Source organism: Mesonia oceanica, from assembly GCF_902499555.1.
GTDB lineage: Bacteria > Bacteroidota > Bacteroidia > Flavobacteriales > Flavobacteriaceae > Mesonia > Mesonia oceanica.
Window position 1 is genome coordinate 1 of sequence record NZ_CABVMM010000011.1, and the last position, 56259, is coordinate 56259.

Here is a 56259-nt window from a genome sequence, read left to right on the forward strand (position 1 = left end):
CTTTCCATTCCGAACAGGGAAGTTAAGCCCGTTAGCGCAGATGGTACTGCTTTACCGTGGGAGAGTATGTCGCCGCCTTCTTTTACAAGGCCCTTCACTTTATAGTGAAGGGCCTTTTTTTTTGATCTAGTATGATTATTTCAAAGTATTTTCAACGGCATAATATCTTTTTAGGTTTTAGTTTTAAGCTATATTTGAGGCAAATCTAGAAAATTGTACTTCAGACGAGTTAAGCCTATATTCGATTTTTGTTTTTCCTTGGTTGGAATAGTTTTCCTTTTACCCTTTATGGCTTTCACTACTCTATTATTGATATTTCAATATAAAGCCGATACTCCTTTCTTTCTTCAAAAACGTATAGGACAATATGGGCGTGAGTTTACTATTTTTAAGTTTAGAACGATTGATAGTAATGGAAGCATTTCAAAATTTTCGAAATTTTTAAGAAAGTATAAGATTGATGAATTTCCTCAGTTGATTAATATCCTTATAGGAGAAATGTCTTTCGTAGGACCGCGGCCTGATTTACCTGGTTATTATGATCTACTTCAGGGAGAACAAAGGCAAGTATTGAATCTGAAACCGGGACTTACCGGTTATGCTTCTTTAAAATATTTTAAAGAAGAGGAAATTTTATCAAAACAGATGAATCCGGAGTATTTTAATGACTATGTTATTTTTCCAGAAAAAGTGAAATTAAATCTTTGGTATTATCATCATATTTCTCTTTGGTTAGATTTAAAAATTATAATCAAAACCTTAATTTTACCTTTCTCAAATTAATTAGATATGCAAAAATCAAAAATTTGGCTTTCCTCTCCTCATATGGGTGGAGACGAAATCAATTATATAAACTCAGCTTTTAAAGAAAACTGGATTGCTCCGTTAGGACCAAATGTTATTGGATTCGAAAAAGATCTACAAACGTATTTAGATGAAAATAAAAAAATAGCTGTTCTTTCAAGTGGTACTGCAGCCATACATTTGAGTTTGATTATGCTAGGTGTTAAAAGAAATGACTATGTGATATGTCAGAGTATGACTTTTTCTGCATCAGCGAATCCAATTAAATATATGGATGCAAAAGCTATTTTTATAGATAGTGAGCCTGATACTTGGAATATGTGTCCAAAAGCATTAAGAAAAGCCATAGAATATGGAATTCGTGAAAATAAGAAGCCAAAAGCGGTGATCTGTGTTCATTTATATGGAATGCCAGCTCAATTGGATAAAATTAAATCTATTTGTGATGAATATGATATAGCTTTAATTGAAGATGCGGCTGAAGCTTTAGGATCTACTTTTGAAAATCAAAAATGTGGAACTTTCGGTGATTATGGTATATTATCTTTCAATGGGAATAAAATCATCACAACTAGTGGTGGTGGAGCTTTAGTTTGTAATTCTCAAGAAAATCAGAAAAAGGCTGTGTTTTATGCCACACAAGCTCGTGATGATGCACCACATTACCAACATTCAGAAATAGGCTATAATTACAGGCTCAGTAATATTTCTGCAGGAATTGGTCGCGGGCAAATGCAAGTTCTGGATAAGCACATTGCTCTTCGTAGAAAAATGAATCAATTTTATCAGGAGTTGTTTAAAGATACTGAAGGCATTACTGTTTTTAAGGAACCTAATTCCGATTACTTTTCTAATCATTGGTTAAGTGCGATTTTAGTAGATTCTAAGAAGACGAAAAATAATCTCACTAGAGAAGATATTCGATTAGCTTTTGAAGAAGAAAATATAGAATCCCGTCCACTTTGGAAGCCTATGCATTTACAGCCGGTTTTTAAAGATGAATTATATTTTGGTGGTACTGTAGCTGAAGATTTATTTAGGGATGGTCTTTGTTTGCCTTCAGGTTCTAATTTAACCGATGAAGATCGAGATAGGATTACAAGTGTCATCGGTGAATTATTTAAATAAAAACGTATGATTGAAGAAATAATAAGAAATAGAAGGTCTGTTTTCCCTGCTCAATATAATTCAGATGAAATAGCTAAAGAAACCATTATAAAAATTTTGGAAGCAGCTAATTGGGCACCTACGCATAAAAAAACCGAACCTTGGCGTTTTAAAGTTATGCGTGATGAAAAATTAGTTCAGTTAGGACAGTTTTTAGCAGATAAATACAAAGAAACCAATGAAGATTTTTCAGATTTCAAGTATAAAAAACTTCAAAATAACCCTACTAAAGCCAGTTGTATAATAGCCATTTGTATGCAACGAGATCCTAAAGAAAGCCTCCCCGAGTGGGAAGAAGTAGCTGCTGTAGCTATGGCCGTTCAAAATATGTGGTTAACCGCAAGTCAACATGGAATAGGAGCCTATTGGTCTTCTCCCGGATTGATAAAATACATGGATGAATTTTTCAGTTTAAAAAAAGGTGAAAAATGTTTAGGGTTTTTCTATATGGGGAATTACGATGAATCTAATTTAAAAGGTGAACGTACGCCTATCGAAACAAAGGTTGAATGGTTTTAGAATAAAATTGCTTGGTATTTGAAGCATAAGTAAACAAACACACCTAAATAAATCAATGCAACAAAAAACTTCATGAAGGTTGATGCCAAAAAACCCATAAATGAACCAAAAGCAGCTCTTAAAGCAATTTTAGAGCTGCTTTTGTTAAATATGAGCTCTCCTATAAAAGCACCAAAAAAAGGCCCGATTAAAAAGCCTAAGGGAATGGGAATAAAAATTCCTACAATTAGCCCTACAGTTGTTCCTATAGCTCCGGCTTTACTGCCTCCATATTTTTTAGTGCCAGCTGCCGGAATAATATAATCTAAAATAAAAATGAGTATCGCTACAAAGAGTGTCGAGCCAAGTAGCCAATAGTTCATTTCCATTCCATCTACAAAATAAAGTAATAATAAACCTACCCAGCTAATAGGTGGGCCAGGTAAGATGGGTAGTAAACTTCCTATAATTCCTACTATACATAGAACAAAGCCTAAAATAATTAAGATCAAATCCATTTTTAATTTTGGTTCTAAAATACACAAATTTAAATTTTAATAACTAAAACGTTAGTTTAAACTAAAAATTTAGTTATATTTGAATTGTTAGAACTAAATAATTAGTTGGTAAAATGAAAGAACTTACTAAGGCGGAAGAAGAAATTATGCAATTGCTTTGGCAATTAAATGAAGCTAATGTAGCAACTTTAATAGAAGAAATGCCTGAGCCTAAACCAGCTTACAATACGGTTTCTACTATTGTAAGAATTTTGGAGAATAAAAATTTTGTAGGATATAGAAAGCAGGGGAGAGGTCATATTTATTATCCTTTAATTGAAAAAGATAGTTACAGTAAATTTTCGATGACCAAGTTGTTGAATAATTATTTTGATGGTTCCGTAAAAAGTATGCTCTCATTTTTTGTAAAGAAAAATGATTTAAGTGTTCGGGAATTAGAAGAAGTGCTTTCAGAAATTAATAAAAAGGAAAAGTGATGGTCGTCTATATTATTCAGTTGAGTATTTTTTTAGTTATTTTCTGGGGAGTTTATGAGTTGTTTTTAAAAAAGGAAACTTTCTTCAATTACAATCGATTGTACTTATTGCTGACTCCTGTTATTTCTATGTTGTTGCCCTTTTTGAGTTTTAATTTTTTGGCAACTTATGCAGTAGAAGCACAACAATTTGTAGAATTACCTGCCGTATTTATTGGTGATCATGTAGTTAAAAATGCAACAGAGCAAGCAGCAATTCCGGTCAATTCTTCTGTGGGGTTTTTAGAGAAACATGTTTGGTCGTTAGCTTATGCTTTAGGATTACTGATCAGTCTTTCGTTATTTATTAGAAAGATTTTTCAGTTTAAGCAATTACATCAGCAAGGAACTATTTCTTACTATTTTAATTTAAAATTAGTTGAAGTGCCTCACAGTAAAATAGCTTGTACTTTTTTTAAAACTATTTATTTGGGAAACAATTTGACTTCTACAGAAAAAGAGCAAATTTTGAAACACGAGCAAGTTCATGCGCACCAATATCACAGTTTAGATTTACTCTTTTTTGAAGTATTGAAAATCGCTTTATGGTTTCATCCGGTGGTGTATTTCTATCAAAAACAAATTACCAACTTGCATGAATACATTGCCGATGCAGAAGCTACTAAGAATTCAGATAAAAAATCGTATTACGAGAGTTTACTTAATGTAGCTTTTGGGAGCGAACAAATATCATTCATCAATCAATTTTTTAATCATTCATTAATCAAAAAACGAATCGTTATGTTACAAAAATCAAGATCGGCAAAAGCCGCCAAATTCAAATTTTTAATTCTAATCCCATTAATTTTGGCGATGCTTACGTATGTATCGTGTTCAAATACAGCAGATTTAATGGACAGTAAAGATGAAAAAATGGAAGTGCCGGCTCCTCCAGCAGCACCAGCATCACCCACTCCACCAGCATCACCAGAGTTATTATTACCTAACGAAACTGAAAATTATGGGGTGATAGAAGTAGAAGATATTGATAATTTGACAGATGAGGAAACAGATAGATTTATGTCTTTATCAAAAAAAGTAATGGCTGATGATAAAATTCATAAATTAGTTATCGTAGATAAAAACAAAAAACGAATTATTGATTTTGATGAAACCCCAGATCTTAATTTGACCGAAGGAGGTGTTCCATTTGCAGCAGTAGAAACCGTACCTATTTATCCAGGCTGTAATGAAACTACAAATGAAGTTGCTAAAGAGTGTTTAAAAGATAAAATCACTCAGTTTGTAAATACCAATTTCGATACCAATGCGGTAAAGCCTTTTGCTGAAAAAGGTACAAATAGAATTTATGTTCGATTTGCCATTACCAAAGAAGGAAACATTAATAATATTCAAGCGAGAGCTTCGTCTCCAGAACTTGTCAAAGAAGCTAAACGTGTTGTTGCGATGTTACCAAGAATGAAACCTGGAGAAAAAGATGGTGAACCGGTTAATGTATTTTATACGCTACCTATACTTTTTCAAGTAAGTGAATAGAATATTTTTTAGTATAGTATTTTTATATCTATTTAAAGCCGAAGCACAGACTTCGGCCTTTCAGCTTGCCGATAGTTTGTTTGCAATGGGTAATTATCAAAAAGCAATTGAGCTTTATCAAAAAAGCACTCCCAAAATTTCAGCAGCAACTTATCAGAAAATCGCACAAGCTTATCAAGCTACCGGAAATTTGAGTTTAGCGATTAGAAATTATGAAGAGGCCATTCAGCAAAATCAAGAGCTTGTGGTGGCTAAAAGTAGATTAGCAAAACTCTATTATCAAAACAGCAAATACCAACTTTCCGATAGTCTTTTTAGAGAACTCATCCAGCATTATCCAGAAAACCCCGATTTTTATTATCGTTTAGCTTTAGTTAAAGAAAAATTGAAGGATACAACAGCTATCCAAGATTTTAAGAAGGTTTTAGAAATAGATGAGCATCATCAAAAAGCTTTATATGAACTTGCTAAGGTTCACTATGAAAAGAAGAATCATGTGGAAGTTGAAAATTTAGGAGAAAAAGCATTATCATCTTATCCTGAAAATACGGGAATACTAAGTTTGTTAGCTCAAAATGCACTTGCACAAAGAAATTACTATTTAGCTAAAAGTAGGTTTGAACAACTTCTTCAGTTAAATAAAAAATCGGTTTTTATTCATCTAAATTTGGGTTACTGCTATTTTAATTTAAAAGAATATGAAAAAGCTGCACAACAATTTAAGGAAGTAATTCAATTGGAAAACAATCATCAATTGGCAGGTTTATTTGCTGGGAAAAGTTTACTCATGTTAGAACGCTATCAGGAAGCGGAAAGCTTTTTAAGAGTAGCTGTTGTTTTGGCAGATCAACCCTTAGATGATTATTACACAAGTTTCGCATTGAGTTTACAAAAACAAAAAAAGTTTAAACAGGCTATCGATAATTTTAAAATTGCTTTAGAAGAATCTCCTAAAAATTACCGTGCGCAATATGAATTGGCGGTTTGTGTGGATAATTATTATAAAGACGTGCAAGCCAAAATTAATTACTATCAGCTTTTTATCAATAAATTTAAAAAAGAACACAAGGCAAAATATTACCTGTTTTTGGCAAAAGAACGCTTAAGTGATTTAAAAGAACAACAACATTTAGCTAAAAAATAAATGTTTATAAGGTTGTTATTAAAATATAAGTGAAATAAGAAGTATGCTTTCTAAAGAATACTTAATTTTACTTGTATGAAGTATAGTTACCTTTTACTGTTACTTTTATGTTTGGGGTGTCAAAACTTTGAAACCAAAAAAATCTCTTCCGATGAAATTATTCAGGAAGAGCTAAAAGAATTTAATTGGCAAGAGGTAGAGGTTTATCCTTCTTTTAAAGAATGTGAATCTTTTACTGAAACTCAAGAGAAAAAAACGTGTTTTGAAAAGCAGCTCACTTTAAAAATATATCAATCTCTTCAACATAAAAAAGTGGTTTTATCAGATTCTATTCAAGAAAAAATGATGCTTTTTATTTCTATTAATTCTGAAGGAAGGCCTGAGTTAGATTCTTTAGAAACTTCAGCCTTAATTCAAGATAAGCTACCTCAAATGAAAAGCTGGTTAGAAGAGTCTATTCATCAATTGCCAAAAATATACCCAGCTAGAAAGCGAGGTATTCCTGTAAAAGCTTCTTTTAAATTACCCTTGGTAATCGCTTCAGAATAATTTATAAATTAAACTTTAAACCAGCTGTAAAATCGATAGGTGTTTCACCATTATCATCTACTCCTGCTGCGATAAAATCGTTATAGCTTAGCGTTAGAAAAGTACCTTTTCCAATCTTAATTGCCATTCCGGCTCCTAAGCTTAAAGGTAAATCCAATGCAAAATCGCTCTCTGAAACAATTTTTGGAGCTTTAGAAGGACTTTCTCTAACTTCGTAACTCGGATTTTCATAATAATAAATATCTACAAATTCCCCTTCTACATAAAGATGAAACCAATTAGCATTGATTATTTTAAAACGGTAATTAAAACTAAGCGCTGTTTTAGAATATTCAAAATCTTCATTTTTAAAAGTATGACGAAATTGACTGAAAAAGGAGTGTCTTTTAAATTTATTTTTACCATAAATTTCCAGTTCCACTCCTCCAACAATAGATTTTTCATTAGCAGGATTATCGGTATAAACAGAATTGGTAACTCCTCCAAATAAGCCTAGTCTTATTCCTGTCTTTGAGTCTTCGTCTTTATCGTAAGAGCTTCCTGTAATAGTAGCATTATGTTCTTTTACATAATCTTCAAAATCGGTAAGGGTAAACTTTAGTTTATCTGTTGGAATATTAGTTTCAGGTGTTAATTCCTCAAGCGTTTGTTGGTATTCTTTTTTAAATTTTCCATTCTCTTCGGTGTTGGTCAACTCGATTAATTCTCCATCCTTTTCTATAAAATAATGATAATACTTGTTAGATGTATTCCAAAATAGAGTAAGATCTCCCTTTGCAGCGGTGTGAAACTCATAGTTTTTACCATTAAAAGTATAAATTTCCTGAGCTTCTACTATTATAGGAAATAACAAAAAAGGAATAATTAAGGCTAATAATTTATTCATTTTGAAATTTTTTACGATAAAGGTAAAATATTTCAGATAAAATTAATTTTTAAGGAAGTTTTATTTCTTAAAGTTTCTCCCTTTCCATTCATAAGATTTTAAAATAGAGAGAAATGCAGAATTCACTATAAAAAGTGGATGAAGAAAAGCAATAGGTATATAACTTTTCATTAAATGAGGCTGCTCGTAAAATTCTGCTGTTTTATAAAGTATAAAGAAGTCTAAATTCAGTTTTAAAATAAGCAGTAAGATAAAAGCTTGCCAAGCCAGCAGTTGAAAAATAGCTCCGAAAAAGAAAATTAAAAAAAACAGATTCGCTAAAAATACAATCACAGCGGTAAGTAAACTCGTTTTATTTTTATAAGCTGAAGTTTTCGAAGCCCAACGAATACGCTGCTTTAACAGTGCTTTAAAAGTTTGTGGAGGTAGGGTTTTAACACAAGCTTCAACATTGGATAAGTAATTAATTTTTTTCTTGTTCAATTGCATTTTTTCTAAGAGAAAGATATCATCTCCACTAGCAATTTTATCATTATCAAATCCGTTTACTTCTAAAAAACTATCTTTTTTGTAGCAGAGATTAGCACCATTACAGAGAAAAGCTTCCTTGTTTCCAAAGCCCCCTAAAGTTGCCGCTTGTAAACTTAAAAAATCCAAGGTTTGAAATTTATCTAAAAAGCTTCCTGAGGAAATATAACTTACCGGGCCGGCAATAAATTCAGATTTTTGTTGAATGATCATTGCATTAAAATACAATAACCACTTTTTTGGAACTTCACAATCAGCATCGGTAGTCACCAGGTATTCTTTACTGGAATGCTGAATTGCTTTGCTCAAGGCTTCTTTTTTAGGTGAAATCGCTTTTGCAGAATTGTGTAAAAGCAGCATGTAAAGCTGCGGATGTTGCTGAATAAACTCTTCTACAATTTTTACAGAATCATCTCCAGAACCATCGTTAATGAAAATGATTTCAAAAAGTTCTGTTGAATAATCTATCGCTTCTAAACTTATTAAAAGTTGGGGTAAATTTTCGGCTTCATCTCTAAACGGAATACAAATAGAAAAGCTCGCTTTTTGAGTTTCTTCGGTTAAATGAAAAGTCTTCAGTTTAAAAATTCCGTACAACAACCAAAGCATTAACGTTGCATAACTAGCTGAAATAAACATAGAAATGATTATTTCCATAACTTAGCGAAATTCAGTTGAAACCGAGGTTGAAATTTAAAAAGTAATAAACTCCCCATGATTGCCGGAAATGCAAAATTGAAGAGCCACATGAGTGAACTTATCACTAATACCGGTAAAGCATTCACTTGAAAAAAAGAAAATAACCAAACTGCAATTCCTCCTTTTACAATTGCTTCTAAAAAGAAAATACTGGGTAGAACAGAAGCTAAAAAATACATCGAAAAAATACAGCTCATAGCATCGAAGTAAGAAATTTCAACATTCAGCAATAGTAATAAAAAATAAAATTGATGACTGAAAACTAAATATCTCGCTAAGGACAACCCCAAAATTTCAATTCGGTTTTTATTTGAAAATTCACAAAAGGATTTTTGAAGTCTATAAAGTTGCTCTTTGACGTAAGAAGATTTCCAAAGAAAAAATAGGAATGCAATAAGAATAAAATTCGCAATTAAAATATTTTTAAATGAAATAAAGCTCAAACTAAAAGCAGAGTTATTCAATAAAAGAATAATTGCAAGTATCCCGAACAGCACAGTTACTAATAGCTGACTCATATTTCCAAAGAAATTATAAAGTACAATTTTTTTCCAATAGTTCTTGCTGAAAAACATTGGTTTAGCTCCATATTCACCAATCCGGTTAGGAGTGAGAATGGCTATTGCGTGAGAACTTAAAAGTTGAAAAGCACTTTGACGAAAAGTAATGAATTCAATTTTATGCACTAATTTCTTCCATTTAAAAGTCTCTAAACTCCAATTGAAAACACTTAAAACCAATAAGAAAACAAAATCTGAAAATTGAATATGCTGAAGTTGTAAATTGAAGTCTGCCCAACTTAACTCATTATTTTGCGTGAGCTTATGGTAAATAAAAAGACAAATGGTAGAAAGCAAGGCTACTTTTAAAAGTAGTGAAAACAATTGCTTAGATTTGTAGTGAAGCCATCGCATACACAAAGAAACAAATATTTAGTTTGAAAACAGAAAAAATAATTTTAGGCATTGATCCGGGAACAAGTATTATGGGGTTTGGACTCATAAAAGTAATAGGAAAGCAAATGCAGTTTATGCAATTAAATGAGTTGATGCTGAAAAAATACGATGATCATTACGTAAAATTGAAATTGATTTTTGAGCGTACCATTGATTTAATAGACGCATATCATCCCGATGAAATTGCCATTGAAGCTCCTTTCTTTGGAAAAAATGTGCAATCGATGTTGAAATTGGGAAGAGCGCAAGGTGTGGCCATGGCTGCGGGATTAAGCAGGGAAATCCCGATTACAGAATATTCTCCGAAGAAAATAAAAATGGCCATTACCGGTAACGGAAATGCCAGTAAAGAGCAAGTTGCTAGAATGTTGCAAAGTAACTTGAAATTGAAAAGCCTACCCGAAAATTTAGACTCTACCGATGGTCTGGCTGCAGCGGTTTGTCATTTTTATAATGCCGGTCGGGTAGAAAGTGGTAAAAGTTATTCTGGTTGGGCTTCATTTGTAAAAAAGAATCCTAATAAGATAAAATAACTCTGTTAAAAAATTGAAAATGGACTTCCCTATGCCTGTGAGTTTGCCTACCTTCAAACTAAAAATAAACCGATGAATACAAACAGGCTTTCAGAAAAAATTGAAGAGATTTTAAACCGTCAAGTAAGGAAAGAAGCAACGGCTTCTCAAATATACCTTTCTTTAGGTGCTTGGGCAGATAGTGAAGGGTTTGCAGGAGTAGCTAATTTTCTTTTCCGTCATGCACAAGAAGAGCGTAACCATATGATTAAAGTGATGGATTACATTATGGAACGTGGTGGAAGAGTAAGAATTACCGGTATAGACGAACCTGCTAATGACCCTGAAAATTTACAGGAATGCTTAGAAAAAGTGTTTCAACACGAAGTAGATAATACCGAAGCCATTTATGAAATTGTAAATTTAGCCCAAGAAGAAAAAGATTGGGCAACTTGGAATTTTGGTCAGTGGTTTGTAAAAGAACAAATCGAAGAAGAAGCATTGGTATTAGATTTACTCGATAAATTAAAAGTTGCAGGAGGTACTAAAGCTACCGCCGAATCTTTATTATATTTAGATGCTCAATTTGAAAAAAAGGAAGACGAGGCTACGTTGGCCAGAGAAGCTTCCGGTAATCAACCTTTATAAAATGAAGAAAATTATTTTATTGTGTTTACTCATCCCAATAGCGATAACAGCACAAAACAAAAAACATATGGAAAATACCATTTATCAATTTCAAGTAGAAGATATTGAAGGAAATGCTTTCGATTTAAGTTCTTTAAAAGGAAAGAAAGTAATGATTGTAAATACCGCTAGTAAATGTGGATTAACACCTCAATACAAACAATTAGAAGAACTTTACCAAAAGTATAAAGACGATGATTTTGTAATCATAGGATTTCCTGCAAACAATTTTGCTAGTCAAGAACCAGGGACAGATGAAGAAATCGCTCAGTTTTGTGAACGCAACTACGGAGTTACTTTCCCGATGATGAGTAAAATTTCAGTAAAAGGAGATGATATGCATCCGCTTTATCAATTTCTTACTCAAAAATCTAAAAACGGATATGCAGATTCTGATGTTTCTTGGAACTTTCAAAAATACTTAATTAATGAAGAAGGAAAAGTAGTGGAGGTAATCGACCCAAGAACTTTGCCAACGGATGAAAAGGTAATAAGCTGGATTGAAGAGTAAAAATTGTTATCTATGTCAGGCTAAACTTGGTTCAGTATCTTGATTTTATTGAAATTTAATAGGAGGAGACCCTGAAACAAGCTCAGGTTGATTGGAATATTTATAAAAAATCCCGGACATCATAGTCCGGGATTTTTTGTTAGTTTGAGTCTTAAGAGTGCTCTCAAGATAGGATTGTCTAGAACTCTTTTATAATTAAATCAATCCAGCGCGCTTTAATAAAGCTTCCGGATTAGGTTCTTGTCCGCGGAAACGCTTATATAAAACCATAGGATCTTCGGTGCCTCCTTTACTTAAAATATGGTCTTTAAATTTATCGGCAACGGTTTTATTAAAAATCCCTTCTTCTTGAAAATAAGCGAAGGCATCGGCATCTAATACTTCTGCCCATTTATAGGAATAATATCCTGCTGAATAACCGCCTTGGAAAATATGAGAAAAAGAAGTGCTCATACAGTTTTCAGCGACATCAGGATACAGTTTAGTAGCTTCAAAAGCTTTTAATTCATTTGCTTTTACATCATTAATTGTAGAAGGATCTACAGCGTGCCAAGCCATATCTAACATTCCGAAACTCAATTGGCGAACGGTTTGCATCCCTTCATGAAAATTAGCTGATTTTTTGATTTTCTCAATCATTTCCATGGGGATCACTTCGTCTGTTTCATAATGGCGAGCAAACAATTCTAAAGCTTCCGGTTCGTAGCACCAATTTTCTAGCATTTGGCTGGGTAGTTCAACAAAATCCCAATAGACTGAAGCTCCCGATAAACTGGGGTAGATAGAGTTAGCTAACATACCGTGTAAAGCGTGACCAAATTCATGAAATAACGTGGTTACTTCATTAAAAGTTAGTAAGGATGGTTTTTTAGAAGTTGGTCGGGTAAAATTACAAACGTTAGAAACATGCGGACGTTCATTCTTTCCGTCTTTCACTTTTTGGTCTTTGTAGATCGTCATCCAAGCACCATTTCTTTTTCCTTCACGTGGATGAAAATCGGCATAAAAAAGCGCTAGAAAGTTATGGTCACCATCATAAACTTCGTAAGTTTTTACTTCTTCGTGGTATTTATCTACATCAAAAACCTCTTTAAAATGAAGATCATAAAGTTTTTTAGCAACTGTAAAGACTCCATGAATCACATTATCAAGTTTAAAATAAGGTTTCAGTTGTTCATCGTCTAATTGAAAACGCTTTTGCTTTAATTTTTCAGCATAATATGCGCTATCCCATTTTTCTAAATGATCGATACCGTCCAGTTCTTTAGCAAATTGTTCTAATTCATCAAATTCCTTTTGTGCGGCAGGTTTTGCCTTTTCGAGCATTTCATTTAAAAAGTCGTTTACTTTCTCAGGACTTTTGGCCATACGCTCTTCTAAAATAAAATGAGCGTGGGTTTTAAAGCCTAATAAATTGGCGCGCTCGTGGCGAAGTTTGGCAATTTTTAAAACATTCTCTTGGTTATCATATTCATCATTTTGAAAACCTTTGGCGCCAAAAGCAATTGCAAGTTTTTTACGTAATTCTCTATTCTCCGCATATTTCATAAACGGAATGTAACTCGGGTATTGCAGTGTGAAAATATAACCGCTTTTTCCTTTGGCTTTGGCTAATAGGTTGGCATTTTCTAATTCACTTTCCGGTAAACCTTTGAGTTCACTTTCATCTTCAATATGCAATTCGTAGCGATTGGTTTCTGCCAATACATTTTCTCCAAATGAAAGCGAAAGTTTTGAAAGTTCTTTATCAATTTCACGGAGTTTTTGTTTTTTGTCTTCCGGTAGGTTAGCTCCGTTTCGGGTAAAGCTTTTGTAATGTTTATCGAGAAGCGTTTTTTGTTCTACAGTAAGATCTAAGCTTTCTTTTTGCTCGTAAACTGCTTTTACGCGTTTAAATAATTCTTCATTTAGCGTCAAGTCATTACTAAATTCACTTAACCAAGGGGAAACTTCTTGTGCGATTTGTTGAATCTCTTCATTGGTTTCTGCCGAATTTAAATTGAAAAATATACTGGAAACCCTACTTAGCGTTTCTCCAGCAAATTCTAAAGCTTCTAGGGTATTTTCAAAAGTTGGAGCTTCTTCGTTAGCCGTGATGGCATCAATTTCTGCTTTGGCTTTTGTAATGGCTTCTTGAAAAGCCGGTTTAAAATGTTCGTTTTCTATTTTAGAAAATGGAGCAGCGTTAAATGGCTCCAATAAAGGATTTTCTTGACTCATAGTTTGTTTTTCTGGAAAACGTAAAGATACGAAGAGTAAGGGGATTTCAGTTAGATTAAACTGATTGTAAATTTAGATTTTAAGTGAAATTACTTAGTTTATTCTTTAACTTTTATATTTGGATTAATACTTAATAACTTCTTAAGTATTTCAGCTTTTTTAATAGGTGCTATATAAATTTCTTCAAAATTATATTTTATAATTAAACCATTAGTAGCAAGAGCTGGCTTTAAACCGGACCATTTTGTTTTACCTATAGTAATTTCTTTTATTTCATTAATATTAATTTTACCTTTTATAAACCCAGAACGATAATGCAGATTTTTTTCTTGTATTTTGTATTTAGTACTAAGAATGATCCAGATTAGTAGGATTAAAGGAATGGAAGCGATTATAAAATTTAAGACCTGATCTTCTTTTGAATAGAAAAGTATAATTAAGAAAAGTATAAAAAATAATAATAAAAAAATATAGATAGATATACTTTTCTTTGCCTTGTAGATAGTCATGATTTTATATATGTAAATTTTTGAAATATAAAAATTTATTAAAAGATTCTTTATTTGTATTTTAAAAAAGAATTAAAAACCAATGTTATTTTAATAGCAATTTAAAAATAAAATCTTTTAGATAAGTATTGGTAAATAATCTAAGGTAATGAATACAGACAAACACTTTAAACTTTCTGATTTTTCAAAGGTGATGTTAGTATCAAATAGCTTTGCTGTAATAACTTTAGGAGCAATCTGTTTGCAATGGAACTATCGGTTTGAGTCAGTATTTTTAGGAGCAATATTTCAGTTGTTTATTATTCCCTCTATTTTAGTTACTCTATTTAATATAGGATTTTCGTTATATCTTATTATTTTAAAAAAAGAATTTAAAATGTCTTCTTTTATTTTAATTATGAGTTTAATTGGAGTCTTATTGATGATTTATATGCAATTAAATTATCCGTAATTTTTAATAAATAAAAAGACCTCACAACTTATAAAGTCTGTGAGGTCGATTTTTTACAATGGTATAAATATTATTTATTTTTCACTTCTTCCGCACCTTTGATTACTTTTTGTTTTAAACCTTCTTTATAGACCAAAATTTTGTCGAGCACACATTTATCTGCAGCGCCAATAATTTGCGCCGCTAGAATCCCGGCATTTTTGGCTCCGTCTAAAGCTACGGTGGCTACAGGAACACCGCCCGGCATTTGTAAAATAGAAAGAACAGAATCCCAACCGTCAATTGAGTTTCTTGATTTTACAGGAACGCCAATCACCGGAAGTGGTGAAAGTGAAGCAATCATTCCCGGAAGGTGAGCTGCACCACCCGCACCGGCGATGATCACATTAAAACCACGTTCGTGAGCGTTTTTTCCGTAATCAAATAATTTTTCTGGAGTTCTGTGAGCTGAAACAATATCAACTTCCACCTCAATATCAAACCCCTTTAAAATATCAATGGCTTCTTGCATCACTGGAAGATCACTTGTACTTCCCATAATAATTCCTACTTTACTCATATTTTTATTTTTTTGCTTTTTATTTTAACCCTTCCGCCTTCGGCACCTTCCCTTAAAAATAGAGGGAATTTTTTTGAGTTGTTGACAAAGAAATTACGTTTTAGCTATTAAATGAATTAGAATTTACAGCTTTCTAACCTCTCGCGATTACTTTTATCTCTTTCTTCACTTCTTCTGCAATTCTTCGGGCTTCACTTAGATCTTTGTTCACGATAGTCACGTGTCCCATTTTTCTAAAAGGACGTGTTTGTTTCTTCCCATAAATATGTGGCGTTACGCCGGGCATTTGCATAATCTTTTCAATGTTTTGATAATGCACTTGGCCTTCGTGATTTTCATCACCGACTAAGTTTACCATTACGCCACCCACTTTACTATCTGTTTCTCCTAAAGGCAAATCTAAAATTGCTCTGATATGTTGCTCAAACTGATTCGTAAAACTTGCTTCTATACTGTAGTGACCACTATTATGAGGTCGTGGTGCAACTTCGTTGACCAAAATTTCATCATCTTCGGTTTGAAACATTTCTACCGCTAATAAACCCACATGCTCAAAACTTTCTGAAACTTTTTTGGCTACTGCTCTGGCTTTTTCAGCCACGTGGTCTTCAATTCTGGCTGGGCAAATCACGTATTCTACTTGGTTGGCTTCCGGGTGAAATTCCATCTCCACCACCGGATAGGTTTTTACTTCACCTGAAACATTTCTTGCTACAATTACCGCTAATTCATTTTTAAACGGAATCATTTTTTCAGCTAAACAAGTACCTTCCGGTAACGGAATCATATCTTCTTCTTCTCGAATCACCGAAACACCTTTACCATCATAACCGCCGGTACAACTTTTCCATACAAATGGATATTCCCATTCTTTCCGAACTAAAGCTTCCGTTAATTCATATTTTTCATCATAAACCGTAAAATCGGCTGTTGGAATTCCTTTTTCAGCATAAAATTGTTTCTGCACGCCCTTATCCTGAATTTTTCTCAAGGTTGCCGAAGATGGATAAACTTTTTTGCCTTCACTCTCCAATTGCTCTAAAGCATCTACGTTTACCAATTCAATTTCGAACGTGAGTACATCTACTTTTCGCCCAAAATTCACTACCGTATCAAAATCCATCAAATCGCCCTGCTCAAAAACATCACATGCAATTTTGCACGGTGCTTCGGGATTGGCTTCAAGCACATAGGTTTGGATGTCGTATTTTCGCGTATCGTACAACATCATTTTACCCAACTGACCGCCGCCAAGGATACCGAGTTTAAAATCTGAAGAAAAATAGTTATGCATGTTTATTATGTTGAAGGTTTCTAGTTTAAAAATCAATTTATTCAAATGTCACATTTAACGGAGTCAAACTGTGAACGTTTCCCTATCGGGGCGGGCCTGCTTGCCTGCCGGCAGGCTTTTGGCATTCGCTTTTCGTTTTGTTTCTCGACTTCGCTCGAAATGACAAAACAAAAGAGCTTAAACAACTGCCTCAATCCCTAACGCAATTCATTTCAGCAAAAATAATTCTTTTTAAGAGATTTAACGAAAAAATAGGCTTTCTCTCTGTAATCCTTATCTTTGCAAAAAACAGAGTGAAAACTCAACTAAGCATGCTTCAGTTACACGATTTAACCTTTGTCCCTTTTATATCTTCAGCAGAAATTGAAGAGCGTATAGCCAAGCTAGCCCTACGAATAGGTGAAGATTACCAAGGGGAAACACCTGTGTTTTTAGGAGTTTTAAATGGAGCCTATCAATTTACAGCAGCCTTAACGCAAAAATACAACGGTGATTGTGAAGTGGAGTTTACGAAACTAAAATCGTATGAAGGTACTTCTTCCACAGGAACTATTCAAAATTTAATTGGTGTTAATAACCTAAAAGGCAAACCTATTATTGTGGTGGAAGATATTGTAGATACCGGCAATACCATATCAGAAATAATTAAAATTTTAGAAGCAGAAGAAGTAGCAAGTTATCGTATTGCAACGCTTTGTTACAAACCTGAAGCCTATAAAAAATCACATAGAATAGATTATATTGGGTTGGAAATTCCTAATAAATTTATTGTAGGTTATGGCTTAGATTACGACGGTTTAGGAAGAAATTTACCAGAAATATATCAACTTAAATAAAGCTAAATGACAAACATCGTATTGTTTGGCCCTCCGGGAGCCGGAAAAGGAACACAGGCAGATATCTTAAAAAAGAAATATGAATTGGTACACATATCTACCGGAGACGTTTTTCGTTACAACATGAAAAATGAAACAGAATTGGGTAAAAAAGCCAAGTCTTTTATAGATAAAGGTCAGTTAGTACCTGATGAGGTAACCATTAACATGCTAAATGCAGAAGTTGATAAGCATCCTGAAGCCAAAGGAATTATTTTTGATGGTTTCCCTCGTACTGAAGCTCAAGCAGGAGCTTTAGATAAATTATTAGAAAGCAAGAACGATTCGGTTAACGCCATGATTGCTTTAGAAGTTGAGGATGAGGTTTTAGTACAACGTTTATTGGAACGCGGAAAAACTTCCGGTCGTGCTGATGATGCCGACGAAAATGTAATTAGAAATCGTATTAAAGTTTATTACGACGAAACAGCCATTCTTAAAAATTATTACAAAAAACAAGACAAATACTTTGGGGTAGATGGTGTAGGAAGCATTGATGAGATTACCCAACGCTTAAGCAAAGTGATAGATCAATTATAAAACTTACTTAGAGTAGGTTTAATTTTAAAAATTTCCACAGCAGTGGAGAAGGAATATGAAAGACGGAAATTTTATTGACTATGTAAAATTGCATGTTTCCTCTGGAAAAGGAGGGAAAGGTTCTATGCATTTACATCGTGAAAAATATATAGCCAAGGGAGGTCCTGATGGAGGTGATGGCGGTCGTGGTGGTCATGTCATTATTCGTGGTAACAAAGATTTATGGACGCTTTATGAGTTTAGTTTTAAGCGACACATTAAAGCGGGTCATGGAGAAAATGGAGGAAAACAACGAAGCACAGGAGCAGATGGAGAAGATATTTATGTAGATGTTCCTTTGGGAACGGTAATTAGAGATACCGATACCAATGAAACAATTGATGAAGTTACGGATAGCGAACAGGAGATTATTATAGCTAAAGGAGGAATGGGCGGTCGAGGAAACTGGCATTTTAAATCTTCTACCAATCAAACGCCGCGTTATGCACAGCCTGGAATAGAAGGTCAAGAAAGAGATATAACGTTAGAGCTAAAAGTATTGGCCGATGTAGGTTTAGTTGGTTTCCCAAATGCAGGCAAGTCTACTTTACTTTCAGTAATTACAGCTGCAAAGCCTAAAATTGCGAATTATGAGTTTACGACTTTAAAACCTAATTTGGGGATTGTAAAGCATCGTGATTACCAGACTTTTGTCGTTGCCGATATTCCTGGAATTATTGAAGGAGCCGCAGAAGGGAAAGGTTTAGGCTATCGCTTTTTAAGACATATTGAACGAAATTCTACTTTGTTGTTTTTAGTGCCTTGTGATGCAGAAGATGTAGCAAAGCAATATGAAATTCTATTAGATGAATTGCGCCGGTACAATCCGGAATTGTTGGATAAAGACCGATTGATTGCAATTTCGAAAACCGATATGTTAGATGAAGAATTAAAAGCCGAATTGAATGAACAATTGAAGGAAGCTTTTAAAGAAGTTCCTTATGTGTTTATTTCTTCGGTAGCACAAACTGGTTTACAAGAATTAAAAGATAAGCTTTGGGAAATTTTGAATAAAGATCCCGAGCATTAACCACCATCAATAGAAAATTGAGAGAGCGGAAACTGTTTTAAGTTTCCGCTTTTTTGTTAATGATAGGTTATATTGAGCAATAAGAAGATAGTTTTTGTTATTTTTAGTAGACTAAATTACAGACAATGAAACGATTCTTACCTTTTATAAGTTTACTCTTTATAGTGCTTTTAACTTCTTGTGGAGGACCTAAAGCATATTTTGATTACGATCGCAAAGTGAATTTTGATCAGTTTAAATCTTATAATTTCTATGATCAAATAGAAACCGGTTTAAGTGAACTTGATGAAGAGCGATTAATAGAAGCCTTAAATACAGGATTGAGTAAACGTGGATTTATATCTTCTGCCAATCCAGATTTTAAAATAAATTTCTATACAGAAGTTTTTGAAAAACAAAGCAACAGTAGTATTGGTCTAGGTGTTGGCGGTGGCGGTGGAGCCGTGGGAGGAGGAATATCCGGTGGAATTCCTGTAGGTGGTTCCAGCTTATATATGAGTATCACTTTGGAATTTACCAATGCTGAAAATGATGAGTTATATTGGCAGGGCGTAGTAGAACATAAATTCAATCAAAATGCCAGTCCGGAAGAACGGATGTATTTTTTTACAGAAGTAGTAGAAAAAGCGTTAGAAAATTATCCGCCAGAAGAATAGTTCTTCAGGAGGAACTTATTCTTATATTCTATTTAATTGATCATAAAACTTGCCGTCACCCTGAACTTGATTCAGGGGCTGTTACTTGAAGAATAGCTTTTCTATCTTAAGCACGGACTGACGAAAACAAGAAAGATCAATAATTTTATTTTAGAATCTAAACTAATATCATTTATACTACCAGATTTTGTTGCACGCGTCAAAAAGCTAATAGAAATATGACAAGTTCAATTATTCCTTCAATTTTACTCGACTTCCTTCAGTTTGTACTTTAAATTCTGGGGCGTACATACTTTGCAGTTGCGTAAATCCGTTAGAGAAATTTCCTGGATTGTTTACTCTTAAATGATATTCAAAAACATAAGTTCCTTTTTTAATTTCATCAAAGAAAAAGTGAGTAGCCACATCTTTGGTGCTTTGATAATAGCCTAAACCATCTTGCCATTTATATTCAGAAAGTACATCTACGGGTTCTAATCCGGCAGCACGCATATCTTTTAAGTGCATAAAACTGAAGTCTTCTTTCGCTTTAATCACTAATCTAACGGTCACTAAATCTCCAATTTTTAAGGATGTTTTTTCAATAGGAATTAACTTTGATCCACTATCATTTTCTACTTTTTTAAATAATTTTTTTTCAATAAGAAGTTCTTGTTGATGGTTAGCTTCCACTTGGTCTGATTCTTCAAAATACTGCCAGTAATAAGCACCGTATTGTGGCGAATCTGAATTGTTTTTAATTTCTACCGTAGCCATATCTTTAGAAATTTCTTTTGCTGGGAAAGAGGTTTTTATATAGCCTGTTTTTTGATCACTTTTTATATCTAATTTTTGATTACCTATTTTAATTATAGGGGCTTCAGCATTTAGGTATTCTTTGTTACCTTGAATCAATAGGGCATAAACAGCTTCAGTAGTAGCTTTTGTAGAACTCCAAGCTTCTGTCTTTTTGTTTCTTAATAACCAAGTTTTTAATTGATTAATGGCTTCTTGATCTTTATTGATTTCTGCAAATGCTTCTATTGCTAAAGCTTGGGTAGCGATTGGCGCATTATACCAATAACGGCTATTTACTACTTCTTTCCAGTACATTCCGTATTCAGAATCGATAACTGCGTTTTCTTTAAGTGATTCTAAAATGGTAGTGGCTAATTTATGTTTGTTGTAACGATGAGCTATAACAGCCAAAGTCATTTGAGATTGAATAGGTAATGAAATCCAATTTTTTTCTAAGTCTTCTAATAATTTTTCTTTGAAATTTTCAAATTTTTGATATTTAAATCCATAAAAAAAGCTCCTAGCATAAACGTAATTGATTTCATCTGTAGAAAATTTTAAGTCTCCATTAGTAAATTTTCTTTTTAAAAACTCGTCATCAAGATAAATAAGAAGATCGGTGGTGATATCATCGAAAGTATCATTTTCTTCTAGTTCAGGGGAAATACTTAGCAGTCTTCCCATTCCTTTTAAAATGTGCAACGAAATATACGGGTTAGCTCTACCACCAATAAACCAAGGAAAAGCCCCGGAGCTTAATTGAAGGTTTGAAAGTTTGTTTAAGGCTTGCTGCGTTCTTGTTTTAGTTTCGTTAACGGCTAGCAGTTGCGCTAAGCGTTTTTGTTGCTCTTTCTTGCTTTCAGTATCTTTTAACCAAGGCGTTTCTTGTAATACAATTTGCTTTAATTCTTCATTGGTATTGAAAGCTGAAAGTTCCGTTTTATGATTTTTCCATTGCTGAAGTGTTTTCTTTATTTCCGGATTTTTCTCTAGAAGAACCGTGGTTAAATAATTAGCATACATTTTCGAGAACGTCTGTTCGGCACAATCGTATGGATATTCAATTAAATAGGGAAGTGCTTGTAAACTCGTCCAGGCAGGATTAGAAGTGTATTCAAACACCAATTGATGGTTTTCTAAAGTTTTAGAAGTATTGTTTTTTAGGTTGTTGAAAGTCACGCTTTTCTTCTGGTTGGGATTCACCCAAATAGGGAGAGTTTCAGTGATGAAAACTCGATTAGAAAGTACTGGAATTATATTTTCTTCGCCATCTGAAAAGTTTCCGGCTTTAGCGACAATGCGATAACGCGCTGCTGAAAGTCCTTCAGGAATGGCTAAGGTCCAACTGACCTCAGAATTTCCTTTTGGAGAAATACTGAAATTTTTGACCCTATTTTTATCCGTAACGAGTGTGATTTTCTCTTGCGTAACTTCATCGGTGAATTCCAGTTGAATCATTCCGTGAAGAGTTTTTTTCGATAAATTATTCACTTTAGCAGAAATAATCACGGTGTCTTTACTTCTAAAAAAGCGAGGAAAGTTAGGAATAATGTTGAGGTCTTTTTGGGTAATCGTTGTTAAGTTGAGTTTCGCCTGATGTAAATTTTTATCATGTGCAAAGGCTTGAAAATTCCAACGGGTTAAGGCTTCGGGACTCTCAAACTCAAAAATAACTTCTCCTTTTTTATTGGTTTTTAACTGCGGAAAGAAGAAAGCGGTTTCTTTTAGGTTGGTCCTCGTTTCTACTTGTTGTAATTCTTCTTCAGCGGCTTTTGTTGTAATAATTACGACTCCATTTAAAGCACGAGCACCATATAAAGCAGTAGCGGCTGAATCTTTGATTATATTGATGGAGGCAATATCTTTAGCGTTGATTCCTTCTATTGAAAATTCTCCAGCCGATAAATCATTGAAGTTTATATTAGAAGACTCTTCAATTACTTTACCATCTATAACAATTAACGGTTTGTTCTCGCCATAGATAGAAGAAGCTCCACGAATGGTTATTTTTGGAGAAGCGCCAAAAGTGCCAGTAACATTTACTCCTGCTGCTTTTCCTTCTAACGTAGCAGTAACATTTGCTACAGCATTAATAGTAGAATTAGCACCGGTGAATAAACGTTTGTCTACGTTGTCAAAACCTGTTACGACAACTTCCTCTAAAGTAGATACGTCTTCCTGCATTATAATTAATCCAGCCTGATTTGCTTTTCGTTCTATGGTTCTATGGCCAATAGCGCTAATTATTAAAATATCATTGGGATTAGCTTCAATGGTGTAATTTCCGTCAAAATCGGTTTGGGTTCCTGTTGAAGTTCCTTTAATAACCACATTTGCTGCCGGAAGCGGTAAACCGGTATCATCTTTTATTGTTCCAGAAACATAGCCATCTTTTTTTTCTGTTTCTTTTACTAAACTTCTTAAATATATTTTATTGCTATTAAAGGAATTGGTAAAGCTATAACCAAAGTTTTTAAAGCTTGTATATGTAAAATGATTACCGTAATAGAAAGGAAAGTAAGAGTTGCTTTTATAAAAGTTTGTTGTGTGAAAATTATTAATTCCGATGCTTGAATTTGGTAAACCATTGCCTTTATAGTAATAAGGCTTTTTATAGAGTTGGGTCTGCCAATCGTGAGAAACAAATTCATCTAAAGAAGCATCGTACATGCTCGCTAAAACTTCTGCATTTGCTGCTTTTTTATTATGATCGATTACTTTTAATTGCCAGGTTTCTTGACTGCCGGGTTCGAGTTTGTTTTTAAACGAGATTATTTCAAATTCAAGATTTTTATTTATTTCTGTGGGCTGTGGAACGTGAATACTTTCATTATTTGTATAATAGTAGCCAAGCTGATTAAAAGTATATTCTAAATAAACATTGTCGGTATCTTTAGGAATAAAGTAACTAAAAGAATTTTCACCTCGCGTAAGTTGAATGCTTTTTTGCTCTACCAGCTTATCGTCAAAAGCAATATTCAGTAAAATAGGCAGGCTATCTAGTGGAGTTGTGAAATTGACTATGACTTTTTGTTTTCCATTCGTTTTTTCTAGCTCGTAAGTATAAGTGATGAATTCTTTGTCTAATTGATCGAGACCGTCTTTAGGGTTGATGATGTTTAATTTTTTCTGGGCTTCTATTGAATAGCCTAATTTCCCTTTTCCTTTAAATTCTAAATGATAATAGCCGGTTTTTAATTCGTTTTTATAGTCATCAATATTGATAGTCGCAATAGAATCGATTTTTAAAGGAATAGTAGAAATTAATTTTTTAGGCCAATTTTTTTCTAGGTCTAAACTATCATAAGGTGTGTAAGGGAAGTAATTAATAAATTCTTCCCTAGGTATTTGTTGAATATCTGGAGCTTGCCAACCTCTATCGGCTAAAATTCGTTCAGGTTGAATGTATTTGAAAATTTTTAACTCTCCTTCAGCTTGAGATGCTAAATTATTTAAATCTCTAGCTGAAATTTTTAATTTCTGATTTTTTCCGACAATAGTTTCATAAGGTGATTGGATTTTTATTTCTGTAGCGTGATACCCCGCTCTTATGGTTTGTTGAGCGGTGTGTGTCTCTCCATTTACATCAGTTACTGTGGCATTTATTTGGTAAGAAAAAACAGGGTTTTTTTCTGAATCAATATCTTCATCGGGAATGGCTTTAAAATTGATTTTGAAATTTCCTTTATTGTCGGTAGTAGTCTCACCGGTTGTTAATCTTTCTGAAGAATGATTCGCGTAGGGATAGTAATATCTATAATTGTAATTCGATATTCTGTCAACAGTATAACTCACTTTAGCATTGGTTAGGTTTCCTCCAAAAAATGCATTTGCTTTTCCTTTTAATTGAATAGAATCGTTTAAAACATAGGTAGCATCGATTGGCTTAAATTCAACTTCAAATTTCGGGCGTTTGTATTCTTCAACTTGAATATTTTTATCGGTCTTCTTGAAATACGTATTAAAATGAGGGGAACTTACCTTGAAGTTTTCATCTAAACTAATTTTAAAATTGCCAGAGAGTACATTTTTTGGGATTTTAAATTCACCTTGAACAGAACCAAATTGATTGGTGGTAATACTTAAACTATCTACTAACTCATGATTAGTGTCATGAAGTTCAATAAGAACCATTTCATTAGGTAAAACTTTACTTTCACTTTGGAAAGAAAGTATTCCTTTAAAATAAATGGTTTGGCCAGGACGGTAAATACTTCGGTCAGTAAATAAATGACTTCTAATTTGAGGATCTTTTTTGGAGTTTCTATTATGGTGAGAATTATTCCTGAATCTAATGGTACTTTTTAAAGTGTCACCTTTATAAAAAAGACTAATGTCTTTTTGGTAGTAATTTTTTAAAGATGAATAGCGTATTTTTAATAAACCGTTTTCGTCTGAAGTATAAATTTTTGAAGGTCTTTCATCTAAAATTACTTCTACATTGTTTAGCGGTTTTCCAGTGGTTCGATTAGTTATATAAAGTTGTTGATTTTCAAAAAAATCGAATTGTGTATAGGATAGATCAGTGATTTTTAATTGTTGAAACTGATAAATTTCTTTTTCAAGATCAGGATTTTGATGAATACTGAACAGCAATATATAATTTCCTACAGGCAATTCATCTAACAAGAGTTCTGTAGAATAAGAGAAATGATTTTCAATTTTTGGAAGCTGAAATTCTTGCTGCTGAAACACTTCAGCATTTTCATATAAATCCTTAACGATAGAATCTTTAAGGCGGCTATTGTAGAGATCAATAAAAATCGAAGGTGTTTTGTAGACTTTTAAATATAAACTATCTGTATTTTTAAATTCTACTAAAGCGCGAAACTTACGGTTTGGTAATGGTTTCTGTTTTGTTTTAATCGTAATTTGAGAGGAAGTAATCGCGTTTTCAATTTTTAGGGCTTCTTTGCCAGGGTAAGAATTTGGTATTTTATTTTTTATTTCTTCAATATAACTAAGACTTTTGTTGAGGTAATCTGGCGTTTTATACTTGTCGGCATTTTTATAATAAAACTCCGCCAGTTTATAACGTACCCAAGCTTTTTCATTGTCACTATTTACATTTTCAAGTAGATTTTGAAGAGCCTTTTCGTATAATTCTTTAGAATTAGTGTAAGAGCCTTGTTGCTTTACATACCCTAAGCGTTCTAAAGTGGTAATTAATACCGATAAAGAGTCTTTTTGTTGAAGGTGTAATAAGGTTAATTTTTGGTAAGTTTCTAAGATTCTTATTTTATTGGTCCCGTCTTCTATGTGAGATAAATCAATCTTTACAAAATCTTCCGGAGTTTCAAATAAACCTTTATTGTTTAAATAATGGGTCTTTTTAGAAAAAGGATTGTAAGTATTATTTCTTAAAAAATCAATATAGCGTTTAGCTAATAAATCGTATAAAGTACTTTGGTACTGATTGTAGTTTTCTCCGTAATTCAAAACTTCGGTAAAATCTTTTAACGGAGTTTTGATTAGCTCATTTTCATCTGTTAATGATTGCTCGTAATATTTATAAATATTCTTTTTAAAGTCAGCTTCGCTCCAAGTAAAAAAATCACTTCCTGTAGAATCTATTTTTGTCCGTTGCCTTATTCGGTAACGGTTCTCTTTATAGTAGTCGTTTAAACTTTCAGCTAAATAAGAATAAAGGATTTGTTGAGTAGGGGAGTTTTGTTGTTCAATTTCCTCTAAATAATCTTGATAAACTTCTTCTTGACCATCTTTTTTTAAGATTAGCTTATACTTAGCAACGTATAAAAATGCTTTCAAGAACTGCTGTGGGTTCTCTTTTCGATGAGCTTTTTGTTTAATTTTTTGCGCTTTTTCAAAAGCACTCATTGATTTTCCTAACAGTTCTAATTCTTCAACTTCATTCCACCATTTATCAAATTTTTGTTGTGCAAAGTTGGTTTGAGAGAGCATTAAAAATAAAACGCTCACCAAGTAGAATTTTTTCATAAGATTGGAATTTGGCTAAAGATACATATTATTCTTAATTTTTGTTGAAGGTGTATTTTTCGAAATTCTTAGGATATTTTGGCAGCACTTTTGCTATTTTTAGCCTGTGAGAAATTTAATCATTTACATATTTATTTTATTCAGTAGCGTTTTAACCGCTCAAAATTCATTTAAAAAAGGGGAACAGCTTTTTAAAAATGAACAATGGTTAGAAGCAAAATCTAAATTTCAGGAGGTAGAAAGTAGTTCTGCCAATTATCCCAAATCACAAGAATATTTAGGGGATATTGCAGCTCACCAAAAAGAATGGGATGAAGCTTTAGATTACTATGAGTATTTAGTTGAAAAATATCCTGAAAGCGCTAATTATAATTTTAAATATGGAGGTGCTTTGGGAATGAAAGCGCTTACACTTTCTAAAATGCAAGCAGCGTTTTACATTTCAGATATCAAATATTACTTGAAACAAGCAGCTCAATTAGATTCCAAGCACATCGAAGTACGTTGGGCATTAGTAGAATTATACATGGAATTGCCTGGCATTTTGGGAGGAAGTTCAGAAACTGCTTATCAATATGCCTATCAATTACAAAAAATAAGTGAAGTGGATGGGTGGTTGGCCAAAGGATTTATCGCTAGAAAGGAAGAAGATTTCAGTTTAGCCGAAAAGTATTTTAAAAATGCACTAAGAGTTGGAGGTTCGGTTACTTGTTATGAAAAACTTTTAGAGCTATACTTACAAAATACCAAGGAACATCATAAAGCGAAAAATTTATTGGAAGAAGCTAAAAAAGCTCATCCTCATGCAAATTGGACTTCTTTTGTAAGTAAATTTTCGTAAGAATTTTTATTATTTTTTTCTATTGAACCTCTCCTTATTCAATCTCAATGAAAAGGAATCTCGATGACTTCGGCTATTGATAATCGCTCTTGAATTAATATCTTTACATTTTCAACTAAAAACTATTCTATGCGCGTACATTTTATTGCCATTGGCGGAAGCGCTATGCATAACCTTGCATTGGCTTTAAACGAAAAAGGAGATGAGGTAACCGGAAGTGATGATGCGATTTTTGAACCTTCAAAATCCCGATTGGAAAAAGCCGACTTGTTACCGGAAGAAATGGGTTGGTTTCCTGAGAAAATTACTTCAGCGCTTGATGCGGTAATTTTAGGGATGCATGCCAAAGAAGACAATCCAGAATTGCAAAAAGCGCAGGAATTAGGTCTGAAAATTTATTCTTATCCCGAATTTTTATTTGAGCAAAGTAAAGATAAAACCCGTGTAGTGATTGGAGGCTCTCATGGGAAAACTACCATTACTTCGATGATCTTACATGTGTTGCATTACCACGATAAAGAGGTAGATTTTATGGTAGGTGCACAATTGGAAGGTTTTGATACCATGGTGCATCTTACCGATGAAAACGATTTTATGCTGTTGGAAGGAGATGAGTATTTGTCTTCTGCGATTGATCTTCGACCAAAATTTCATTTATATCAGCCCAATATTGCTTTACTAAGCGGAATTGCTTGGGATCATATTAATGTATTCCCTTCTTTCGAGAACTATATAGAGCAATTTAAACTCTTTACCGATTCTATGGTAAATGGAAGTATTTTGGTATATAATGAAGAAGATCCAATAGTAAAGGAAATTGCAGAAAGTGCAACCAAACCTACAAGAAAACATCCGTATTCAACTCCAGAATATTTTGTGGAAAATGGAGAGACCTATTTAAAAACCCCGGAAGGTGATATGCCTATTGAAATTTTCGGGGAACATAATTTAAATAATCTTGCGGGCGCTAAATGGATTTGTCAACATATGGGCATTGATGAAGAAGATTTTTATGAAGCTATAGCAACCTTTAGTGGAGCTTCAAAGCGTTTAGAGAAAATTTGTGATGTGAGGGGAACGTTAGCATATAAAGATTTTGCCCATAGTCCGTCGAAAGTAAAGGCAACTACAAAAGCCGTAAAAGAGCAATTTCCCAAAAAACAGTTGGTAGCTTGTTTAGAGCTACATACGTATAGCAGTTTAGATACAAAATTTCTTCAGCAATATGAAAAAACTTTAGCGGCAGCCGATGAAGCCATTGTTTTTTATTCGCCAGAAGCTGTCCGCTTAAAAAAATTACAAGAGATTGATGCTACCCAAATAGAAGAAGCATTTCAGCATAAAAATTTAAAAGTTTATACCAATCCGCAATTATTTCAAAACTATTTAAAAACAGGGTCATTCGCTAACGCAGTGATTTTATTTATGAGTAGCGGGAATTATGGTGGTTTAGATTTTGAGCAGGTGAAGGAGTGGATTTAGAAAAAAATTACACTCCAAATTGTTCAAAGTGGTGATTAAGGTGTTTGTATTGCATTTTTCCCCATTGTTGTTTTGAGAATTTTCCAAAGATAGGATGGGGTTTCCAGTCTTCTTTATCTTTATGATTGTGGAATTCATCGATAAGCAAAGCTAATTGTTGCCTTTCTTCTATAAAATCTTTATCAGAATTAACTATCAATTCTTTCGCCGTAGGCAAGTTCCTTTTTAAAGGCTTATCATTATATAGCGTGGGCTTTACTATTCTCATAATCAAGTTTAATGGGAAAGGAGGTTTCTTAATAGTCTCTTTATCCATCGCTATTAAAATAGGTTTTTGGCAATGATGAAGCATTTGTGCGACATCCATTTCACCCCAATTTCTTTTCGCATCGGGAGACAGAGCTTTTAACCTCGTCTTTATTTCTTGATATGTAGAGGTATCAAATAATGATTTCATAAAAAGTGTTTTCTATAAAAGTAATATTTATTTTTTGTTCTTATCTTTAAGTATGCAAGAAAACAATAAGCCAGTTTCCATTAAATATTGGGCAGAAGGAGATCGCCCTCGTGAAAAGTTGCTAGATAAAGGAAAAATAAGCCTAAGCGACGCAGAGTTGATTGCTATTTTAATTGGGTCAGGAAGTAAAAATGAAAGTGCAGTTGAATTGTCAAAGCGCATTTTAGCAGCTTCTGAAAATAAATTAAATGAGCTCGGAAAACTTTCTGTAAAACAATTAACGAAGTTTAAAGGTATTGGTGAAGCAAAAGCTGTGACCATTGTTGCTGCATTAGAATTAGGAAGGCGAAGAAGGGGAGAAGAAGCGGTAGAACGAAAGCAAATAACTTCTGCAGAAGATGCCTTTGAGGTAATGCAACCTATTATAGGTGATTTAAATCACGAAGAATTCTGGATTATTTACTTAAATAATTCCCATAAAATTTTACAAAAACTTCAATTGAGTAAAGGCGGAATGACAGGCACCCTAGTGGATGTTCGTTTGGCTTTTAAAAATGCACTGGAAGTTGGGGCAACTGCAGTAATTTTAGTTCATAATCATCCTTCGGGAAGTTTAAACCCTAGCCAAGCAGATAAAGCACTTACCAAAAAACTAATTGCCGGTGGAGAAAGTTTAGATATTAAAGTGCTGGATCATTTGATTATAACGCAAAATTCCTTTGTTAGTTTTGCTAACAAAGGAATTTTATAATTTCTTTTATAGGTTTAATTAAGATTGGTAATATATCCAGTCAGAAAATGCATTACAGTCGAATGTATTGTCATACATAATAGGATTATCTGGGTCAAAAGGGTTCTCTTTATAAAAAATATATCCACATTCTTCGCCTTCTAATATAAAACGATAATAGAAGCAATTCCAAGAACCTTTTGTATAAACATCAAATGATTTTCTGCTTGATCCAAAAAAGCTTAAGTTGTAATAGACTAAAGGATAGGCTTCTGATACAGGTCTAAGAACATAGCATCTTGGAATGCCATGAGGCTCTCCTGTAGATGGGTCAATATCTCCTTTTGCAATTTCTAATCTCAAAGAATAACTATCACAAGAATTGTCGAAATTATCATCTGTGAAGGGCCTAACGCCATCATAGGTAAAACTATAAGTGGTACTAATAATACCAAGTAAATCATCCCCAAATTCAGATTTTTCTACTTCGCTGTTTAAAAAAATATCAAGATCCAATTCGCCTGTTAAACAATTACTTAAAGTGAAAGAATTATTAGCAGTATAATTTCTTTCATTTTTTAGGTTTAAATCTTCTTGTACATTTTCTTGACTTTCGTTCATTTCATTGCTATCACTAACAGAATCTAAATTATCATCTACTGAGCATGACATTAGAATGCTTAAAAGCATTAAAAGAATAATTTTTTTCATAATATTGGTTTTTAATAAGTTCAATAATAAATTTAGTGTTTTGTTATATGCTATATGTTAATGAAAAGCTAAATTAAGACTGGATTTTAAATAAATTTTATGAATGATACCCCTAAACTGTTAATTTATGTAAGTGCTGTAACGCCTAGAATCAACTATACGTTTCGGCAAATTTGTACTTATATTTTAGGGTTAGACATAAAGTTTACTTCAAAAATTGAAGAGTTTATTGCTCATGATGGAGTTAAAATCTCCTATGGGAAGCAAAAACTGGGAAGTGAGTTTTTTATTCAATCTTCAGGTCTTTTAAACGAGCAAGGTTTTAGCGATATAGAGGTAAGAGTAGGGAAATGGGGAGACGTGGTTTGTTTTTTTAGGACTTCAAAAGATAGCGACATTCCGTTTGATATTTTTGCGGCTTCTTTTTACATGTTAAGCAGGTATGAAGAGTATTTGCCTCACGTAAAAGATGAGCATGGTCGTTTTCCTTCTAAAGAAAGTTTAGCATATAAGAAAGACTTTATTACTAGACCGGTAGTAGATATTTGGGCCCATAAGTTTAAAAATATATTAAAGGAGCGTTTTGATAACCTTGAGTTTCCTGAAAAACAATATTCCAACCGAAATATCCTAGCTGTAGCAGAAGCCTATAAATATAAGAAAAAAGGCATTGTAAGAAGTATTGGTGCCAGTATTCGTGATTTATTCACTTTCGATATAAGTCAGTTTTTAGAACGTATAGAGGTTTTATTGTATCTTAAAAAAGATCCTTATGATATTTATGAAGATCTCATTAAATTTTCTAAGCAGAATAATCTGTATTGGTATTTTTTATTTCAACTAAGCAATTATAGTGTTAATAGTAAAAATATTAGTTATAATAAAATAAAATACCACGCGCTTATCAAATCCATGGGCGATTATGGGAAGATAGGTTTGTTACCGGGCTACGAAGCCTTATCAAGTTTTAAAACTTTAAAATTAGAAAAAAATAGGTGGGAGTCAATTGTCAATAGACCTTTGGAAGTTTGTTTAAGTTATTTCTTTGATATTAATTTACCCAACTTATATAATAATTTTGATAAGTTAGAGATTAAAGAAGACCATTCGATGGCCTTCGTAGATCTTCCTGGTTTTAGGGCTGGTACTTGCCGCCCGTTTTTATTTTACGATATTAATTTTGAAAGGATTTCTCCCTTGGTTATTTATCCACCGGCATTTAACAGTTTTTCTTTTTGCAATTTTTCATTCTTTGAAGTGAAAACCCGTTTGCAGCAAATAAAAGAAGAAGTAAAGCAAGTAGGTGGGATTTTATCGGTGGTATTTCAAAATTCAGATTTTGATGGAGAGCAGCAAAAAGAAAAAACCTTAGAACTAATTAATATTCTCAATGATCATGGAGAAGGGTATTAAACATATATTTTTTGATTTAGATCATACCTTGTGGGATTTTGAACGGAATTCTTCGTTGGCATTTCAGGAGATTTTTGAAAAGCATCAAGTCCCTGTAAAAATTGAAGATTTTTTAGAATTGTATATTCCTATCAATAATACCTATTGGGCAGATTACAGGAATGATAGAATTAATAAAGAAGAGTTAAGGTATGGGCGCCTATCTGATACTTTTAAAGCAATGAATATAAGGGTAGAAAGAAAACAGATAGATTTACTTTCCGAAGATTATATTGCTCATTTACCCAAGAATAATTATTTATTTGAAGATGTTCATTCAACATTAAATTATCTACAACAAAAGTATTCTTTGCACGTTATTACGAATGGATTTTCAGAAGTTCAGGTGTTAAAATTGAAGAATAGTAAAATTGAAGATTATTTTATGACGGTTACCACTTCTGAAGAAGCAGGTGTGAAAAAACCACATCCCGATATTTTTGGTTATGCGTTAGAAAAAGCAAAAGCACTGCCAACCGAAAGTTTAATGATTGGTGATAATTTGGAAGCCGATATAATGGGGGCAGAAAATTTTGGAATAAAAGCAGTACTTTTTGGTGAGACTGTGCAAACTTCCAATTATTCCGGAAAAAAAATTAACAAATTAAAACAACTTTTAGAATTCATTTAAAATGAAAAAAATAGGATTATATTTTTTATTAGTATTTATCGTTTCATTCAGTTTTTCAGCAAAAGCGCAAGAAAAATATAATATAGATAAGCTTAATTATTATAAATACGTAGTAATTCCCATTCAGTATAAATTTCAGGATGAAGATAATGAGTATATGCTTAATTCATTGACTAAGTATCTATTAAATCAGGAGGGTTTTGATACTTATATGGATGTTGAAAGTAAGCCAAACGATTTAAAATTTAATAGATGTTTGGCTTTATATGTTGATGTAATAAGTGAGTCTGAAAGTTTTTTCTCACTTCAAACTAAATTAGATCTTGTTTTTAAAGATTGTAATAATGAGGTGATATTTAAAAGTGAAGGAAAGAGTCGGATAAAAAATTATGAAGAATCTTATAAAGATGCCTTAAAAGAAGCCTTTGAGGTTTTTGGAAGCGCTAATTTTATTTACAAATACAATGGTAAAAATAATTACGATCAGACACATTCTGTTAAAGCGGAACAAAGTGAACCTGAAATAAATGAAATTACTCAAGTAGATAAGATTGAGTACAATTTACCGGGGACTTATTCTTTATTCAATGAAAAGTATAAAATTGATAAAATTGAAGCTGGCTATATTATGCTTAATGCGGAGAGCGGAGATAGAAAAGCATTTATTAATGTGACGAGTGATCATTCCATTTTATTTAATTCAGAAAAAATGAATGGTAAAATGAAATTTACCAACGATGGCAATTTAGAAATTGAATATTTTAATAATGATACCGGAAAATTAGAAAAAGCGACACTTTATAAAGTAGAGTAATTAGTAATCATATTTTCCATTCCATAAAGCCTTGAGATACTCTCTTAAGGCTTTTTCTCTTTTATTATTTCCGGGTTCGTATAAAAGGGTGTTTTTTACCTCGTCTGGTAAAAATTCGGCTTGTGTGAAGTTGTTTTCATAATTGTGGGCATATTTATAATTATCACCATAACCTAAATCTTTCATCAACTTGGTAGGAGCGTTTCTTATCGATAAGGGAACCGATAAATCCCCCGTTTGCTTTACCAATTGTTGTGCTTTATTAATGGCCATATAACTCGCATTGCTTTTTGCGGAAGTGGCTAAATAAATAGCGCATTGACTCAAGATAATACGAGCTTCCGGATAACCAATTGTCGTAACCGCTTGGAAAGTATTATTGGCAATCTGAAGTGCTGTTGGGTTGGCATTACCAATATCCTCGCTTGCCAAAATAAGTAATCTACGCGCTATGAATTTCACATCTTCTCCGCCTTCAATCATTCTTGCTAGCCAATAAACTGCCGCATTGGGATCACTGCCACGAATAGATTTTATAAAAGCTGAAATTATGTCGTAATGTTGCTCGCCAGTTTTATCGTACCTAACAGTGTTCTTCTGAACTTTTTGTTCGACCAAATCATTAGTCACTACTACTTTTTTAGTGTCTTCAGAAGTGACAATTAATTCAAAAATATTAAGTAGTTTACGGGCATCCCCACCACTTAAGCGTAAAAGCGATGCTGTTTCTTTTAACTCAATTTGATAGCTTGCTAGAATTTTGTCTTTTTCAATAGCGCGGTTAATCAACGCTAATAAATCTTCTTTGGTAAATTCGTTTAATACGTAAACCTGACATCGGGAAAGTAGGGCAGGAATCACTTCAAAGCTAGGGTTTTCGGTAGTGGCACCAATTAATGTAACCCATCCTTTTTCAACTGCTCCTAGCAAAGAATCTTGTTGAGATTTACTAAATCTATGGATCTCATCTATAAACAGGATAGGGTTTTTAGTGGTGAATAAACCATCTTGTTTTTTCGCCCTTTCGATTACTTCGCGAACATCTTTTACGCCACTATTGATAGCACTTAGGGTAAAAAAAGGTCGGTTCGCTTCGTTAGCAATAATATTAGCCAGTGTTGTTTTACCAACTCCGGGAGGTCCCCATAAAATTAAAGAAGGAATCATTCCTTTTTTAATCTGGTTTTTAAGACTTCCGTTATCACCTATTAAATGGGTTTGACTAAGATAATCTTCTAATTTTTCTGGTCTTAATCGTTCTGCTAATGGTTTGCTCATAATACAAAGGTAGGATTTGAAAATGACAATTTTACCTGTTTTTAGAATTGGTTAAGCTTTTGCTATCTTGTATTTAATGAAAAATGAAAATACTTCTTATCGGTTAGATCATATAAGTTTAGGAATCCCATTAGCTGCGGTTTTAGCAATTTGGATTGTTTATTGGTTAGAAGTAAAGTTTGGTTTTTTTCTTAACCCATTTGGGATTCAACCAAAAAGTTTAATTGGGTTGAGGGGAATTTTCTGCTCTCCTTTTATTCACGGAAGTATAGAACATCTTTATAGCAATACTATTCCATTATTTTTATTGAGTTTAGCCTTGTTTTATTTCTACAGAAAGTTAGCCTTTAAGGTGCTTTTGTGGGGATGGTTAGGAAGTGGATTTTTAACTTGGTTGATTGCAGATCATGGAACTACTCATATAGGTGCAAGTGGAGTAATTTATGTATTGGCCAGTTTCTTGTTCTTTAAAGGGATTTGGTCAAAGCATTATCGGTTAGTTTCACTTTCTTTAATAATTGTTTTTATCTATGGAAGCTTGGTGTGGGGAGTTTTACCCGGTGTGCCGGGTGTTTCTTGGGAAGGTCACTTATCAGGTTTTATTACTGGTATTGCCTTGGCATTTATCTACCGGAAAGTTAAAGTAATTGAAATAAAAAAATACGATTGGCAAAAGGAAACTTATAGCGAAGAGGAAGATGAATTTATGAAACATTTTGATGAGGATGGAAATTTTATTCCAAGTTCAGAAATGGAGAGTTTTGAAGAAGAGTCCTCAGATTCTACAGCCAATATTGCGCAAGTGAAAATTATATATGAATTAAAAGAAAATAAGAACAAAAATTAAAAACGTTGTCTTACTACTTCATAGAGAATAGCTCCACAAGCTACGGAAACATTTAAAGAAGAGATTTCTCCTTTCATAGGTAGTTTAGCTTTGTAATTCACCATCTTTAAAAGTGATTTAGAAACACCTTTTCCTTCACTACCCATAATAATAGCAGTAGGTTTTTTAAAATCGACATTATAGATATAATGATCTGTTTTTTCTGTAGCGGCAACTGTTTGAACATTATAAGAAGCTAAATAGAAAAGGGCATCTTTTAAATGATCTACTTTACACATAGGAATATTAAAAATTGCTCCAGTTGAGGTTTTTACTGTCTGATCGTTAATAGCTGCGCCTCCTTGTTTTGGTAAAATAATTCCGCTAACTCCAGTGCATTCTGCGGTTCTAATAATAGCTCCTACGTTTCTCACATCGGTTAGCTCGTCTAGGATCAAAAAAATAGGATTTTCATTTTTTTGAAAAGTAGTCTCCAGCAGTTCTTCAATAGAAATAAATGAAATAGGGGATATTTTAGCAATAACACCTTGATGATTCTCTTTGGTTAGCCTGTTTAGTTTTTCTATAGGTACGTAAGAAATTTTGATACCTTCTTTACTTGCCAAAGAAGTAATTTCTTTAATCCCGGAATTATTACTACTCTTTTGGATAAAAATTTTATCAATCTCTTGATCGCTATGTAATGCTTCAAGAACGGAATGTATCCCAAAAATTTGTTGATTTTTCATAGGGGGTAAAAATAAAAAAACCACCTCAATTTTGAGGTGGTTTAAATCAATTAAATATGATGTTTAATGTTCATCTTCTACGAAACCAGTTCTTCTGTATCCCGCGAATTGATAAATAGTTCCTGGGTCATCAGAAAATTCAGCTTCAAAGTAGATACTGTCACTTACATTTCCTGCTTCGGTTAAAGCTTCATTAGTTAAAACTTTACCGTTATTTATATTAACATTGATCTCGTAATCTTCTACTTGATTAACTAAGTTATCTCCACCAAAAGTTTTATTATCAAGACTTGTTACTGGTGTTTTTACCTTAAAATCGTAAAGATTTCCATTATCATTGATCCATAGAGTGTCAGCAGAATTCGAAGCCGTGTTGTAAGTATCTAGCAGATAATAATCACTTAATGGTTGATTGTCTAATAAAATCTTCACGTACCATTCTCCTGATACTCCTTGTACTGCTGTTTCTCCAGCATTAAAATCTTCGTACCCATCGTCTTCACAGGAAATAATACTAAATCCAAGAAAAAACAATGCTATAATTTTAAAATATTTTTTCATTTTGTTTCTTTTTATTGTTTAGTGAATGTTACTCCATATACACCTCCTTGAATACCTAGGGCCAAGGAAAAAGAAGTGTCAGAATTAACACTTCCCCCTGTACCTGGGACTATGTTAGGGTCTCCTATAATAGGACCAAAGTCAGAGCTTTGGGTAGGAAATACTATAGAGCCATTTCCTAAATCAATCATGTAAATTCCTATCTCATTAGGAGGTAATGCATCTGAATTTGTGTAATAACCATCAGCAAATTTACTGACTTCATTTTCTCCACCGTTTCCTGATAGATACTCTCCTGTTAAATCTCTGTTAGTAGCAGTTTCTTTATCTCCTACACCTACATATCTTACAGTAGAGGCAGAGTAACCATCAGTATTGGTGGCAGAATATGTAAGTATGTATAATCCTGGTGTGTTGGAATCAACTTCTCCGGTTACTTCTACTTCTATTTCATTACCATCCTCAGTTGCAATTACTCCCGGATCAACATAATCTTCTCCTAATTGATGCAAAGAATATTGCTTACCTTCCATTTGGAATACGGCATAATTTGTAATATCTGATTCTATAGGATCTTCTGGACTACATCCAATCAATAATCCAAGCGAAATAGCAAAAAATAGCTTATATATATTTAAGTTCATAATTTTCTTTTTTTTTAATTTATTTTTGATCCCACCAAACTTTTACAAGTAAGTTTTGTTTTTGATTCAAGTTGGAGTTTCTTGTAACTTCATTGTCAGGATAGAAAACACTACTTGGAATTGAATTCCCTGGCAATACAGATGTTACTGATACCAACCTTCTTCCTAAGCTATAATCTGGAGTATTAGAAACTAATTCAGGAAATTTAGTTCTAGTAGTCTCTATCCAAGCTTCAATATTATTAACTCCAGCTAGGGCAACCCATTTCTGTATGATAATTTGTTCTACCAATTCTTCTGTAGAGACTGTTGTATCAAATTCATAGGCTCCTCCAGTACCAATCATTTCATTAGCAACAGTAACTGCTTCAGTATTAGTGTAATCTTCTGTTTTTGATATATTTAGCAAGAAAGATTGTACTATTCCTTGATTGTAAAGACTCTCAGCAGCAGCAGCTCCCGAATATCTTGCTAAAGCTTCAGCTTGTAAAAAGCTACTTTCAGATAAAGTAATAAGGTAAACAGGGGTTAGTGGAGCAACTCTAGGTCTTGAAAATTCATTTGATTTTTGATTGCTAAAATTACTAGTAATACCATCTCCTTGATCTATTCCTATATACTCACCATTTTTATTAGCTCTATATATAGTTTTTAATCTGATGGTATCAGAATTAGATTCTAGATATTCGTGTAAAGAATTACTCGCTACATTATTAACATCACCTAGACCTGTAGATGCTATTTGTACTTCATAGAAAGGGTTTCTTTTATCAGTAGCATCTATAAAAGCATCAAACTTTGCATCTGCTGTGATAAAGTTACCATTGTTGAGAAGTGCTAATACTTCAGCACTATTATTTTGAGAAGTATAAGACATTCTCATATAAAGCTTTAGTTTTAAGGTGTTAGCGAATTGTATCCAACTTGTCATATCTGCACCATAAATAAGGTCTTGTGCACCTACACTACTTTCAACAGGGTTTTGTTCGTATTGAGCTAAAGCACTATCTATTTTTGCTATTAAATCTAAATAAATTTCTTCTCCACTAGTGGGCATAGGAGATAGGTTATTTTGACCTTCTAAAGCTTCTGTGTAAGGGATATCCCCAAAAACATCCGTTAAGATTTGATAGGTATAGGCTTGTAAACAAGTAGCTATTAAATAAGTTCCCGTTTCACCATTTTCTTCAGATTTGTCAAGTACAAACTTTGCATCATTTAATGCACCAGCATATAGTTCAGTCCAAAGTCTATTAGCATAATCTACATTGATATTATAGGTATCTATGTTTTCATATTGACTAGCTCCTGGAGACTGAGTATAATATTGGGCATATATTCCACCTAAATTAAATAAATCTCCACCCATTACCGTTACTAATGATCCTTCAACAGCCGATAGGGCTAGACCCGCATCGATTTCTTGTGGACTATTAGGATCTTCGTTAATATCTAATTCACTATCACAGGAGTATAACACTACCAATAAGGATAGTAACAAAAATTTTATATTATTCTTCATTTTCATTTTTTTTTAAAATTTCGTTTTAATACTAAAACCAACACTTCTCGTACTAGGATTAGCACCAAATTCACCAAATTGACCTGATAGACCTGTTCCAAAAGTTGATACTTCAGGATCAATAAATTGATTGTCTTCTGGTGTCCATACAAATAAATTTCTTCCTATCACAGAAAAACTTAATGCATCCATAAATGTTTTATCTAACAGTTTTGAAGGGATGCTATAAGAAATTACAACTTCTCTTAATTTAACAAAAGATTTATCGATAACTTCACCTCTATTTAGAGCTTCTGCTCTATAGTAATCATCTTGATGTTCTCTATCTACAGGAGTAGAATTTTCTACGTAAGTTATGGAGCCATCGTCATTGAGAACTTGTTGTACTGAGTTTGATACAACAAAAGGTCTTCTGTCGTTATACATGGTTACTGTAGAATTTCCTGTAAACCTCATAATACTAGCAGTTCTACTAAACATTAACCCTCCTTGTCTTGAGTCTAAAGTGAAATCTAAGGATAAATTTTTATAACTTAAATTATTAGAAAAACCAAGGGTATAATCATATTGAGTATCTCCATATACTTCTTTTTCAGAAGCAGCAATAGGAACACCATTACTATCTACTATAATTTGGCCACTATCAGTTCTTGCGGGAACAGAGCCTTCTATAAGACCTATGGTTTGTCCTTCTCTTGCTAGAAGAGATGTAGTGCTTAATCCTGCTAATGATACTTGATCTATTCTATCATCCAATTCTTCTAACTTAGAATTATTGGTTGCAAAATTAATAGAGGCTCTCCAAGTAAAATTATTGGTTTTGATTGGAGTGATAGTTACTAAAGCTTCTATACCTTTATTGGAAATGGTTCCAACATTAGCTTGTTGACTCGTGTAACCTGTAGAAGGTGCGAATGGAAGGGCTAAGATTTGGTTTTCTACTTTTGAATCATAGTAGGTGAAGTCAATTCCTAGTCTGTTAGAGAAGAATTCTAATTCTGCCCCTACTTCAAATTCTTTTCTAGTTTCAGGCTTTAAATTAGAATTTGCTGCTCTGTTACCTACTTCATACGCATTAACACCTCCTAATGGAAAGTTTAGGTTAGCAAATCCTTGGTTATCTGCAGAACCGGGTACAAATACTGAATTTACAAGATAAGGAGAAGTATCAACCCCTGTAGATCCATAACCTGCTCTTAATTTACCGTAATTCATAAAGCTAGTTAAACCATCAAATGTTCTAGTAAATACCCAACTTGTATTTACACCTCCATATAAAATTGAATTATTGCCAAGCGGTAGTGTAGAATACCAGTCATTTCTAATATTTCCTGTTAAAAATAATTGATTTTTTAAATCAAAGGTTGTTGTGTTAAAAATACCGTAAAGTTTACGAGTAGACCTTAATGATGATGCTTGAGGTTGTTGACCAGAATTGCTTAAACTATAAAAACCAGGAATATTTTGACTACCCACTTCTGCTGTAAGAGAATTACTCTCTCTTATATTGATATTAAAACCAGAGGTAGAAACCACACCAATACTTTCATTGATATCTAAATTAAGATCATATAGGATATCATGATTTAATTGCTTGTAAGTTAATTGGTTTTCATAATAGGAACCAGGGTATTCGGTAGAAGTCCCATCATTTGGTGAGCCTGGAGCAGCATCAACAATAGCTTCCCATTTTCTTAGTTGTGAACTATAAGTATCTAATCCAAAACGATAAGTTAAATTAGACCAACTATTAATATCCAGGTCAAGCGTAAATGATCCATATACTCTTTCTTTATTATATTTAGAACCATTTTCATTTAGGGTAAAATATGGATTAGTTACTCCATAAGGAGTGAAATAATTAGAAACATTATTAAATGGATCATTATAATCTTTAAATCCAGAAATATTTATGTCTGTAGGTGTTTGTAGGATGTTGTTGAAAACAGTTAACCCTTGTCCCGCAGCAACACTAGATCCTGAAGTGTTTACATAGTTTAAATTTCCTGAAAAATTAAGGAAGCCCACTTTAGAATCTGCTGACAATGATAAATTATTTCTTTCGAATGAATCTGCATCAGTTGGGTAGATACCATCCTGTGATAAATTAGAATAAGACATTCTGGCAGTTGATTTTTCATTACCACCAGAGACGGCTACACTATTTAAATAAGATGTACCGGTAGTGAAAAAGTTTCTCATTTGATCTTCTTGAAAAGAATATGGCTTTAGTTGTTGTGAATTGTTAACGATATTTCCCCATACTCTAGTTTTACCATCGAATCTTGGCCCCCAAGAACCATTTTCACCTAAATAGTGAACAGCATCCCAACCTTGACCAAAAGTTTCTTGTCGATTAGGGGTTCTATTAACTCTAGAAAAGAAAGTGGTTGTAGATAAGTCTACCGTTAATTTACCGGCTTTTCCTTTTTTTGTAGTAATTACCACTACTCCATTGGCTCCTCTATTACCATATAGAGCAGTAGCAGAAGCTCCTTTTAGTATGGTGATGTTTTCAATATCTTCAGGATTAACGTCTTGTGATCCTCGTCCAAAGTCATATCCTCCATTAAGATCATCATCAAATGCACTTTGGTTATTCATAGGTACACCATCAATAACATATAAGGGTTGGTTGCTTCCTGATAAAGTACTAACCCCTCTGATAATCACTCCAGAAGATGCGCCAGGATCTGTAGAAGCACTTGCAATGGTAACCCCGGCTACTTTACCTTTAAGAGAGTTGGCAATATCAGACTGTGCCCCTTTAACAATTTCCTCTGCTTGAATTGTGGCTGTAGCAGCACCTATCGAAGACTTTTCTCTTTCAATACCTGCGGCAGTTACAATTACTTCCTCCAATTGGTTTCCGGCTTCTAGGCTTACATTATAGCTAGACTGTCCACCAATAGTTACTTCTTGGGTTTCAAAGCCCACATAACTAAATTCAAGTACATCTCCGTTAGAGACTTCAATAGAGTAATTACCATCAAAATCGGTTTGAGTACCGGAAGATGTTCCTTGTACTATGATGTTCACCCCTGGTAGAGGGAGACCATCTCCATCTGTTACCATACCGGTAACAGTTTTTTCTTGTGCAAAAGTAATTTGCACGACAAACGCTAATAGTAGCGTTAGAATTCCACTAAACTTTGTTCTCATTTTATAATTTATTTGAATTAGCCAATACCAAAAATGAATAATAATAGTGTAAATACCAACTTTTTTTTAAAAAAAATCCAATTTTGATGCATTAAAACTAATCCTTGCATTTTAAAATTCTGTTGATAATTTTAAATGGACAGTCGTGTTTTTTATTTCAAAGCTTTGATTTTCAGTTTTCCCGTTAGCAAATATCAATTTAAATAGGCCACTCTTGGTGTTCAGTCCGAATCCAAATCCAAAACTGATTAAATTGCTGTTTTGGTTCAGGTTTTGGTTTTTTAATTTACCAAAATCTAGAATAGTGTTGGCGTATAAGCTTTTGTCTACAGTATATCTGTATTCTGTATTGAAAAAACTGTAAAGGTTTCCAATTAGGCTGTTTTCTCTAAATCCTCTTAATGTGTTTATTCCTCCGGTTCTAAAAAGTTCATTGGTTAAATAGTTTTCAGAGTTTAAATAACCTGTGTGGTTTGCTATATAGATAAAGTTTCTGTTATTGAGTTTAAAATTATGGAATCCGGAAAATGTAATTCTTTGTTGATTAATTCTTTTGTCGTTATTTTCTCTATTCCCGATTTCTGTATTTAAAGAAATATACGATATGTTTTTGAAGATGGTTTTATTGTCTGTTTTTGAATAAGTGATTCTTCCGGTCAGGTAATTGGAGTTGTAATCGCTGTAGTTTTCTAAGCTGGTTTGGTTTTCTTCTAATAAATAGTTAGAGTTTTCGGTTTTGTAACCCGTAGAGAATTTTAATAGGGGGTTGGCGGTATAAGTTCCTTTAATTTCTTGCGTGCTGTTAGAGAAGGTGGAGTCCTGTCTTGTTAAATTTAAAGATGCCTCTGCGCTGATAGGGGTGTTGAATAGATATGGTAAAATTACTTCAGCATTAAAATAGGAGTATTCATCTCCATTGTTTTTATATTCAATATGAAGTTCTTCTCCATAATTTAGATTATTGGTAAGCTGAAGGTTAATGTGGCCGTTTAATTGCAGGTTGCTGTTTTCTTCGCTATTTGAAAACCCTAAAAATCCATCAAACAAATTGCTGTTTTGTTTTTCTAAGTATAAAAACACGGTCGTCGAGTCATTAGTGAATAAAACTTCAGGTTTTCTGATTTGATTTGCGAAACTTAAGTTTTGCAGCGCTTTTGTTTTTTTGTTGATGCTTGTTTTGTTGAATTCTTTACCTGTTTTTAAGCGTAAATAATTATTAAGAAAACTGTGGGGGAATTTCTCGTAACCTTTAATGGTGATTTTATCTAAAGTTCTTTTTTTTGAAGATGAAATTGCCATTTCGGCTATTAATCTGTTTTTTTCTTTTTTGATGTTTGTTAATTGGATGCTGGAGAAAGGTCTTCCTTTGTTGGATATTTCTTCATTTAGACTAATTAAGTATTGCTCGATATTTTCAGTGGGCAGGGTGACTGAGTCTTGAAGTTTGGTTTCTTTCAGTTTTAATTCTTGGTTAATCGAATCTGAGTTCTGTAAATACAGGGTGGTTTCTTTGTAAAAAGAACCTAACTCTACTTTTCCTATATATATGGTTGCTTTTTTTTCTTTTTCAACTTCAATTTTTCTTGCATCTATGTAACCTTTTTTTTGTGAAAAGTGAATTATGGAATCTAGCTCTGCTGATAAACTTTTAAAATTCGGGTGTTGTTTTTTGTAATTAAGTTGGTTGATGAATTTTTGTTTTGAACTGTCTTTTGTGGTAACCTTTAATTCTAGGTTTTGACAGAGTATATTGCTGTAACAACTCAGAAATATAAAAAGGGATATGTAAATTTTTTTGTTGATAAATGATTGTTTTAGAATACTAACGGTAAATATGCTTATTCTTATGTTGAGGGTTAAGAAAAATTAATCTGTTTGAAAATTAATGAATTATAGTTTGAATAGTTGAAATATATTTCTACATTTGCAAACCCTAAAAATAGGGATAAATAATTTTAATTAATTAGTTGTAAGTAGAATTTATGCCAACAATTTCACAATTAGTACGAAAAGGAAGGGCCAAAATAACTAAGAAGAGTAAATCGGCTGCTTTGGATTCGTGTCCTCAGAGAAGAGGGGTTTGTACGCGTGTGTATACCACTACACCTAAAAAACCAAACTCTGCTATGCGTAAAGTAGCAAGGGTAAGGTTGACCAATGGTAAAGAGGTGAACGCATACATCCCTGGTGAAGGACACAATTTACAAGAGCACTCGATAGTATTAGTTAGAGGCGGAAGGGTTAAAGATTTGCCAGGTGTTAGATATCACATTGTTAGAGGAGCTTTAGATACCGCAGGTGTTGAGGGTAGAACTCAGAGAAGATCTAAGTACGGAGCGAAACGCCCTAAAAAGTAATTCAAAAACTTTTAAAACGAAGAAATGAGAAAAAGACAGGCTAAAAAAAGACCTCTTTTACCGGATCCTAAATTTAACGACCAGTTGGTAACAAGGTTTGTTAATATGATGATGTGGGATGGTAAAAAATCAGTGGCATTCAAGATTTTTTATGATGCTATTGCTATTGTAGAGGAGAAAAAGCAAGACGAAGAAAAAACTGCTTTAGAAGTTTGGAAAGATGCTTTATCAAATGTGATGCCGCACGTAGAAGTAAGAAGTAGAAGAGTGGGTGGTGCGACTTTCCAGATTCCAATGCAGATTAGACCAGATAGAAAAGTTTCAACAGCTATGAAGTGGTTGATTTCTTTTGCTAGAAAAAGAAATGAAAAATCAATGGCTGCTAAGTTAGCTGCTGAAGTTTTAGCTGCGGCTAAAGAGGAAGGTGCTGCTGTTAAGAAGAGGGTAGATACTCACAGAATGGCAGAAGCAAACAAAGCATTCTCACATTTTAGATTCTAAATATAATGGCACAAAGAGATTTAAAATTTACAAGAAATATAGGTATTGCGGCTCATATTGATGCTGGTAAAACAACAACAACAGAGCGTATACTTTATTATACAGGTATTAGTCATAAAATAGGAGAAGTGCATGATGGTGCTGCTACTATGGACTGGATGGAGCAAGAGCAGGAAAGAGGTATTACAATTACTTCTGCTGCGACTCATTGTACTTGGCCTTATAGAGATCAAGAGTATATCGTTAATATTATTGATACTCCTGGTCACGTTGACTTTACAGTAGAGGTTGAGCGTTCACTTCGTGTGTTAGACGGTGTTGTTGCATTGTTTAGTGCTGTAGATGGGGTTGAGCCTCAGTCTGAAACAGTTTGGAGACAGGCTGATAAATATAGAGTTCCTCGTTTAGGATTTGTGAATAAAATGGACCGTCAAGGTGCGGATTTTTTTAACGTGTGTAAGCAGGTTAGAGAAATGTTGGGAGGGAACCCTGTTCCTTTGCAAGTTCCAATCGGAGATGAGATTGACTTTAAAGGAGTGGTTGACTTGATTTCTAAAAAAGCAATTATTTGGAATGATGAAGATCACGGGATGACTTATGAGGAGATTGATATTCCTGAAGAGTTAAAAGATGATGTTGATATGTATAGAGCTCAGTTGGTAGAGGCTGTAGCTGAATACGATGAAGCTTTGATGGAGAAATTCTTCGAAGATGAGAGTTCTATTACAGAAGATGAAATTATCGCTGCGCTTAGAGCTGCAACTATAGATATGTCTATTATACCTATGATGTGTGGTTCTGCGTTTAAAAATAAAGGGGTTCAAGCAATGTTAGACGCGGTAATGCGTTACTTGCCTTCTCCAGTAGATGTAGATGCGATAGTAGGAACTAATCCTGATACAGGAGAAGAAGAATCTCGTAAGCCAAATGTAGATTCTCCATTTTCAGCGTTAGCATTTAAAATTGCAACAGATCCTTTCGTAGGTCGTTTAGCTTTCTTCAGAACTTATTCTGGTACTTTGGATGCTGGTTCTTATGTTCTTAATAACCGTTCAGGTAAAAAAGAGCGTATCTCAAGGATGTATCAAATGCACTCTAATAAACAAGAGCCAATTGAAAAAATTGAAGCTGGGGATATTGGAGCTGCGGTAGGTTTTAAAGATATTAAAACTGGAGATACTTTAACAGATATGGATCATCCGATCGTTTTAGAATCTATGACCTTCCCTGCGCCGGTAATTGGTGTTGCGGTAGAGCCAAAGACTAAGGCAGATGTCGATAAGATGGGGATGGCTTTGGCAAAGTTAGCTGAAGAAGATCCAACTTTCGTTGTGAAAACTGACGAGGTTTCAGGTCAAACTATTATTTCAGGTATGGGAGAATTACATATTGAAATTTTAGTAGATCGTTTAAAAAGAGAATTCAAAGTAGAGGTGAACGAAGGTGAACCTCAGGTTGAATATAAAGAAACAGTTACTAAAACTGCTCAGCACAGAGAGGTTTATAAAAAGCAATCTGGTGGACGTGGTAAGTTTGCAGATATCATTTTTGAAATGGGACCTGTAGATGAGGATTTTGAAGGTATAGGTCTTCAATTTGTTGATGAGATTAAAGGAGGTAGAATTCCAAAAGAGTTTGTTCCTTCGGTTCAGAAAGGTTTCGAAGAAGCAATGAAGAACGGTCCGTTGGCAGGTTTTCAGGTAGATACACTTAAAGTGGTATTAAAAGATGGGTCTTTCCACCCGGTGGATTCAGATCAATTATCTTTTGAATTAGCTGCGAAAATGGGATTCAAAGCTGCTGCTAAAGCTGCAGGTGCTGTTATCCTTGAGCCTATTATGAAAAATGAAGTAGTTACTCCTGAAGAGAATATGGGGGATATCGTAGGTGACTTGAATAGAAGAAGAGGACAGGTAAATAGTATGTCAGACAGATCTGGTGCTAAAGTGATTAAAGCTGAAGTGCCTTTATCAGAAATGTTTGGTTATGTAACTACCTTGAGAACTTTATCTTCCGGTAGAGCAACTTCTACTATGGAATTTTCTCATTATGCTCAAACTCCTTCTAATATTTCAGAAGAAGTGATTAAAGCGGCAAAAGGAGCAGCTAACGAATAAAATTAGGAAAATGAGTCAAAAAATTAGAATAAAATTAAAGTCTTACGATCATAATTTAGTAGATAAATCTGCTGAAAAGATTGTAAAAACTGTAAAGACAACTGGAGCTGTGGTAACTGGTCCAATTCCATTGCCAACTCATAAAAAAATCTTTACTGTATTACGTTCTCCACACGTAAATAAGAAATCTAGAGAGCAATTTCAATTGAGCTCTTATAAAAGATTACTTGATATTTATAGTTCTTCATCTAAAACAATTGATGCTTTGATGAAGTTGGAATTACCAAGTGGAGTAGAAGTAGAGATTAAGGTCTAATAGAATTTCTGAGTTCAATCTCAGAAAACATGTCCCGAGCTGCGTGCGAGGGAAAAACGGAGAGAGTATATTCAGGACAAGAATGTATTTTCTTGTCCTGAATTTTTTTAAATAAATTTTAATCAATTAATAATTATGTCTGGGTTAATAGGAAGAAAAATCGGTATGACCAGCATTTTCGACGAGAATGGTAAAAACATTCCTTGTACGGTAATAGAAGCTGGACCATGCGTAGTTACCCAAGTCAGAACCAGTGAGGTTGACGGGTATGAAGCAATTCAACTTGGTTTCGATGACAAGACAGAGAAAAGTACTACAAGTGCCGAAAAAGGTCACTTTAAAAAAGCTGGTACTGGAGCTAAACGTCGCGTTGTTGAATTCAAGAGATTTAAAGAAGATTTAAAATTAGGTGATACAGTTACCGTAGAGCACTTTGCTGAAGGTGAATTCGTTGATGTGTCTGGAACTTCTAAGGGAAAAGGTTTCCAAGGGGTTGTAAAAAGACACGGATTTGGAGGAGTTGGTCAGAAAACTCACGGTCAACATAACCGTTTAAGAGCGCCTGGTTCTATTGGTGCTGCCTCTTACCCTGCAAGAGTATTCAAAGGAATGCGAATGGCAGGACAAATGGGGAATGAAAAAGTTAAAGTACAAAACCTTAAAGTGTTGAAAGTGGTTTCAGATAAGAATCTACTTGTTGTAAAAGGATGTGTTCCTGGTCACAAAAACGCTTATGTAACTATTCAGAAGTAATGGAAGTAGCAGTATTAGACATAAAAGGAAAAGAAACAGGTAGAAAGATAAGTCTTTCTGATGCTGTTTTTGGAGTAGAGCCTAATGAGCATGCTATCTATTTAGATGTTAAGCAATACTTGGCTAATCAAAGACAAGGTACTCATAAAGCTAAAGAACGTGCTGAAATTACAGGAAGTACTCGTAAAATTAAAAAGCAAAAGGGTACTGGTACCGCACGTGCAGGTAGTATAAAATCTCCTGTTTTTAGAGGTGGTGGTAGAATTTTTGGACCAAGACCAAGAAGTTATAGTTTTAAATTAAATAAAACTTTAAAGCGTCTTGCTAAAAAATCTGCATTAAGCCAAAAAGCAAAAAATAATGAAATTTTAGTGTTGGAAGATATCAATTTTGATTCTCCAAAAACTAAAAATTTCACTTCAATGTTGCAAGATCTTGGTATTGAGGGGAAAAAATCATTATTTGTATTGGGAGAGTCAAATAAAAACGTATATTTGTCCTCTCGTAATTTACAGACCGCTGAAGTTATAACATCTTCAGAATTAAGTACTTACAAAATATTACACGCAAATAATGTAGTGTTTTTAGAGGGGTCTTTAGAAGGAATCGAGTCGAATTTGAGTAAATAAACGTTATGAGTATCTTAATAAAACCTATTATTACGGAAAAAGCTACTAACGATAGTGAGTTAAATAATCGTTATTCGTTTGTAGTTAATAATCAGGCGAACAAGATTGAAATTAAAGACGCAGTTGAGTCTGCTTATGGCGTTTCAGTAGAAAAAGTTCGTACGATGAATGTCCGTCCGGATCGTAAGGTTCGCTATACCAAAGCTGGTATGGTAACTGGTAAAACAAAAGCTTATAAAAAAGCTATTGTACAGTTAGCGGAAGGTGAAACAATTGATTTATACGCTAATCTTTAAGATTAAGAAATGTCAGTAAGAAAATTAAAACCAATCACACCTGGTCAGCGTTTTAGAGTTGTTAATGGTTATGACGCTATTACAACTGATAAGCCGGAGAAATCATTATTAGCTCCGAAGAAAAAATCAGGTGGTAGAAACAGTCAAGGTAAAATGACCATGCGCTATATGGGTGGTGGTCATAAAAAACGTTACCGTATTATCGATTTTAAAAGAGATAAATTCGGTATTCCTGCAACAGTAAAAAGTATTGAATACGATCCAAACCGTACAGCTTTTATCGCATTATTGAATTACCAAGATGGTGAAAAAAGATATGTGATAGCTCAGAACGGTCTTCAGGTAGATCAGAACTTGGTTTCTGGTAAATCAGATGTGGCTACAGAAATCGGAAATGCAATGCCGCTTTCAGTAATTCCTTTAGGAACTGTGATTTCTTGTATAGAATTACGTCCTGGTCAAGGAGCTGTAATGGCGCGTAGTGCTGGTGCTTTTGCTCAGTTGATGGCGAGAGAAGGTAAATATGCTACCATTAAATTGCCTTCTGGTGAAACTAGAATGGTGTTGGCAGATTGTATGGCAACAATTGGGGCTGTATCTAACAGTGATCATCAGTTAATTGTATCTGGTAAAGCTGGTAGAAAGCGTTGGTTGGGTAGAAGACCAAGAACAAGAGCTGTAGTGATGAACCCGGTAGATCACCCAATGGGTGGTGGTGAAGGTAGATCTTCAGGAGGTCATCCAAGATCTAGAAAAGGTCTTCCGGCTAAAGGATTTAGAACACGTTCTAAGACCAAGGCGAGTAATAAGTATATTGTAGAACGTAGAAAGAAATAATAAGATATGGCACGTTCATTAAAAAAAGGACCTTACGTTCACTATAAATTAGAGAAAAAAGTAGCTCAGAATGTTGAGTCTGGTAAGAAGTCTGTGATCAAAACTTGGTCTCGTGCTTCAATGATAACACCAGATTTTGTTGGGCAAACTATTGGAGTTCATAATGGTAAACAATTTGTTCCTGTTTATGTAACAGAGAACATGGTAGGTCATAAATTAGGAGAGTTTTCACCAACCCGTTCTTTTAGAGGACACGCTGGTGCGAAAAATAAAGGTAAAAGATAATTGAAGCTATGGGAGTTCGTAAAAGAGAAAGAGCAGAGCAAATAAAAGAAGCTAAGAAGCAAGTGGCTTTTGCCAAGTTGAATAACTGCCCTACTTCACCTAGAAAAATGCGTTTAGTTGCAGATTTAGTTCGTGGTGAAGGTGTAGAAAAAGCGCTTCAAGTATTAAAATTTAATAATAAAGAAGCTTCAGGAAGATTAGAGAAACTTCTTCTTTCGGCAATTGCTAACTGGCAAATGAAGAATGAAGATGCTAGTTTAGAAGATGCTGAGTTATTTATTAAAGAAATCCGTGTAGATGGAGGAAGTATGTTAAAAAGACTTCGCCCTGCACCGCAAGGAAGAGCACATAGAATAAGAAAGAGATCTAATCATGTTACATTGGTATTAGGATCTAAAAATAATACACAAAGCTAAGAAGTAGTATGGGACAGAAAACAAATCCAATCGGTAATAGACTTGGTATCGTTAGAGGATGGGAATCTAACTGGTACGGAGGAAACGACTACGGCGATAAATTAGCCGAAGACGATAAGATTAGAAAGTATATCCATGCCAGACTTTCTAAAGCTAGTGTATCTAGAGTAATAATTGAGCGAACTTTAAAACTTGTAACCGTTACTATCACTACGGCTAGACCAGGTATCATTATTGGTAAGGGTGGCCAAGAGGTAGACAAGTTAAAAGAAGAGCTTAAGAAGATTACTGGTAAGGAAGTTCAGGTGAATATTTTTGAAATCAAAAGACCTGAGCTTGATGCTCATCTTGTGGGAGCAAGTGTTGCAAGACAAATAGAAAATCGTATTTCTTACCGTCGAGCAATAAAAATGGCTATTGCTGCCGCTATGCGAATGAACGCTGAAGGAATTAAAATTCAAATTTCAGGACGTTTAAATGGTGCTGAAATGGCGCGTTCAGAAGCATATAAAGATGGTAGAATACCTTTATCAACTTTCAGAGCCGACATAGACTATGCTTTAGTTGAAGCTCATACTACTTATGGTAGATTAGGAGTAAAAGTGTGGATTATGAAAGGTGAAGTGTATGGTAAAAGAGAACTTTCTCCGCTTGTAGGATTATCTAAGAAGCAGGGAGGTAAAGGTTCTGGACGAGGTGGTAACAAATCACGTCGTAGAAAGTAATTTTTTAAAGAAAAAGAAATGTTACAGCCTAAAAGAACAAAATATAGAAAGCAGCAGAAAGGTCGTATGAAGGGTAATGCTCAACGAGGGCATAGACTTTCAAACGGAACTTTCGGAATTAAATCTATGGATTCAAAATTTGTTACAGCAAGACAAATTGAAGCTGCTCGTATTGCCGCTACCCGTTATATGAAAAGAGAAGGTTCTATCTGGATTAAAATATTCCCAGATAAGCCAATCACTAAAAAACCTCTTGAAGTACGTATGGGTAAAGGTAAAGGTAATGTTGAATATTGGGCAGCAGTAGTGAAGCCTGGAAGAATTATGTTTGAGATTGGTGGTGTGCCAATGGCAATTGCTAAAGAAGCACTCCGTTTAGCCGCTCAAAAACTTCCAGTAAGAACTAAATTTGTTGTCGCAAGGGATTATCAAGAATAATTTTTGAATTATGAAACAATCAGAAATAGAAAAATTATCTGTAGCTGAATTGCAAGATGAGCTAGTAAACGCTAGAAGATCTTATACAGATTTAAAGATGGCTCATGCAATTACGCCTCTAGATAATCCTGCGCAGTTAAGAACTGTAAGAAGGACTATTGCGCGTCTAGCAACAGAATCGAGAAAAAGAGAATTAGAATAATTCTGCTGAAGATGGAAAAAAGAAATTTAAGAAAAGAACGTATAGGTGTAGTAACCAGTAACAAGATGGAGAAATCTATCGTAGTTTCAGAGGTTAAGAAAATGAAACACCCTATGTATGGAAAATTCGTATTAAAAACGAAAAAATACGTAGCGCACGACGAGAAAAACGACTGCAACGAAGGAGATACTGTAAAGATCATGGAAACAAGACCTTTAAGTAAAACCAAGACTTGGAGATTAGTAGAAATAATTGAAAGAGCGAAGTAATTATGGTACAACAGGAATCTAGATTAAGAGTAGCAGACAATACTGGCGCTAAAGAAGTTTTAGCAATTAGAGTATTGGGAGGTACAAAGAAGAGATATGCTTCTGTAGGAGATAAAATTGTTGTAAGTGTAAAAGAAGCAACACCTAATGGAAACATTAAAAAAGGTGCTGTGTCTACTGCAGTAGTGGTTCGTACCAAAAAAGAAGTTCGCAGACCAGATGGTTCTTATATCCGTTTCGATGATAACGCTTGTGTTTTATTAAACCCAACCGGAGAAATGAGAGGAACCCGTGTTTTTGGTCCTGTAGCTAGAGAACTTCGCGATAGACAATTTATGAAAATTGTATCATTAGCACCAGAAGTGCTTTAATACAAAAAAAGAGATGGCAAAGCTTAAAATAAAATCAGGAGATACTGTTCGTGTAATTGCTGGAGAGCACAAAGGGCAAGAAGGCAAAGTACAGTTAGTATTAATTGAAAAGAATAAAGCAATCGTTGAGGGGGTGAACATGATTTCAAAACATGAAAAGCCTAGTGCTGCTAACCCTCAAGGAGGAATTGTAAAGAAAGAAGCTCCTATTCATATTTCTAACTTATCATTGTTAACCAAAGATGGTGAAACCACTAAAGTTGGTTATAAGATGGATGGAGATAAAAAAGTGAGATTTTCTAAAAAATCTAATGAAGTAATTTAGTTATGAGTTACGTACCAAGACTTAGACAAGAGTATAAGGAAAAAGTTATTTCTGCTCTTAAGGAAGAATTTAGTTACAGTAATATTATGCAAGTGCCAAAACTTACTAAAATAGTAGTAAGTAAAGGTGTTGGTGCTGCTGTGGCAGATAAGAAGCTTATCGATCACGCAGTAGAAGAGTTAACTACTATTACTGGTCAGAAAGCGGTAGCGACTATATCTAAGAAAGATGTTGCTTCATTCAAATTGCGTAAAGGTATGCCAATTGGAGCAAAAGTTACGCTTAGAGGAGATCGCATGTATGAGTTTTTAGATCGTTTAATCACAGCTTCACTTCCACGTGTACGTGATTTTAACGGTATAAAAGCTACTGGTTTTGACGGTAGAGGAAATTATAACCTAGGTATTACAGAACAGATTATCTTCCCTGAAATCAATATTGATAGGGTGAACAGAATTTCTGGAATGGATATTACCTTTGTTACTACCGCAGAAACAGATAAGGAAGCAAAATCATTGTTAACAGAACTAGGACTACCTTTTAAAAAGAATTAATTATGGCTAAAGAATCAATGAAAGCCCGTGAGGTTAAAAGACAAGAGCTGGTAAAAAAGTATGCTGAAAAAAGAGAAGCTTTAAAAGAAGCTGGCGATTATGAAGCTTTACAAAAATTACCTAAAAACTCTTCTCCTGTTCGTTTACACAATCGTTGTAAATTAACCGGAAGACCAAAGGGGTATATGAGACAATTTGGTGTTTCTCGTGTAATGTTCAGAGAGATGGCTAATAAAGGGTTAATTCCAGGAGTTAAAAAGGCTAGTTGGTAAAATAGTATAAACGGTTGAAGGTTCAATTAGAAAACCACAACCACAAATCAGAATAGATGAATACAGATCCTATTGCAGATTATTTAACTAGAATTAGAAATGCGGTGGCAGCAGGTCATCGAGTAGTAGAAATACCAGCTTCTAATCTAAAAAAACAAATTACTAAAATATTATTCGATCAGGGATATATTCTTAGTTACAAATTTGATGAAGAAGATACAACAAGAGGTACTATTAAAATAGCTCTTAAGTATGACAAAGATTCAAAAGAATCAGTAATCAAAAAAATACAAAGAATAAGTAAGCCCGGACTTCGAAAGTATGCTGGTGCAAATGAATTACCACGTATCTTAAATGGTCTTGGTATAGCTATCATCTCTACTTCTCATGGAGTAATGACAGATAAGCAAGCGAGAAAAGAGAAGGTTGGTGGAGAAGTTCTTTGCTACGTTTACTAATATTTAAAAGACGAAAACAATGTCAAGAATAGGTAAAAGTCCAGTATCAATTCCAGAAGGCGTAACCGTAAGCGTAAAAGACGGAGTAGTTACTGTAAAAGGAAAATTAGGAGAATTAACTCAAGAATTCAGTGATATCGACGTTAAAGTTGAAGAAAATGAAGTTGTACTTGAGCGTCCTTCAGAAAAGAAAGTCTTTAAAGCAAAACACGGTCTATACAGAGCTTTAATCCAAAATATGGTTGAAGGTGTTTCTAAAGGCTATACAAGAGAACTAGAATTAGTGGGGGTAGGTTACCGTGCATCTAATCAGGGTCAGAAGTTAGATTTGGCTGTTGGTTATTCTCACAATATTGTTATAGATTTGGCGCCTGAAGTAAAGGTTGAAACTATTTCAGAAAAAGGTAAAAATCCAGTTGTTAAATTAACCTCACACGACAAGCAATTAGTTGGGCAGGTAGCAGCAAAGATTAGATCTTTAAGAAAACCAGAACCTTACAAAGGAAAAGGTATCAAGTTTGTAGGAGAGCATATTAGAAGAAAAGCAGGTAAATCAGCTTAATAAAGTGTAGTTATGGCATTTTCAAAAGAAAAGAGAAGATATAAAATTAGAAGAAGAATTCGTAAGTCTATTACGGGTACAGCAAGCAGACCACGTTTATCTGTTTTTAGAAGTAATAAAGAAATTTATGCTCAAATAATAGACGATGTGAACGGTGAAACAATTGCCGCTGCTTCTTCTAGAGATAAGGATGTTTCTGCAGAAGGGACGAAGAGTGATATAGCAACTGCTGTAGGAAAGGCAATTGCTGAAAAAGCTCAGAAATCTGGTGTGGAAAAGGTATCATTTGATAGAAGTGGATATTTATACCACGGAAGAGTTAAATCATTAGCAGAAGGTGCTCGTGAAGGAGGACTAAAATTCTAAAGAGATTATGTATCAAGATTATAAAAACGTAGAACACGTAAAGCCAAGTGGCTTAGATTTAAAAGATCGTTTAGTTGGAGTGCAACGTGTAACGAAAGTTACTAAAGGTGGTAGAGCATTTGGTTTCTCTGCTATCGTTGTAGTAGGAGACGAAAACGGTGTTGTAGGTCACGGTTTAGGAAAGTCTAAAGAAGTTGCTGAAGCAATTGCAAAAGCAGTAGAAGACGCTAAGAAAAATCTAGTTAGAATTCCTTTGACGAAAGGTACTTTACCACACGAACAAAAAGGTAAATATGGTGGAGCAAGAGTATTATTACTTCCTGCTGCAACGGGTACCGGAGTAATCGCTGGTGGTGCTATCCGTGCGGTATTAGAATCTGTAGGAGTACATGATGTACTTTCTAAAAACCAAGGTTCTTCTAACCCACATAACGTTGTTAAAGCTACTTTTGACGCTTTATTACAGTTAAGAAGCGCAGATACTGTAGCAAAACAACGTGGTATTTCACTAGATAAGGTATTTAACGGATAATATTTAGGATAATGGGAAAGATTAAAGTAACTAAGACAAGAAGTGCTATTAATCGCACTAAAAACCAAAAGCGTACTTTGGAGGCTTTAGGTTTAAGGAAGATAGGGCAAACTGTTGAGCATGAAGATTCGCCTAATATCCTTGGAATGGTAAATAAAGTAAAACATTTAGTTTCTGTAGAAGAAACAAAATAAACTATACGATGGAATTAAATAACTTAAAACCTGCAGAAGGTTCAGTTCGCGGAAACAATAAGCGTGTAGGTAGAGGTCAAGCTTCAGGAAAAGGAGGTACCTCTACACGTGGACACAAAGGAGCTAAATCTCGTTCAGGATATTCTAAGAAAATCGGATTTGAAGGAGGACAAATGCCACTTCAAAGAAGAGTTCCTAAATTTGGTTTCAATAACAGAAATCGTAAAGAATATCAAGGAGTTAATT

At 33.8% G+C, this 56259-nt stretch carries 64 protein-coding genes and 1 rRNA gene (1 of these 65 only partly in view); 47 read left to right on the plus strand and 18 right to left on the minus strand.

Features of this window, described 5'->3' with window-relative positions; all coding sequences use genetic code 11:
* From rrf to FVB9532_RS13545, 4 genes are all read left to right on the plus strand, one after another.
* Window positions 1-81: ribosomal RNA gene (rrf, locus tag FVB9532_RS13530) — 5S ribosomal RNA — on the plus strand; the annotation flags it as partial.
* A gap of 132 nt (window positions 82-213) precedes the next feature.
* Complete coding sequence (locus FVB9532_RS13535; RefSeq protein WP_150545719.1) at window positions 214-783, plus strand: sugar transferase; 570 nt, start codon at window positions 214-216, stop codon at window positions 781-783.
* Window positions 784-789: 6 nt separating this feature from the next.
* A complete protein-coding gene (locus FVB9532_RS13540; RefSeq protein ID WP_150545720.1) occupies window positions 790-1932 on the plus strand; it encodes a DegT/DnrJ/EryC1/StrS family aminotransferase in 1143 nt (380 codons plus the stop codon).
* Window positions 1933-1938: 6 nt separating this feature from the next.
* Window positions 1939-2490: a nitroreductase family protein gene (locus tag FVB9532_RS13545; protein ID WP_150545721.1), complete on the plus strand. Its 552-nt coding sequence runs from the start codon at window positions 1939-1941 to the stop codon at window positions 2488-2490.
* On the opposite strand, the gene FVB9532_RS13550 is transcribed toward FVB9532_RS13545, so the two are convergent.
* On the minus strand, window positions 2487-2987 hold the full coding sequence (locus tag FVB9532_RS13550) for a DUF456 domain-containing protein (protein ID WP_150545722.1): 501 nt from the start codon (window positions 2985-2987) through the stop codon (window positions 2487-2489). The two genes, FVB9532_RS13545 and FVB9532_RS13550, sit on opposite strands and share 4 nt — an antisense overlap.
* Before the next feature lie 113 nt (window positions 2988-3100).
* On the opposite strand from FVB9532_RS13550, the gene FVB9532_RS13555 reads away from it, so the two are divergent.
* From FVB9532_RS13555 to FVB9532_RS13570, 4 genes are all read left to right on the plus strand, one after another.
* Entirely contained in the window at window positions 3101-3463 is a 363-nt protein-coding gene (locus FVB9532_RS13555; protein WP_150545723.1) for a BlaI/MecI/CopY family transcriptional regulator, read from the plus strand.
* Window positions 3463-4998 (plus strand): M56 family metallopeptidase, encoded by a 1536-nt coding sequence (locus FVB9532_RS13560; protein ID WP_150545724.1) that lies wholly within the window; start codon window positions 3463-3465, stop codon window positions 4996-4998. Before FVB9532_RS13555 ends, FVB9532_RS13560 begins: the two co-directional genes overlap by 1 nt.
* Window positions 4991-6142 carry a tetratricopeptide repeat protein gene (locus tag FVB9532_RS13565; RefSeq protein ID WP_150545725.1) on the plus strand — a complete coding sequence of 384 codons (1152 nt, stop codon included), beginning with the start codon at window positions 4991-4993 and terminating at the stop codon, window positions 6140-6142. Before FVB9532_RS13560 ends, FVB9532_RS13565 begins: the two co-directional genes overlap by 8 nt.
* Window positions 6143-6217: 75 nt before the next feature.
* The gene (locus tag FVB9532_RS13570; RefSeq protein ID WP_150545726.1) at window positions 6218-6691 is read left to right on the plus strand and encodes a hypothetical protein; all 474 of its coding nucleotides are present in this window, start codon (window positions 6218-6220) and stop codon (window positions 6689-6691) included.
* Between the two features lies 1 nt (window position 6692).
* Here the strand turns inward: FVB9532_RS13570 and FVB9532_RS13575 are convergent, their stop codons facing one another.
* The 3 genes from FVB9532_RS13575 to FVB9532_RS13585 are packed head-to-tail and all read right to left on the minus strand — an operon-like array spanning window position 6693 to window position 9688.
* Complete coding sequence (locus FVB9532_RS13575) at window positions 6693-7577, minus strand: hypothetical protein (RefSeq protein ID WP_150545727.1); 885 nt, start codon at window positions 7575-7577, stop codon at window positions 6693-6695.
* A 60-nt stretch (window positions 7578-7637) separates the two neighbouring features.
* Complete coding sequence (locus tag FVB9532_RS13580) at window positions 7638-8762, minus strand: glycosyltransferase (protein WP_150545728.1); 1125 nt, start codon at window positions 8760-8762, stop codon at window positions 7638-7640.
* Window positions 8753-9688 (minus strand): hypothetical protein, encoded by a 936-nt coding sequence (locus FVB9532_RS13585; RefSeq protein WP_150545729.1) that lies wholly within the window; start codon window positions 9686-9688, stop codon window positions 8753-8755. The genes FVB9532_RS13580 and FVB9532_RS13585 overlap by 10 nt, the downstream gene beginning before the upstream one ends.
* A gap of 53 nt (window positions 9689-9741) precedes the next feature.
* Here FVB9532_RS13585 and ruvC point away from each other — a divergent pair, with 53 nt between their 5' ends.
* The 3 genes from ruvC (at window position 9742) to FVB9532_RS13600 (ending at window position 11470) form a co-directional block, all read left to right on the plus strand.
* Window positions 9742-10293: a crossover junction endodeoxyribonuclease RuvC gene (ruvC, locus tag FVB9532_RS13590; protein ID WP_150545730.1), complete on the plus strand. Its 552-nt coding sequence runs from the start codon at window positions 9742-9744 to the stop codon at window positions 10291-10293.
* Between the two features lie 72 nt (window positions 10294-10365).
* A complete protein-coding gene (locus FVB9532_RS13595) occupies window positions 10366-10920 on the plus strand; it encodes a ferritin (RefSeq protein ID WP_150545731.1) in 555 nt (184 codons plus the stop codon).
* A 1-nt stretch (window position 10921) separates the two neighbouring features.
* On the plus strand, window positions 10922-11470 hold the full coding sequence (locus FVB9532_RS13600) for a glutathione peroxidase (RefSeq protein WP_150545732.1): 549 nt from the start codon (window positions 10922-10924) through the stop codon (window positions 11468-11470).
* Window positions 11471-11665: 195 nt separating this feature from the next.
* Here the strand turns inward: FVB9532_RS13600 and FVB9532_RS13605 are convergent, their stop codons facing one another.
* A complete protein-coding gene (locus tag FVB9532_RS13605) occupies window positions 11666-13690 on the minus strand; it encodes a M3 family metallopeptidase (protein ID WP_150545733.1) in 2025 nt (674 codons plus the stop codon).
* Between the two features lie 98 nt (window positions 13691-13788).
* Window positions 13789-14199, minus strand: a complete 411-nt coding sequence (locus tag FVB9532_RS13610) for a PH domain-containing protein (RefSeq protein ID WP_150545734.1) — start codon at window positions 14197-14199, stop codon at window positions 13789-13791.
* 148 nt (window positions 14200-14347) lie between these two features.
* Here FVB9532_RS13610 and FVB9532_RS13615 point away from each other — a divergent pair, with 148 nt between their 5' ends.
* Window positions 14348-14650, plus strand: a complete 303-nt coding sequence (locus FVB9532_RS13615) for a hypothetical protein (protein WP_150545735.1) — start codon at window positions 14348-14350, stop codon at window positions 14648-14650.
* Between the two features lie 70 nt (window positions 14651-14720).
* Here FVB9532_RS13615 and purE read toward each other — a convergent pair whose 3' ends face one another.
* Together purE and FVB9532_RS13625 are read right to left on the minus strand one after the other, a co-directional pair.
* The gene (purE, locus tag FVB9532_RS13620; protein WP_150545736.1) at window positions 14721-15209 is read right to left on the minus strand and encodes a 5-(carboxyamino)imidazole ribonucleotide mutase; all 489 of its coding nucleotides are present in this window, start codon (window positions 15207-15209) and stop codon (window positions 14721-14723) included.
* A 133-nt stretch (window positions 15210-15342) separates the two neighbouring features.
* On the minus strand, window positions 15343-16503 hold the full coding sequence (locus FVB9532_RS13625) for a 5-(carboxyamino)imidazole ribonucleotide synthase (RefSeq protein ID WP_150545737.1): 1161 nt from the start codon (window positions 16501-16503) through the stop codon (window positions 15343-15345).
* A gap of 293 nt (window positions 16504-16796) precedes the next feature.
* On the opposite strand from FVB9532_RS13625, the gene FVB9532_RS13630 reads away from it, so the two are divergent.
* The 4 genes from FVB9532_RS13630 (at window position 16797) to FVB9532_RS13645 (ending at window position 19643) form a co-directional block, all read left to right on the plus strand.
* Window positions 16797-17339: a phosphoribosyltransferase gene (locus FVB9532_RS13630; protein WP_317132293.1), complete on the plus strand. Its 543-nt coding sequence runs from the start codon at window positions 16797-16799 to the stop codon at window positions 17337-17339.
* 6 nt (window positions 17340-17345) lie between these two features.
* A complete protein-coding gene (locus tag FVB9532_RS13635) occupies window positions 17346-17918 on the plus strand; it encodes an adenylate kinase (RefSeq protein WP_150545738.1) in 573 nt (190 codons plus the stop codon).
* Between the two features lie 55 nt (window positions 17919-17973).
* Window positions 17974-18987 (plus strand): GTPase ObgE, encoded by a 1014-nt coding sequence (obgE, locus tag FVB9532_RS13640; protein WP_150545739.1) that lies wholly within the window; start codon window positions 17974-17976, stop codon window positions 18985-18987.
* Window positions 18988-19112: 125 nt separating this feature from the next.
* Window positions 19113-19643, plus strand: a complete 531-nt coding sequence (locus tag FVB9532_RS13645) for a DUF4136 domain-containing protein (protein ID WP_150545740.1) — start codon at window positions 19113-19115, stop codon at window positions 19641-19643.
* Between the two features lie 231 nt (window positions 19644-19874).
* Here the strand turns inward: FVB9532_RS13645 and FVB9532_RS13650 are convergent, their stop codons facing one another.
* Window positions 19875-26378: an alpha-2-macroglobulin family protein gene (locus FVB9532_RS13650; protein WP_150545741.1), complete on the minus strand. Its 6504-nt coding sequence runs from the start codon at window positions 26376-26378 to the stop codon at window positions 19875-19877.
* Window positions 26379-26484: 106 nt separating this feature from the next.
* On the opposite strand from FVB9532_RS13650, the gene FVB9532_RS13655 reads away from it, so the two are divergent.
* A complete protein-coding gene (locus tag FVB9532_RS13655) occupies window positions 26485-27219 on the plus strand; it encodes a tetratricopeptide repeat protein (protein ID WP_150545742.1) in 735 nt (244 codons plus the stop codon).
* 129 nt (window positions 27220-27348) lie between these two features.
* Window positions 27349-28701, plus strand: a complete 1353-nt coding sequence (locus tag FVB9532_RS13660; RefSeq protein WP_150545743.1) for a UDP-N-acetylmuramate--L-alanine ligase — start codon at window positions 27349-27351, stop codon at window positions 28699-28701.
* 7 nt (window positions 28702-28708) lie between these two features.
* Here FVB9532_RS13660 and FVB9532_RS13665 read toward each other — a convergent pair whose 3' ends face one another.
* Complete coding sequence (locus FVB9532_RS13665; protein ID WP_150545744.1) at window positions 28709-29158, minus strand: DUF1569 domain-containing protein; 450 nt, start codon at window positions 29156-29158, stop codon at window positions 28709-28711.
* Window positions 29159-29210: 52 nt separating this feature from the next.
* Between FVB9532_RS13665 and radC the strand changes: the two genes are divergently transcribed.
* Window positions 29211-29909 carry a RadC family protein gene (radC, locus tag FVB9532_RS13670; RefSeq protein ID WP_150545745.1) on the plus strand — a complete coding sequence of 233 codons (699 nt, stop codon included), beginning with the start codon at window positions 29211-29213 and terminating at the stop codon, window positions 29907-29909.
* Window positions 29910-29927: 18 nt separating this feature from the next.
* On the opposite strand, the gene FVB9532_RS13675 is transcribed toward radC, so the two are convergent.
* A complete protein-coding gene (locus FVB9532_RS13675; RefSeq protein WP_150545746.1) occupies window positions 29928-30599 on the minus strand; it encodes a hypothetical protein in 672 nt (223 codons plus the stop codon).
* Between the two features lie 99 nt (window positions 30600-30698).
* Between FVB9532_RS13675 and FVB9532_RS13680 the strand changes: the two genes are divergently transcribed.
* The 3 genes from FVB9532_RS13680 to FVB9532_RS13690 are packed head-to-tail and all read left to right on the plus strand — an operon-like array spanning window position 30699 to window position 33496.
* The gene (locus FVB9532_RS13680) at window positions 30699-32012 is read left to right on the plus strand and encodes a DUF7033 domain-containing protein (protein WP_194716554.1); all 1314 of its coding nucleotides are present in this window, start codon (window positions 30699-30701) and stop codon (window positions 32010-32012) included.
* Entirely contained in the window at window positions 31996-32682 is a 687-nt protein-coding gene (locus tag FVB9532_RS13685; protein WP_150545747.1) for a YjjG family noncanonical pyrimidine nucleotidase, read from the plus strand. The genes FVB9532_RS13680 and FVB9532_RS13685 overlap by 17 nt, the downstream gene beginning before the upstream one ends.
* A gap of 1 nt (window position 32683) precedes the next feature.
* Window positions 32684-33496 carry a hypothetical protein gene (locus FVB9532_RS13690; protein ID WP_150545748.1) on the plus strand — a complete coding sequence of 271 codons (813 nt, stop codon included), beginning with the start codon at window positions 32684-32686 and terminating at the stop codon, window positions 33494-33496.
* Here FVB9532_RS13690 and FVB9532_RS13695 read toward each other — a convergent pair whose 3' ends face one another.
* Window positions 33497-34774: a replication-associated recombination protein A gene (locus tag FVB9532_RS13695; RefSeq protein WP_150545749.1), complete on the minus strand. Its 1278-nt coding sequence runs from the start codon at window positions 34772-34774 to the stop codon at window positions 33497-33499.
* Between the two features lie 76 nt (window positions 34775-34850).
* Between FVB9532_RS13695 and FVB9532_RS13700 the strand changes: the two genes are divergently transcribed.
* Window positions 34851-35621: a rhomboid family intramembrane serine protease gene (locus FVB9532_RS13700; RefSeq protein WP_150545750.1), complete on the plus strand. Its 771-nt coding sequence runs from the start codon at window positions 34851-34853 to the stop codon at window positions 35619-35621.
* On the opposite strand, the gene rlmB is transcribed toward FVB9532_RS13700, so the two are convergent.
* From rlmB to FVB9532_RS13730, 6 genes are all read right to left on the minus strand, one after another.
* Window positions 35618-36349, minus strand: a complete 732-nt coding sequence (gene rlmB / locus FVB9532_RS13705) for a 23S rRNA (guanosine(2251)-2'-O)-methyltransferase RlmB (RefSeq protein WP_150545751.1) — start codon at window positions 36347-36349, stop codon at window positions 35618-35620. The two genes, FVB9532_RS13700 and rlmB, sit on opposite strands and share 4 nt — an antisense overlap.
* A 63-nt stretch (window positions 36350-36412) precedes the next feature.
* Window positions 36413-36910, minus strand: coding sequence for a lipid-binding protein (locus FVB9532_RS13710; protein ID WP_150545752.1), 498 nt, complete (start codon window positions 36908-36910; stop codon window positions 36413-36415).
* A gap of 11 nt (window positions 36911-36921) precedes the next feature.
* The gene (locus FVB9532_RS13715) at window positions 36922-37554 is read right to left on the minus strand and encodes a DUF5011 domain-containing protein (protein WP_150545753.1); all 633 of its coding nucleotides are present in this window, start codon (window positions 37552-37554) and stop codon (window positions 36922-36924) included.
* A 19-nt stretch (window positions 37555-37573) separates the two neighbouring features.
* A complete protein-coding gene (locus FVB9532_RS13720; protein WP_150545754.1) occupies window positions 37574-39076 on the minus strand; it encodes a SusD/RagB family nutrient-binding outer membrane lipoprotein in 1503 nt (500 codons plus the stop codon).
* A gap of 12 nt (window positions 39077-39088) precedes the next feature.
* Window positions 39089-42238 (minus strand): SusC/RagA family TonB-linked outer membrane protein, encoded by a 3150-nt coding sequence (locus FVB9532_RS13725; protein WP_228482351.1) that lies wholly within the window; start codon window positions 42236-42238, stop codon window positions 39089-39091.
* Window positions 42239-42349: 111 nt separating this feature from the next.
* Window positions 42350-43537, minus strand: coding sequence for a POTRA domain-containing protein (locus FVB9532_RS13730; RefSeq protein WP_150545755.1), 1188 nt, complete (start codon window positions 43535-43537; stop codon window positions 42350-42352).
* A 683-nt stretch (window positions 43538-44220) separates the two neighbouring features.
* Between FVB9532_RS13730 and rpsL the strand changes: the two genes are divergently transcribed.
* The 24 genes from rpsL to rplO all read left to right on the plus strand — a co-directional run.
* Window positions 44221-44595 carry a 30S ribosomal protein S12 gene (gene rpsL, locus FVB9532_RS13735; RefSeq protein ID WP_010230128.1) on the plus strand — a complete coding sequence of 125 codons (375 nt, stop codon included), beginning with the start codon at window positions 44221-44223 and terminating at the stop codon, window positions 44593-44595.
* A gap of 24 nt (window positions 44596-44619) precedes the next feature.
* Window positions 44620-45096 (plus strand): 30S ribosomal protein S7, encoded by a 477-nt coding sequence (gene rpsG / locus FVB9532_RS13740; protein ID WP_150545756.1) that lies wholly within the window; start codon window positions 44620-44622, stop codon window positions 45094-45096.
* A 5-nt stretch (window positions 45097-45101) separates the two neighbouring features.
* On the plus strand, window positions 45102-47213 hold the full coding sequence (gene fusA, locus FVB9532_RS13745) for an elongation factor G (protein ID WP_150545757.1): 2112 nt from the start codon (window positions 45102-45104) through the stop codon (window positions 47211-47213).
* A 10-nt stretch (window positions 47214-47223) separates the two neighbouring features.
* Window positions 47224-47529, plus strand: coding sequence for a 30S ribosomal protein S10 (rpsJ, locus tag FVB9532_RS13750; RefSeq protein WP_007094989.1), 306 nt, complete (start codon window positions 47224-47226; stop codon window positions 47527-47529).
* Between the two features lie 135 nt (window positions 47530-47664).
* Window positions 47665-48282, plus strand: coding sequence for a 50S ribosomal protein L3 (gene rplC, locus FVB9532_RS13755; RefSeq protein ID WP_150545758.1), 618 nt, complete (start codon window positions 47665-47667; stop codon window positions 48280-48282).
* Window positions 48282-48911: a 50S ribosomal protein L4 gene (gene rplD / locus FVB9532_RS13760; protein ID WP_150545759.1), complete on the plus strand. Its 630-nt coding sequence runs from the start codon at window positions 48282-48284 to the stop codon at window positions 48909-48911. The genes rplC and rplD overlap by 1 nt, the downstream gene beginning before the upstream one ends.
* Window positions 48912-48916: 5 nt before the next feature.
* Window positions 48917-49207 carry a 50S ribosomal protein L23 gene (rplW, locus tag FVB9532_RS13765; RefSeq protein ID WP_150545760.1) on the plus strand — a complete coding sequence of 97 codons (291 nt, stop codon included), beginning with the start codon at window positions 48917-48919 and terminating at the stop codon, window positions 49205-49207.
* 9 nt (window positions 49208-49216) lie between these two features.
* On the plus strand, window positions 49217-50044 hold the full coding sequence (gene rplB, locus FVB9532_RS13770; protein WP_150545761.1) for a 50S ribosomal protein L2: 828 nt from the start codon (window positions 49217-49219) through the stop codon (window positions 50042-50044).
* A 6-nt stretch (window positions 50045-50050) separates the two neighbouring features.
* Window positions 50051-50329, plus strand: a complete 279-nt coding sequence (gene rpsS / locus FVB9532_RS13775) for a 30S ribosomal protein S19 (RefSeq protein ID WP_150545762.1) — start codon at window positions 50051-50053, stop codon at window positions 50327-50329.
* Window positions 50330-50337: 8 nt separating this feature from the next.
* Window positions 50338-50745, plus strand: a complete 408-nt coding sequence (rplV, locus tag FVB9532_RS13780) for a 50S ribosomal protein L22 (protein WP_150545763.1) — start codon at window positions 50338-50340, stop codon at window positions 50743-50745.
* 8 nt (window positions 50746-50753) lie between these two features.
* Entirely contained in the window at window positions 50754-51470 is a 717-nt protein-coding gene (rpsC, locus tag FVB9532_RS13785) for a 30S ribosomal protein S3 (protein ID WP_150545764.1), read from the plus strand.
* 18 nt (window positions 51471-51488) lie between these two features.
* On the plus strand, window positions 51489-51908 hold the full coding sequence (gene rplP, locus FVB9532_RS13790) for a 50S ribosomal protein L16 (RefSeq protein WP_150545765.1): 420 nt from the start codon (window positions 51489-51491) through the stop codon (window positions 51906-51908).
* Window positions 51909-51918: 10 nt separating this feature from the next.
* Window positions 51919-52110, plus strand: a complete 192-nt coding sequence (rpmC, locus tag FVB9532_RS13795) for a 50S ribosomal protein L29 (protein ID WP_150545766.1) — start codon at window positions 51919-51921, stop codon at window positions 52108-52110.
* 11 nt (window positions 52111-52121) lie between these two features.
* Entirely contained in the window at window positions 52122-52379 is a 258-nt protein-coding gene (gene rpsQ, locus FVB9532_RS13800) for a 30S ribosomal protein S17 (RefSeq protein WP_150313911.1), read from the plus strand.
* A gap of 2 nt (window positions 52380-52381) precedes the next feature.
* Window positions 52382-52750, plus strand: coding sequence for a 50S ribosomal protein L14 (gene rplN, locus FVB9532_RS13805; RefSeq protein ID WP_150313912.1), 369 nt, complete (start codon window positions 52382-52384; stop codon window positions 52748-52750).
* A 13-nt stretch (window positions 52751-52763) separates the two neighbouring features.
* Entirely contained in the window at window positions 52764-53075 is a 312-nt protein-coding gene (rplX, locus tag FVB9532_RS13810; protein ID WP_150545767.1) for a 50S ribosomal protein L24, read from the plus strand.
* 2 nt (window positions 53076-53077) lie between these two features.
* Window positions 53078-53629: a 50S ribosomal protein L5 gene (gene rplE, locus FVB9532_RS13815; protein ID WP_150545768.1), complete on the plus strand. Its 552-nt coding sequence runs from the start codon at window positions 53078-53080 to the stop codon at window positions 53627-53629.
* A gap of 2 nt (window positions 53630-53631) precedes the next feature.
* Window positions 53632-53901, plus strand: a complete 270-nt coding sequence (rpsN, locus tag FVB9532_RS13820; RefSeq protein WP_150545769.1) for a 30S ribosomal protein S14 — start codon at window positions 53632-53634, stop codon at window positions 53899-53901.
* A gap of 56 nt (window positions 53902-53957) precedes the next feature.
* Window positions 53958-54359 (plus strand): 30S ribosomal protein S8, encoded by a 402-nt coding sequence (gene rpsH, locus FVB9532_RS13825; protein WP_150545770.1) that lies wholly within the window; start codon window positions 53958-53960, stop codon window positions 54357-54359.
* Window positions 54360-54378: 19 nt separating this feature from the next.
* The gene (rplF, locus tag FVB9532_RS13830) at window positions 54379-54921 is read left to right on the plus strand and encodes a 50S ribosomal protein L6 (protein WP_150545771.1); all 543 of its coding nucleotides are present in this window, start codon (window positions 54379-54381) and stop codon (window positions 54919-54921) included.
* 12 nt (window positions 54922-54933) lie between these two features.
* On the plus strand, window positions 54934-55287 hold the full coding sequence (rplR, locus tag FVB9532_RS13835; RefSeq protein WP_150545772.1) for a 50S ribosomal protein L18: 354 nt from the start codon (window positions 54934-54936) through the stop codon (window positions 55285-55287).
* A 7-nt stretch (window positions 55288-55294) separates the two neighbouring features.
* Window positions 55295-55819, plus strand: a complete 525-nt coding sequence (gene rpsE / locus FVB9532_RS13840; RefSeq protein WP_150545773.1) for a 30S ribosomal protein S5 — start codon at window positions 55295-55297, stop codon at window positions 55817-55819.
* Window positions 55820-55830: 11 nt separating this feature from the next.
* Window positions 55831-56013, plus strand: a complete 183-nt coding sequence (gene rpmD, locus FVB9532_RS13845) for a 50S ribosomal protein L30 (RefSeq protein ID WP_150545774.1) — start codon at window positions 55831-55833, stop codon at window positions 56011-56013.
* A gap of 8 nt (window positions 56014-56021) precedes the next feature.
* Window positions 56022-56259, plus strand: the 5' portion of a protein-coding gene (gene rplO, locus FVB9532_RS13850) for a 50S ribosomal protein L15 (protein ID WP_150545775.1). It continues 215 nt past the right edge of the window; only the first 238 of its 453 coding nucleotides appear in the window; it begins with the start codon at window positions 56022-56024; the stop codon falls past the right edge of the window.

Coding starts and splice junctions, on each gene's coding strand:
- FVB9532_RS13540 (WP_150545720.1), top strand. CDS start 790: ATGCAAAAATCAAAAATTTGGCTTTCCTCTCCTCATATGGGTGGAGAC.
- FVB9532_RS13545 (WP_150545721.1), top strand. CDS start 1,939: ATGATTGAAGAAATAATAAGAAATAGAAGGTCTGTTTTCCCTGCTCAA.
- FVB9532_RS13550 (WP_150545722.1), bottom strand. CDS start 2,987: ATGGATTTGATCTTAATTATTTTAGGCTTTGTTCTATGTATAGTAGGA.
- FVB9532_RS13555 (WP_150545723.1), top strand. CDS start 3,101: ATGAAAGAACTTACTAAGGCGGAAGAAGAAATTATGCAATTGCTTTGG.
- FVB9532_RS13560 (WP_150545724.1), top strand. CDS start 3,463: ATGGTCGTCTATATTATTCAGTTGAGTATTTTTTTAGTTATTTTCTGG.
- FVB9532_RS13570 (WP_150545726.1), top strand. CDS start 6,218: ATGAAGTATAGTTACCTTTTACTGTTACTTTTATGTTTGGGGTGTCAA.
- FVB9532_RS13575 (WP_150545727.1), bottom strand. CDS start 7,577: ATGAATAAATTATTAGCCTTAATTATTCCTTTTTTGTTATTTCCTATA.
- FVB9532_RS13580 (WP_150545728.1), bottom strand. CDS start 8,762: ATGGAAATAATCATTTCTATGTTTATTTCAGCTAGTTATGCAACGTTA.
- FVB9532_RS13595 (WP_150545731.1), top strand. CDS start 10,366: ATGAATACAAACAGGCTTTCAGAAAAAATTGAAGAGATTTTAAACCGT.
- FVB9532_RS13600 (WP_150545732.1), top strand. CDS start 10,922: ATGAAGAAAATTATTTTATTGTGTTTACTCATCCCAATAGCGATAACA.
- FVB9532_RS13605 (WP_150545733.1), bottom strand. CDS start 13,690: ATGAGTCAAGAAAATCCTTTATTGGAGCCATTTAACGCTGCTCCATTT.
- FVB9532_RS13610 (WP_150545734.1), bottom strand. CDS start 14,199: ATGACTATCTACAAGGCAAAGAAAAGTATATCTATCTATATTTTTTTA.
- FVB9532_RS13615 (WP_150545735.1), top strand. CDS start 14,348: ATGAATACAGACAAACACTTTAAACTTTCTGATTTTTCAAAGGTGATG.
- purE (WP_150545736.1), bottom strand. CDS start 15,209: ATGAGTAAAGTAGGAATTATTATGGGAAGTACAAGTGATCTTCCAGTG.
- FVB9532_RS13625 (WP_150545737.1), bottom strand. CDS start 16,503: ATGCATAACTATTTTTCTTCAGATTTTAAACTCGGTATCCTTGGCGGC.
- FVB9532_RS13635 (WP_150545738.1), top strand. CDS start 17,346: ATGACAAACATCGTATTGTTTGGCCCTCCGGGAGCCGGAAAAGGAACA.
- obgE (WP_150545739.1), top strand. CDS start 17,974: ATGAAAGACGGAAATTTTATTGACTATGTAAAATTGCATGTTTCCTCT.
- FVB9532_RS13645 (WP_150545740.1), top strand. CDS start 19,113: ATGAAACGATTCTTACCTTTTATAAGTTTACTCTTTATAGTGCTTTTA.
- FVB9532_RS13650 (WP_150545741.1), bottom strand. CDS start 26,378: ATGAAAAAATTCTACTTGGTGAGCGTTTTATTTTTAATGCTCTCTCAA.
- FVB9532_RS13660 (WP_150545743.1), top strand. CDS start 27,349: ATGCGCGTACATTTTATTGCCATTGGCGGAAGCGCTATGCATAACCTT.
- FVB9532_RS13665 (WP_150545744.1), bottom strand. CDS start 29,158: ATGAAATCATTATTTGATACCTCTACATATCAAGAAATAAAGACGAGG.
- radC (WP_150545745.1), top strand. CDS start 29,211: ATGCAAGAAAACAATAAGCCAGTTTCCATTAAATATTGGGCAGAAGGA.
- FVB9532_RS13675 (WP_150545746.1), bottom strand. CDS start 30,599: ATGAAAAAAATTATTCTTTTAATGCTTTTAAGCATTCTAATGTCATGC.
- FVB9532_RS13680 (WP_194716554.1), top strand. CDS start 30,699: ATGAATGATACCCCTAAACTGTTAATTTATGTAAGTGCTGTAACGCCT.
- FVB9532_RS13685 (WP_150545747.1), top strand. CDS start 31,996: ATGGAGAAGGGTATTAAACATATATTTTTTGATTTAGATCATACCTTG.
- FVB9532_RS13690 (WP_150545748.1), top strand. CDS start 32,684: ATGAAAAAAATAGGATTATATTTTTTATTAGTATTTATCGTTTCATTC.
- FVB9532_RS13695 (WP_150545749.1), bottom strand. CDS start 34,774: ATGAGCAAACCATTAGCAGAACGATTAAGACCAGAAAAATTAGAAGAT.
- FVB9532_RS13700 (WP_150545750.1), top strand. CDS start 34,851: ATGAAAAATGAAAATACTTCTTATCGGTTAGATCATATAAGTTTAGGA.
- rlmB (WP_150545751.1), bottom strand. CDS start 36,349: ATGAAAAATCAACAAATTTTTGGGATACATTCCGTTCTTGAAGCATTA.
- FVB9532_RS13710 (WP_150545752.1), bottom strand. CDS start 36,910: ATGAAAAAATATTTTAAAATTATAGCATTGTTTTTTCTTGGATTTAGT.
- FVB9532_RS13715 (WP_150545753.1), bottom strand. CDS start 37,554: ATGAACTTAAATATATATAAGCTATTTTTTGCTATTTCGCTTGGATTA.
- FVB9532_RS13720 (WP_150545754.1), bottom strand. CDS start 39,076: ATGAAGAATAATATAAAATTTTTGTTACTATCCTTATTGGTAGTGTTA.
- FVB9532_RS13725 (WP_228482351.1), bottom strand. CDS start 42,238: ATGAGAACAAAGTTTAGTGGAATTCTAACGCTACTATTAGCGTTTGTC.
- FVB9532_RS13730 (WP_150545755.1), bottom strand. CDS start 43,537: ATGGCAATTTCATCTTCAAAAAAAAGAACTTTAGATAAAATCACCATT.
- rpsL (WP_010230128.1), top strand. CDS start 44,221: ATGCCAACAATTTCACAATTAGTACGAAAAGGAAGGGCCAAAATAACT.
- rpsG (WP_150545756.1), top strand. CDS start 44,620: ATGAGAAAAAGACAGGCTAAAAAAAGACCTCTTTTACCGGATCCTAAA.
- fusA (WP_150545757.1), top strand. CDS start 45,102: ATGGCACAAAGAGATTTAAAATTTACAAGAAATATAGGTATTGCGGCT.
- rpsJ (WP_007094989.1), top strand. CDS start 47,224: ATGAGTCAAAAAATTAGAATAAAATTAAAGTCTTACGATCATAATTTA.
- rplC (WP_150545758.1), top strand. CDS start 47,665: ATGTCTGGGTTAATAGGAAGAAAAATCGGTATGACCAGCATTTTCGAC.
- rplD (WP_150545759.1), top strand. CDS start 48,282: ATGGAAGTAGCAGTATTAGACATAAAAGGAAAAGAAACAGGTAGAAAG.
- rplW (WP_150545760.1), top strand. CDS start 48,917: ATGAGTATCTTAATAAAACCTATTATTACGGAAAAAGCTACTAACGAT.
- rplB (WP_150545761.1), top strand. CDS start 49,217: ATGTCAGTAAGAAAATTAAAACCAATCACACCTGGTCAGCGTTTTAGA.
- rpsS (WP_150545762.1), top strand. CDS start 50,051: ATGGCACGTTCATTAAAAAAAGGACCTTACGTTCACTATAAATTAGAG.
- rplV (WP_150545763.1), top strand. CDS start 50,338: ATGGGAGTTCGTAAAAGAGAAAGAGCAGAGCAAATAAAAGAAGCTAAG.
- rpsC (WP_150545764.1), top strand. CDS start 50,754: ATGGGACAGAAAACAAATCCAATCGGTAATAGACTTGGTATCGTTAGA.
- rplP (WP_150545765.1), top strand. CDS start 51,489: ATGTTACAGCCTAAAAGAACAAAATATAGAAAGCAGCAGAAAGGTCGT.
- rpmC (WP_150545766.1), top strand. CDS start 51,919: ATGAAACAATCAGAAATAGAAAAATTATCTGTAGCTGAATTGCAAGAT.
- rpsQ (WP_150313911.1), top strand. CDS start 52,122: ATGGAAAAAAGAAATTTAAGAAAAGAACGTATAGGTGTAGTAACCAGT.
- rplN (WP_150313912.1), top strand. CDS start 52,382: ATGGTACAACAGGAATCTAGATTAAGAGTAGCAGACAATACTGGCGCT.
- rplX (WP_150545767.1), top strand. CDS start 52,764: ATGGCAAAGCTTAAAATAAAATCAGGAGATACTGTTCGTGTAATTGCT.
- rplE (WP_150545768.1), top strand. CDS start 53,078: ATGAGTTACGTACCAAGACTTAGACAAGAGTATAAGGAAAAAGTTATT.
- rpsN (WP_150545769.1), top strand. CDS start 53,632: ATGGCTAAAGAATCAATGAAAGCCCGTGAGGTTAAAAGACAAGAGCTG.
- rpsH (WP_150545770.1), top strand. CDS start 53,958: ATGAATACAGATCCTATTGCAGATTATTTAACTAGAATTAGAAATGCG.
- rplF (WP_150545771.1), top strand. CDS start 54,379: ATGTCAAGAATAGGTAAAAGTCCAGTATCAATTCCAGAAGGCGTAACC.
- rplR (WP_150545772.1), top strand. CDS start 54,934: ATGGCATTTTCAAAAGAAAAGAGAAGATATAAAATTAGAAGAAGAATT.
- rpsE (WP_150545773.1), top strand. CDS start 55,295: ATGTATCAAGATTATAAAAACGTAGAACACGTAAAGCCAAGTGGCTTA.
- rpmD (WP_150545774.1), top strand. CDS start 55,831: ATGGGAAAGATTAAAGTAACTAAGACAAGAAGTGCTATTAATCGCACT.